This window comes from Clostridium sp. DSM 17811 (assembly GCF_018861905.1).
GTDB lineage: Bacteria > Bacillota > Clostridia > Clostridiales > Clostridiaceae > Clostridium_AD > Clostridium_AD frigoriphilum.
In genome coordinates this window covers 1-57,671 of record NZ_JAHLDU010000013.1, presented here as the reverse complement: position 1 = coordinate 57,671, position 57,671 = coordinate 1, and the positions used below count along the sequence as shown (strand labels likewise).

Genomic DNA, 57,671 nt, shown 5'->3' with positions numbered 1-57,671 from the left:
AATTACCAGAAGATTTCATCTGCTAATAGCATTAAAATGCCTGCCGTAATAACCAAAGATGTATTGAATAAGTTAAGTAACGTATTTAACATTACATCAACTCGAGTTAGGTATACAGATTTAAATGGGGTTTATGAGATTAATGTAATTGGTAAGGATAAACTTACTGTAGATGAAATGCAAAAACATACAACTAAGATGGCTAGAACAAGTGAGAGTGAGAGGGATAGGAAATTAATACATGAGTTGAATAAGTAGAATAAAAATAATTCCGATATTGGAACGAACTTTAGTAATCGTAAGAGGCGATGGGAGAAGGCATATACAGCTTTTTCGAAGTTGAATTATTATAGACAATTTGATATAATATCTCATACGTAGATACATGTATTTTATGGAACTAAATAGGAAACCTCACTAACAACATTCATATTCGAGTTTGGCAATTAATTGAACATTAAATGTCAATAAGGTATAATGAAATATATATTATAGCGGTGAGGAGTGGAAAAAATGACAGATAAACAAAAATTAATAATTTTATTAGATGATTTTGAATTAGGATACACCAATGAAGATAATAACATTGTACTTAAGGAAGGCAATGAGAACGTAATAGGTCGTGGCGGATATGGGGCTACATTCATATTTGAAAAAGACAATTCTTTTGATGCATTAAAAATTCATAAAAAATAAATAAGGTTATGACTAAAGCATTACTTATTTAGGGTAGCTTAGTTATTATACTATTATCAATTAGAAGCTGAAAGGCTTCTTTTTTTGTTTCTTATATTTTCAATAACACTAAAGATTTTTAACAATAGAGCAAAGATTGCTAAGGATACTACTACAATATCATTGATTAATATGATGTTATGTTTTTATATATAAATTTTAATTTTTCGTAAGAAAAAAGTTAAAACTAAAGATTTATCTTGATGTAAAATTTAAGTATAGAACATCAAGGAGTTGGAATTTATGAAGAAGAAAGCAGAACGATTTATGGCAATATTATTGAGCGTTATGTTTATAAGCCTAGGTTTACCTAGTAATAGTTTCGGAAAGGAAATAGAGAAGAGACAGGAAGTCAATAAGGAACATATAGACGTAAATAATAGCAAAGATCTAGAAAAATTTTCAGATGATTTTTTTGAGAAGAATATGAAGGAATATTCAGTTCCAGGAGTTGCTATATCTGTTGTTAAGGATGGCAAAGAAGTATTTAAAAAGGGGTATGGGTACAGTAATATAGAAGAAAAAGTATTAGTAAATCCAGATAAAACTGTTTTCCCAGCAGCATCAATAAGCAAATTATTTACTGCAACTGCTATAATGCAACTATATGAAGAGGGAAAATTAGATTTAAATAAAAATATTGATAATTATATAAATCCTTACAAGATTATTAATAATTATAAGGAACCAGTAACTTGTAGTAATTTATTAACTCATTCTAGCGGAGTTGATGAAGCCAGTGAACTTAACGGCAGTACGAGAGATGAAAAGTTAATAAAATCACAGGAATATTATATGGATACACATATTCCTAAGGTAGTAAGAGAGCCTAACGCTGTTAGTAGGTATTGTAACGAGGGGTATAACCTTCTAGGATATATTGTAGAAAAAGTATCTGGTATTACTTATGAAGAATATGTAAAGAAAAATATATTAGAAACTTTAAAAATGGATAGTAGCTTAACTCGGTTAAAAAATAGTAATACAGCTAAGGGATATGAATTTATAAAGGGAACTTATAATGAAATACCATTAGCTTATCAATATACATCAGGCTCTTCAGGAATGAATGTAACAGTTAAAGATATGGAAAACTTTATGATAGCTCACTTAAATAATGGACAATTTAAAGAAAACAGGATTTTAAAGGAAGAAACATCAATAAAAATGAAAGATAAGCAATTTTCCAATAGTGATTCTTTACCTGGAATGGGCTATGGGTTTATAAGGAGTAACAGAAATGGGCAGGAAATAATAAAGCATGAAGGTGCATTGCCAGGATATACGAGCACATTATTTTTAATTCCAAAGGAGAAATTAGGAATATACGTGGCAACCAACTCTTTAAATCCACTGCCTTTTAACTTTGAAGAAGAATTTTTAAATTATTTTTACCCTAGTACCAGTAATACATTTAATAAAATAAAAAAAAATAAAACTAAAGATTTTAGTAGATATGAAGGCATATATAGAAACTATGATGGAATATCAAAAAGTAACATTATGAAAATCGGGTTCTTATTTGATTCTTCTATGGATATGAGAATTACAGATAATAAGGACGGTACATTAACTCTTAAGGAATATACTCTTGCTAAGGAGGAAATTACCACAACTATTATTGAAAAGAAAGATGGAGTATTTGCAAGGAAAGATGGACGAGGAGATTTTGCATTTAAGATAAATGACAATGGTAAAGTAAACTATGCATTTAATGATGTAAGCCATAATTCCTTTGAAAAGATAAGCTTTTTCCAAACAAGAACTTTTAATATAACCATATTTATTATAGCCATGGTTGTATTCATTATAAATATAATTGGGATAATGGTTTTGTTTATAAAGAGGAAGCTTAAACAAATAGGTCACAAAAGTTGTAGGAGTATTAAATTAATTAGGACAGTAAACTTAATTATTGGGGTGCTTAATATAGGTGGAATGGTAGGAGCAACTATAATAGCAATGGTTATGGTTAGTATTAATGATTTTAAATTTGCATATTTACTTTATATATTTTTAGGAGCTCTAATAGCATCAACGGTTTTAAGTATTTGCGGATTATTTATTCTAATATATACATGGGTTAAAAAAGTAGGAGAAAAATCAGAAAAAAGATATTTTGCTTTTTTAACAATTGTTAATTTTATCTTTATATGGTTTATATACTATTTTAATTTTTTAGGATTTAAAATATAGCCAGGGACATTAATTATTTGAGAATATGATATAATTTTATCAAAAATAGTTATTTAATGGGAGAGGTAGAGGGTATGTTTAACATATTGATTGTAGATGATGAAGTAGAAATAATTGAACTTATGGAAGTATACCTACTAAATGATGGGTATAAAGTATTTAAAGCTACAAACGGTATAGATGCACTTAATATAATTAATAATGAGAAGATTCACCTTGTGATTTTAGACATAATGATGCCAGGAATAGATGGACTACAGGTTTGTATAAAGATTAGAAAAGAGCATAATATCCCAATTATAATGGTTAGTGCAAAGGGACAAGATATAGATAAAATACAGGGATTATCTATAGGGGCAGATGATTATATGGTAAAACCATTTAACGCAATGGAACTAATTGCAAGAGTAAAAGCTCAAATAAGAAGGTCTGTATATTTTAATGAAAATCACAAATTATTTGATAATGAAGAGGTTATTGAAATAAAAGGGATTACTATAAATAAAAGAAAACATAAAGTTAATTTATTTGGTGTGGAGCTAAAATTAACGCCAACAGAATATGAGATATTGTTACTATTAGCAAGTAATGTGGGCAAAGTATTTAATGCAGAGGAGATATTTAAAGAGATTTGGAAGGAAAAGTATTTTGAAGGAAATAATACTGTCATGGTTCACATATGGAGATTAAGAGAGAAATTAGAGGATAATCCGAGGGAACCTAAAATTGTAGAAACGGTCTGGGGAGTTGGATATAAAATTGAAGAATAATAGCATTAAATATAATATACTTATAAATTTTTTTATAGCTATATTGATCTCTATAATATTAACATTAGTTGGAGTTTTTTTAGTAATTATGTTGATACATATTTTATGTAAAGGTATATATGCGAAATTTATTAATTATTATAATACAAATAGGTTAGTTATGGTAGGTTTTAGTATAGGGATTTTTGTAGTTTTTATAGTGCTAATGTGCTTTATATTTATTAAAAGAATGAATAAAACTACTGATTATATAGAAGAAATATCACATAATTTAAATATAATATCTAAGGGGAATATGGATATAAATATACCTATTAGAACAAAGACTGAGTTAGGGAATTTAGCTTCAAATGTTAATAAAATGGCATGTAGTATAAAAGAACTTATGAAGAAAGAAAAAGTGTGGGAAAAGCAGAAGAATAACTTGATAACAAATTTATCTCATGATTTAAGGACTCCACTTACATCTGTTATTGGATTTTTAGAGTTAATTGAAAAGGGTAATTATAAAAATAATGATGAGTTACATCATTATTGTGAAGTTTCATTAAGTAAAGCAAAGGAATTAAAGAGTTCTGTAGAACAACTTTTTGAGTTTACAAGGATAAGTAATGGAGATATAAATTTAAATAAATCCAATATATACCTGCAACAATTGATAGAACAAGCTACCATTGGATTTATACCATCTTTTGAAGAAGCTGGTATGGAATATAAAATATCTTCAAAAGATGTAGGATTAACAATAAATGGAGATGCTATTTTGCTAGTTAGAGCCTTTGAAAATATAATATCTAATGCAATTAAATATGGTAGTGAGGGGAAATATCTAGATGTAAATATAGAAAAGGAAAATAATATGGTTGTAGTTAGATTTGTAAATTATGGCGATATAATAGAAGAAGAAAATTTGAAGAATTTATTTCAAAGATTATATAGGGTAGAAAAACATTGTAATAAAAAAGAAGGAACTGGACTTGGGCTCGCAATTGTAAAGACAATAGTAGAATTACATAATGGCAATATAGAGGTTGCAAGCTCTAAGGAAAGAACAGAATTTAAAATAAAACTACCATTTAATTAACAGTTTCAATCGTATATGTCTGAAAACTCTATCTGTAGCCTCTCTATATCACTTACTTTTGCTATATTTGCATCTAAAATAAACGGTTGATTCTCTGGTAAACCTGTCTCAGGAAGGTCTATTATAAATTCACTGCCCCTACCATATCGGCTCTCAACTCTAATTGTTCCACCATGCATCTCAACAAGAGATTTTACAAGAGAAAGACCGATGCCACTCCCCTCTCTGTCTCTTGAAAGAGATTTATCTACCTGTACAAATCTTTCAAAAATAGACGATTTCATATCAGTGGGAATTCCAACACCTGTGTCTTTTACAGATACCGATATACCCCAATCTTTCTCTGCAATGCTCACAAATATGTTTCCTCCTAGCGGAGTGAATTTTATTGCATTTGAAAGAATATTTAATATTATTCTTTCAATTTTATCTGCATCACAAACCATTATTTTATCTTCAATGTCAGTATCAAAAATAAGTTCCAACCCTTTACGTTCAGCATAAGCGGTTACGGACAGCGTTATGTCTTCAATAATAGCTACAATATTTTCATTTTTTAATTTAAGATTGAAATATCTTGCATCAATTTTGGTAATATCGATTAAATTGTTTACTAACCTTAACAATCTATAACTGTTTTGCTTCATTATTTTATAATATTTCTTTAATTTCATTTTATTATCAACGGTAGGGTGATTCATTTCATCCAAATTTAGTAATTGCAATGCGCTAAGAAGTACATTTATTGGTGTCCTGAGTTCGTGTGATATATTGCAAAAAAAATTATTCCTTAACTTGTCATATTCAACTGCATCATTTATAAGCTTATTTTGATCGGCAATTTTCAACTTAAGATTCTCAGAGGTTTTACGTTCTGAAATATTTCTTACCACACTAAGTATGCACCAATTGCCTTCATATTTAATAGCACTAGAGTATATTTCAACATCTATAATACAGCCATCGTATTTTATAAATTTTTCTTCAATTAAAGGTGCTGATACTTTATTATCTAGTATATTTCTAAACCTTTTAAGTACAATTTCACGATATTCATCGGGGACAACATCGAATACGCTTTTACCTATAATATCTCTAAAATCATTAAGACTTACCAAGTTCTCTACAGCTTTATTTACAAATATTGCTTTATAATTTGAATTTATAATATATACTCCCTCATGAATGCTATTTAGAATGTATGAGAGTTGCTGTTTGGCTGACGTATGATCGACAAACTGTATATTTGTGTTCGCAAGTAGTAAAGTTGATTTCCTTCTTTCGCATTCCAAACGCCATTCGACTATGCTTTTTTCTATAAACATACTAAAAAAATCCAGTCCTACAAAAATGTAATCGTAAGGAATATTTACATATTCTGAAAATTTATGAAGGTTTTCTAAACTATCATCACAAACTCCTGTATCTAGGAATTTAATTTTCACTTGTTCTTTATTAAAGCCTAAAATTTGAATGTTTTTTTCCCAATCTCTAAGCCAACCTGGTGTAACAAGATATGATTTTTCACTTATAAAATGAGCAATTATATCTATATTAGTAAATAATTCAAAACAGTATTCAAGTCTATGTATTTTACACTTTTCACTATCAATAACCATCTTATTTAAGCTTGTACAGCATTTGCCACCAATAATAATTATTTTATTACAGGTTACTTGACAACTTTTAATTGCTTCTAGCTGCTCATTTTGTCCAATATTTCCATAGATACACGTTGGTGTAAATTCTAAAATTTCAATATTTTTAATATTATTATTCTTTATTATAAATTTAAGTTCTTCAGAAAAAAATTTACAAATAATTATGCCTAATTTTTCATTCATTATTTATTTCACCCATTCTAAAATATATTTACCTTTTTTATCGCATTCCTTTATTATACCTTACAATCCATATAATGTATTGAATATTGCTATATTTATTTTTGAAAAATATATAAAATATGGGATGAAAATGTTCACACCAAGGCATGAAAGGAATTATGATTGATAAGTAATATTCATATTATAGTTACAAAACACACGAAAGTAACATGTTGTTGACACATTGTTGACATAACAGGTGATTATAATAAAAGTATAGACATTAACAAAAAAATAAATTAGTGAGGAGCAAATAATATGAAAAGTGTAGCTTTAAGAACTAAAATAATAACTGGAATAATAACCGGGGGCATGCTTTTATCCTCTGTTAGTCTAGCTTTTGCAACAGGTGTTAAATCAACAAAGGCTGATGTGAAGACGCCTTCAAAAATTGAGGTTAAACAACCTAAAGCTGAATTAGAATCAACACTAAAATTGGGTGTTAGTACAGGGATCATTACACAGACTGAAAGTGACAAAATTTTAGCATATGAAAATAGTAAAACTGCAGATAAAACAGTTAAAATTAACATATATAAAGACTTGGTTGATAATAATATATTGACTCAGGCTAAGGCTGATGCACTAAAGGCTAGTCAGCAGGTTCAAAGGGATGCGCAAAGACAAAAGAATTTAGATACTAAATTAGCAAAACTTGTAACTGATGGAACTATAACTCAGGATCAATCAGATAAAATTAAAGCAGCTATAGTTTCTGAGGAAGCTGCAAACAAAGTTGAAAAGGAAAAGACTAAAACTATGACTGAGGCAGAACGAAAGGCATATATGGATAGCAACAAGACCACTCATACAAGTGCTTTAAAAGCTCTTGTTGATGCAGGAACTATAACACAGGCTCAAGCTGATAAAGTGGGACCTATTGGTGCAGTTGGTGGTCCTGGTGAACACGGAAAAGATATGAAAGGAGGAGTTAAACTAGAATCAACACTTAAATTAGGTGTTAGTTCAAATATTATTACGCAGAGTGAAAGTGATAAAGTTTTAGCATATGAAAAGACTAAAACCACAGATAATACAATAAAAACTAATGTATATAAAGACTTAGTGGATAACAACATATTGACTCAGGCAAAGGTTGATGCTCTAAAAGCTGCTGAAAAGGCTCAAATGGATACTCAGAGGCAAGCGAAAACGGATACCAAATTAGCAAAGCTTGTAACAGATAAAACTATAACTCAGGATCAATCAGATAAAATTAAAGCAGCTATAGTTACGCAGGAAGCTGCAAACACAGCAGAAATGGAAAAGATAAAAACTATGACTGATGCAGAGCGCAAATCATACATGCATAGTAACAAGGGTACTCATATAGGTGCTTTAAAAGCTCTTGTAGATGCAGGAACTATAACACAGGCTCAAGCTGATAAAGTAGTCCCTAGTGCTAACAATCACATGGCAGGTCTAAAGATTAAATAGCTAAATTTGAAAATTAAGATATAAGTAAAAGGAGCATACGACGGGAAACCTGGGTATGCTCTTTTTGTTTAATTTCCATAAGAATTACTATTTTGATAAATGGTGGGTATACTCTATAATGTTGCAAAATATCTTTACAAAACTGTTCAGAAGCTATATAATTAGCATTAAATGAAATTTTAATACATATAACATTCATATATTCTAGAATTATGTGCAGTGGCTAAAGATGCAAATAAGGAAGGACTAAGAAGGGGGAGAATAAGTGAATAAGTTTAAATTAACAAATAATAATGAGTCTAAGATTGCAACGAATGATTTTAAGTTAGTGAATGAAAAGCAGCCTATGTTGTTTAAAGATATATTCCCATACTCAGAAATTCCTAAGGTTGTTTTTGGAGGTCAGCAGATTCCAATGTCTATACCTGATGATATTTGGATTACGGATACTACATTCAGAGATGGTCAACAGTCTATGGATACTTATACTGAAAAGCAAATAGTTAAAATATTTGATTATTTACACAAACTTGATAATAATTCGGGTATAATTAGACAAACAGAGTTCTTTTTATATACGCAAAAAGATAGAAACGCTGCTAGGAAATGTTTAGAAAGAGGATATGAATTTCCAGAGGTAACATCATGGATAAGAGCTAATAAAGAAGATTTTAAGCTTGTTAAAGATATGGGACTTAAGGAAACGGGAATGCTTATGTCCTGTTCTGATTATCATATATTCAAAAAGCTTAATAAAACAAGGCAAGAGGCAATGGACTTATATGTTTCATTGGTAGAAGAAGCATTAGAAAATGGAATAATTCCAAGATGCCATCTTGAAGATATAACTAGAGCTGATTTCTTTGGTTTTGTTATACCGCTAGTGCAAAGACTTATGGAACTATCTAAGAAATCTGGTATTAAGATAAAAATTAGGGCATGTGATACATTAGGACTTGGATTGCCGTACTCTGGTACGGAATTACCAAGAAGTGTACCACAAATCATTAATGGATTAATAAAGTATGGCGGAGTGCCCTCGGAATATCTTGAATGGCATGGACATAATGATTTTTATAATGTAGTTTCCAATGCTACTACAGCATGGCTTCATGGATGTTCTGCAATAAACACCTCACTTTTCGGTATTGGTGAGAGAACAGGTAATTGTCCACTTGAAGCAATGATTGTAGAATATGGTCAAATAAGAGGAAATGTAAAAAATATGAATCTTAAGCTTATAAGTGAAATTGGACAATATTTTGAAGGTGAGTTTAAATATAGTATTCCACCTAGGACACCTTATGTGGGTAGTGAATTTAATGTTACAAGAGCTGGGATTCATGCAGATGGAATATTAAAGGATGAGGAAATATACAATATCTTTGATACTGAAAAAATATTAGGTAGGCCAATTATTGTGGCAGTCAACGAACACTCGGGGCATGCAGGTATTGCAGCTTGGGTTAATACTTATTATAGATTAAAAGATTTAGATAAAATTGATAAAAAAGATGAAAGAATTAATGTTATAAAAGATTGGGTAGATAAGCAATATGAGACTGGAAGAAGCACTGTAATGAAAAGTGAAGAATTAGAATTAATTACAAAAAAAATTATTCCACAATTAAGTACAAAAAAACATAACACTGAGGAATTTTGATATATGTTAAAGATTATAGTCTATATTTACATTTAAAAAATGGAGGGATATTATGGCATATACTGCTGCGCAAAAAATAATTAAAGCTCATTTGGTTAAGGGAGAAATGATCACAGATACTGAGATTGCAATTAAGATAGATCAAACCTTAACTCAAGATTCTACAGGTACAATGGCTTATCTACAATTTGAAGCTATGGGAATTGATAAAGTTCAAACTAAAAAATCTGTTGCTTATATAGACCATAACATTTTACAAACTGGACCAGAAAATGCAGATGACCATTTATATATTCAGACTGTTGCAAAAAAACATGGCATATATTTTTCTAAACCAGGTAATGGTATTTGTCATCAAGTCCATTTAGAAAGATTTGGAGTTCCAGGAGAAACTTTACTTGGTTCGGATAGTCATACTCCAACTGGTGGCGGAATAGGAATGCTTGCTATTGGAGCAGGAGGATTAGATGTAGCTGTTGCAATGGGTGGTGGAGAATATTATATAACAATGCCTAAAATTGTAAAGGTTAATTTATCAGGAAAGCTTAGCCCTTGGGTTGCAGCTAAAGATATAATACTTGAAGTATTAAGACGTTTAACAGTTAAGGGTGGAGTTAACAAAATATTTGAATATGCAGGAGATGGATTAAAAACTCTAAGCGTACCTGATAGGGCAACAATTACAAATATGGGTGCAGAACTCGGTGCTACAACTTCAATTTTTCCTAGTGATGACATAACATATAAATTTTTAAAAGCGCAACATAGAGAAGAAGATTTTGTAGAGCTTAAAGCGGACGATGGAGCAGTATATGATGAGACGGTTGAAATAGATTTAAGTAAAATAGAACCTCTTGTTGCTTGTCCTCATAGCCCAGATAAGGTAGTTCTTGTATCATCATTAAAGGATATAAAGGTAGATCAAGTATTAATAGGAAGCTGCACTAATTCATCGTATGTTGATATGATGAAAGTGTCAAAAATACTCCTAGGTAAAACTATACCTGAAGATATGTCTCTTGCTATTGCACCAGGATCAAAACAAGTTTTGAATATGTTATCTAAAAACGGTGGACTTGGAGATATGATTGACGCCGGTGCAAGAATACTTGAAAGTGCATGTGGTCCATGTATAGGAATGGGTCAAGCGCCTTCAACTGGTGCAGTGTCCCTTAGAACATTTAATAGAAACTTCAAAGGTAGATCTGGCACAACATCTGCTAATGTTTATATTGTAAGCCCAGAAGTTGCAGTCGCATCAGCACTTACAGGGTATATTACAGATCCTAGAGAACTTGGAGAAGCAGTTATTGTGGATATGCCAGAAGAATTTGTTATTAATGATAATTTAATAATAAGGCCAGCAGAAGATGGAAAAGATATAATAGTTAAAAGAGGCCCAAATATAAAACCATTCCCTAAAGCAAAAGAGTTAATAGGAAATGTTACAGGTAAAGTTCTAACTAAATTAGGGGATAATATTACAACGGATGATATAATGCCATCTAATGCAAAATTACTTCCATTTAGATCTAATATTCCGTACCTTGCAGAGTTTTGTTTAACACCTAGCGATGCAGAGTTTCCAGCAAAAGCTAAAAAATATGATGGTGGAATAATAGTTGCAGGATCAAACTATGGTCAAGGATCAAGTAGAGAACATGCAGCACTTGCACCACTATATTTAGGAGTTAAGGTTGTTCTTACAAAATCTTTTGCAAGAATTCATAAAGCTAATTTAATTAATAATGCTATAATTCCATTGGTATTTAAGGACGTTAAAGATTATGAAAATATAGATATGATGGATGAATTAGTAATTGAAGATGCAGCAAATCAGATAAAAAAAGGTTTGGTTATTGTAAAAAACATAACAAAAGGATCAGAGTATGAAACTCTTCCTGAAGTAACTCAAAGAGAAAAAGAGATGCTTATACACGGTGGATTAATAAATCTTATGAAAAATAAGAAAAAGGTAGGTGCTTAGAAGAATGAAGCATAACATTACACTTATACCAGGAGACGGAATTGGACCAGAAGTAACCACAGCTACCGTTAAAATACTAGAAAAAAGCGGAGTTGAAATCAATTGGGAAATAGTACGTATGGGCGCAGAAGTTATAGAAGAGTTTGATACTCCTATGCCACCTTACGTTTTAGAGAGCATTAAAAAGAATAAGGTTGCACTTAAAGGACCCGTAACTACACCTGTAGGTAAGGGATTTAAAAGTGTTAATGTCACATTAAGACAGGAATTGAATCTTTATGCAAATATTAGGCCGATAAGGACATTTGAAGGGGTTCCTTCAAGATTTGAGAATGTAGACCTAATAATAGTAAGAGAAAATAGTGAGGATTTGTATGCAGGTATAGAGCATATGATTACAGACGACATTGCTGAGAGTATAAAGATAATAAGTAAAAAGGCTAGTGATAGAATTGTAGAATATGCTTTTAAAATAGCAAAAGAGCAAAATAGAAAAGAAGTTATAGCTGTTCATAAAGCAAATATTATGAAGCTTTCTGATGGATTGTTTTTAAGATGCGCAAGAAATGTTGCAGCTACTCATAAAGATATTGCATTTGGAGATGTTATAGTTGATGCTATGAGCATGAAACTTGTTATGAATCCAGAGAAATATGATGTGCTTGTTATGCCTAATTTATATGGAGATATACTCTCTGATATGGCAGCAGGTTTAGTTGGTGGTCTAGGACTAGTGCCAGGAGCAAACATTGGCGAAGAAGGTGCAGTGTTTGAACCAGCTCATGGGTCTGCTCCAGATATAGCAGGGCAGAACATAGCAAACCCAACTGCTTGTATTCTATCTAGTGTAATGATGCTAAGATATATAGGAGAAGCAGAGGCTGCAAATAAAATAGAAAAAGCTGTAGAAGCTGTTCTTAAAGAAGGAAAACATTTAACTTGCGATTTAGGTGGTAAAACTGGAACAATTGAGTTTACGCAAGTTGTAATTGATAAAATGCTAGAACAAACTAATTAATAGTTGTAAATCTTAATATATAAAAATAACTCATGAGCAGATTGCTTATGAGTTATTTTTTTGGGGAAACTATAGGGTGTTATGATGTATAATGACTATAAGAAAGTTTAAAATGTATATGGATATTTGTAGATATATATAGATATATAGATAAATGTAAACATATATCTATATTTTATAATGAAAGGATAAAGAGGTATTATGAGAATAAATAAACTTCTTAGTAATTATGGTATTTGCTCAAGAACGGGAGCAAATAAACTTATTGAGGAAAATAGAATAATCGTAAATGGGAAGTTTTGTACCCCTGGACAGTGGGTAGCGGAAGAGGATAATATTCTTCTTGATAATAAGAATGTTTTGATGAGAGATAAAATTTATATTGCACTTAATAAACCAGTTGGAATTACATGCACTGCAGAAAAAACAGTATCTAGCAATATAATTGATTTTATGAACTATCCAGAATACATATTTCCAGTTGGTAGATTAGATAAGTTATCTCAGGGGCTAATACTTATGACTAATGATGGTGAACTTGCAAATAATATTTTAGAATCTAAAAATGAACATGAGAAAGAATATATAGTAACTGTAAATAAGTCGTATGACAATAACTTCATTGAAGGCATGTCAAAAGGAGTTCAAATTTGCGGTATTAACACAAAAACCTGCAAAGTTAGTAGAATATCGGAGAATACTTTTCGAATTATTCTAACGCAAGGATTAAATAAACAAATTCGCAGAATGAGCAAAACTTTTGGATATACAGTTGTAAGATTAGAGCGTATTCGAATTGTTGATATAAAAGTTGATGGGATAGAGACAGGCAAGTGGCGTTACCTCACAAAGAAAGAGATAATAGAATTAAGGAATAGTTAAAAGGATACCTTAGCTTCAATACTAAGGTATCCTTATTTTTTATGAAAGTTATATAATCATTTAGTTTCAAAAGTTAAGCAGTCAGTCTCAGAGTACAGATTAACATTTTCACCATTAACTTCTATAGATTTAGCACTACATAGTTCATTAGAGTTATATATGCAAGTACCTACATTACAAGAAATTACATCACATCCATTACTATTAGAATGTACTATATTTGTAAGATCGCTATAGACAACACTATCTAAAAAAGAGGCGCAACAAGTATCAGAGTCTTTTCTAGCATTTTTCCCACCAACATTTATGATATTAGCGTAACATGTGTTTTCATTATTATGGGAGCAATTTAAAACACCACAGTTGATTTTTGACATAAAATCTCCTCCTTAATATATCTCCTAAGAAGTTTAACCTAAAAGGTAATAAAATATTTATAATAAAAAATATTATTTTATTTTAAAAGAATATTAAATTTTTTATTATAAATTCAGTAATTTAGTCAGTGAGTGTGTTATAATTAAAATAATGTAGTAAAATAAACATGCGTGTTATCGAGAAAAATGAGTTGTTATTAAAAAAATTAGGGAAATATTAAAATTATATATGATTTTAAATCCCGTACAAGGCATATTAAAAAAATAGGCTAGCATGCTGACTGGTTATTTTTTGATGATGCCTAAAATGAAGAAAGAGGTGTCTTATCATAAAAAACGAAAATGAAATTAAAAAAGAAACTATTAAAGTTGAAAATAAAAAAGAAACTCCAAAAGTAGAAGTTAAATTAAACAAATACCAAACTCTAGAAGATATAACATTTTTAAAAATACTTAAAAAAGATGGCACAACCATTGATTGTAAAATAGATACTGAAGATTTACAAAGGGTATTAGAAAAAGGTCGTTGGTTTGCAGAGTGGAATAAAGATTTTAATAATTTCTTAGCACAAAATCTAGGTACTTATTATATCGAAGAAAAGAAATATAGAAGAAAGCAAAGTTTGCAATCATTTATATTAGAAGTTCATCCAAAAGCACCTGTAAGACATATTAATGGGGATACTCTAGATAATAGAAAATCCAACTTAGAAGTATATGATCAAAACACAATGAATAGTTATGAAGGAATAGATGAAGAGTCTGTTGCTGTAATATTAAGAGACAGATATGGTAAAGAGAAAGCAAGAACAATAATCGATAAAGAAGATTTAAATAGAGTAATTAACAATGGTTATACATGGGTTCTATTTAAAAAAGACACAGAGCCTTATGCTGTAGCAAATACTCCAGAAGGAAAAATATATTTGAATAGATTTATAATGAGTACAACAGAAGATATGATTACTCATCCTATAAACCTTAATACATTGGATAATAGAAAAGCTAATTTAGAAAATAAAAATCCAAATATAGAAAATGTTGAAAATGCAGTAAGTGAAGAAACAGAAAACTAATAATTATAAAAAATCAGTATAGAAGATAATTCTATACTGATTTTATTTTTTTTGTTTTATTTCTGGATCGATTTTAATCTGAAATTGATTTGTTTTACCCATAATATAAGCTAGTTTAATAATAGACTTTTCATCAATGCTCATTTCTCTCTTGAACATTTTCTCAAATTGATCCGTTAAACTAGGAAGGTCGATTTTGTAATTTTGGACACTTAATCTATTTAATCCTTTAACTTTAGGTATGTATATGTTAGGTTTTATTTCTTTGTTATAAATTTTCTTAAAAACTTCAGTAGTATAGAAAGCGTCATTAAAAGCATCATGGAATTGACTTTCTATAGGTACACTAAGTAGTTTAGCTGCATTACCTAGCCCAATGTTAATTCCTTTTTTGCAATCAAGCGCAGTAGATGCATAGGATTGTATGTCGATGTATTCTGAAGGCGATGGCAAGGGCTCTAACTCATAAAACTCTATATTACGAAATAATTCCTTTATATCGGCAATTCCCCAGACACATAATATACTTCTATCACTTTTAATAAAACTCGAAAAATCTTCATACATTTTTTCGAAAGATATGCCTTTATTAAGTTCCTCCATAGTTATACCAGTAAGTTCCCTTACAAATGGATTGAGCGTAGTATAAATTTCTGGTTTTACTATTACATCAAAAGTTCCAATAGTCTCAAAATGGTCATTTAGTTTTATGGCGCCTATTTGAATTATTTCAAAGGGGCATTTAGGATTATTTAAACTTTTAGTTCCTTTTGCAAAGTTGTAGCCTTGGTTAAATTCTAAATCAAATACAATATAATTCATTCAATTACCTCTAAACTTATTTAATAGTATATAGTATAGTCTTTAATAGTGGATGTTATGATATTAAATATTATATCATTTATGGCAATGAAAAACACCTTGGTAGTTTGGCCTTTGGTAATAAAAAATTGAACAATGGGTATAAAGTAGTTTATAATAAATAGAGTGGCTACATTTGATATTAGGAAAAATAACTAAATTATTTGAAATACGAGAGGAAGTTTTATATATGGGAAAGACATTGGTCTTAGCAGAAAAACCATCAGTTGGTAAAGAACTTGCTAAGTTTTTAAATTGTACTCAAGGTGGAAATGGATATTTAATGGGATCAAAATATATTGTAACATGGGCACTAGGACATCTCGTTACTTTAGCAGATCCAGAGGCATATGATGAAAAATATAAAAGTTGGAGAATAGAAGACCTTCCAATGCTACCAAAGGATCTAAAACTGGTGGTTATTAAGGAAACATCGAAGCAGTATAAGGTTGTACACGAACTCCTTAAAAGAGCAGATGTAGATGAACTTGTTATTGCTACAGATTCTGGGCGTGAAGGAGAACTTGTAGCACGTTGGATCATTCAGAAAGCAGGATTTAGAAAACCTATAAAGAGGCTTTGGATATCATCTCAAACAGAAAAAGCAATAAGAGATGGATTTAACAATCTTAAACCAGGAAAAGAGTATGAGAACTTATTTTGGGCAGCGCAATCAAGAGCTCAAGCAGATTGGCTTATCGGCCTCAATGTTACAAGGGCATTAACTTGTAAATATAATGCTCAATTATCAGCAGGAAGGGTTCAAACACCTACATTAGCTCTTATTGTTGAGAGAGAAAATGAAATAAAGAAATTCATTCCAAAGGATTACTGGACAGTAAATGGAAAGGTAAATGATTTTACAGTTCATTGGTCAAGTAAAAATGGAGACTCACGTACATTTGATAAGCAAAAGGCAGAAGATGTCGCAGCTAAGGTAAACAATCAAATGGGAAAAGTAGTTGAGCTAAACAAAGCTTCTAAAAAAGAGCTTCCTCCACTTGCATATGATTTAACAGAGCTTCAAAGAGATGCAAATAGGAAATTTGGATATTCTGCAAAACAAACTCTTAACCAAATGCAGAGGTTATATGAAAATCATAAGATATTATCTTATCCAAGAACAGATTCAAGGCATATTACAACTGATATAGTACCTACATTACTTGATAGGTTAAAGAGCATAGCTATAGGACCATATGAGAAAGCTGCAAGAAGCATAATAAAAGGTAGAATACATACTACTAGTAGACTTGTGGATAATAGCAAGGTATCAGATCATCATGCAATAATTCCAACTGAGCAACATGTAGATTTATCAAGCTTAAATAGAGAAGAGAAAAATATTTATGATTTAGTTGTAAAAAGGTTCTTAGAAGTTCTTAGTCAACCTTTTGAGTATGAGCAAACCACTTTAGTTATAAATGTTAAGGGTGAAAGATTTTCTGCAAAAGGTAAAATAGTTAAATCAAAGGGATGGAAAGAAATAAGTAGTTCAGGCGCTAACGAAGATAAGGATCAATCACTTCCACCAATTAATAAGGGGGAAGATGTTAAACTTACTTCAGTTAGGTCTGTTAATGAGAAGACTAAGCCACCTGCTAGATATAATGAGGCAACGCTACTTACTGCTATGGAGCATCCAGGAAAGAATATAGAGGATGATAGTTTAAGGGAAGCTTTAGATAATACATCAGGACTTGGAACTCCAGCAACTCGTGCGGATGTAATTGAAAAACTATTTAATACCTTCTATATGGAGAGAAAAGGCAAGGATATTCATCCTACTTCAAAAGGAATACAGTTAATAGGGTTAGTTCCTAAGGATTTAAAATCACCAGAGCTTACTGCTAAATGGGAAAAACAATTACAACTTATTGGTAAAGGAAAAGCTAATTCTATGAGTTTTGTAAAAGAAATGAGAGAATATGCATCAAAACTTGTAGGTAACGTTGTGGCCTCTACAGAGGCATATAAGCATGATAACGCAACAAGGGTGAAATGCCCAGACTGTGGTAAGAATCTTCTTGAGGTTAGCGGTAAGAGAGGAAAAATGCTGGTTTGCCCAGATAGGGACTGTGGATATCGTAAGGGAGTTTCACAGATGTCAAATGCACGTTGTCCTACTTGTCACAAGAAAATGGAGATTAGAGGCGATGGAGACAATAAGATATTTGTTTGTGGTTGTGGATATAGAGAAAAACTCTCAGCCTTCAACAAACGTCGTGAATCAGAGAAAAGTGCTTTAAACAAAAAGGATGTTAGTAGATTCTTAAATCAGCAGAATAAGAAAGATGAACCTGTCAATTCTGGAAATTCTGCTATGGCTGAGGCGTTTGCTAAGTTAAATTTAAAATAGCTGGTGCCACCCACGTGGCGAGTGGCATGTGTAAAATAATGAAAAATAACACAACGTATAAGTTTTCTATTTATACGTTGTGTTATTTTTATTAAATGTAAAGATATAAATGGAGCTATTAGTTTAATAATAATTTTATCTTACGAGCAGATATTAAGCATTCTTGATTATTAATCATACGAAGCATACTGCTTTTTTTATCAATTTCTTTTATATTATCTTTATTTACAATAAAAGATTTATGGCACCTGAAAAATCTTTTATCAACAATATTTTCGACGTCCTTCATCTGCGCATAAAATTCAATGCGTCTATCTATAGTATTGATTACTATTTTATGGATTGTACTCGATGTTTCAAAAAATAATATTTCACTTAATTTAATATTAATTATTTTGTCTCCACTCTTAATGGTGAAGATCTTTTGTTTTTCATTAGAATTTAAGGTATATTTTTTATTAGCGTTTAATATACACTGCTGCACTCTATTTTTAATATCGTTGAAATTATCCTTTATTATATAATCCATTGCTTCAACTTTATAGATAAAAGTTAGATAACTCATTTCTGAATGGGTAGTTATAAAGATTATAAATCCCTCAGGGTCATATTCCCTAATCTCTTCTGCTAATTGTATGCCATTAATGCGAGTGTTTAAATCTACATCTAAGAAATATAGACCAGTGTATTTATTAGATTTAACATATTCTAATATATCATCTGGATTTCCTGTAACTACAGCAGTTTCCATATCTAAATTTTCAATCATAATTATATCATCAATAATATTAGATATTTTATCTCTATGATTTTTAATATCTTCACAAATAAATACCTTTATCATATTTATAACACTATCCTTTATTTTAAGACTTCTATATTTTGAATGAATTCGTTATCTTTAATTGAAGTATCTAAAGAAACATTACTGTAGGAATTAATAATTTCTTTTAAATTGTTAAGGCCTAAACCTCTATTTTTACCTTTAGTTGAAAATTCCTTTTCAAAAAGCTTATATATTGGTGGAGTATTTTCAAGGCATTGATTAATTACGATTATGATTACGGATCTTTTTTTATTTATAATGGCGAATTTTATAATAGGATTTTCACAATCTCCAGAAGCTTCTATTGCATTATCTAGAATTATTCCAATTATTTTGCAAATATCTATTATATCTATATTTATATCTTCTATGGGATCCATTATATCGATAAAAACATTTATCTCTTTGTGCTGAGCAGTTATTAATTTTGAGGAAACAACCCCTTTTATTTCTGGTATTTTTATATTTTGAAGTAATCCTAGTTTAAAATTCTTTTTTTCAAAGCTTGTACCAATAGGAATTATTTTATTATCAAAATAACGTCGAAGGCCCTGCATATCGTTTTTGTCCATATATCCTACCATGGAGGTTAGTACATTTATGTGATCATGTCTAAATTTTCTGGTTTCATTATATAAAATTTCTAGTGTTTCGGTATATTCTTTTAAATCAGCTAGTTGTCTTTTTTTGTTAGCAATTTGCAGTTCTTTTTTTGCGTTAGTTATAAATGAATAACCTATTAAACCAAAAATAATAAAATATGAAAAAAACAGAAAACCAATTATCATTAATGTATAATTAGACAAAGTATTTATTTTGGTTAATAATATCGTTAAATAATATATAAGGAAAATCAAAAGCAAACCCAACATACAAGATATTGAAAATATACTATTGAGATTATAATTTTTTATGTTGGGTTTGCTTTTTAATAAATACTTGGATATGTTAGTTATGAAATAGGATACAATAAATATTAAAATATGATATAAAAAATAGGGTAGGCGAGTGTGGACAATACCTTCTAAATTTAAATTTAGTATCAATATACAAATGTTTAAACTTATACCATCACTTGCCCAATATATTAATATAGATACAATAGATAATGTTAAACTTAAATATAAATTTTTAGTTTTTATATAAATTAAAATTATTAAATATATAAGTATAGATGGTATTATCAGAGAAGTAAAGTGTATTAATGGTATAGTCATTAAAAATATTATTAATATGAATTTTATTAAATCATATAGAGTTAATTTTATTAAATTTAGATTATATACTGAACATATAATAATACAAATAATTGTAAATAAATATAGAGCAACCATTAAAAATCCTCCAACAACTCAAATAATAATATATTATAATATTTAGCATATCATACTTATTATCATAAACATAGAAAAAAACACTGCATTTTACATATTGCTACAGTGTTTTTTTAAAAATATTATTTATTTTTGTTAGCTTCTTCTTTTAATAACTCTATTGGGAATTTTGGTTCGCAAAATCCTACTACAGAACATTTACCCATTGAATGATCTGTAATTTTTATTGCAAGAGACCCTATTGATTTGGAAATTTTCTCTTCAAAATTACTAAAAAAACTAGTTTTCATATTTTTCATAATTTTTATACCTCCTACCACAAATTTTATAAATTAAAGGATGTATACTTATACATTCCATTAACGTTCCTAAAGTAATTAACGTTTTAATATTTCCATTATCTATAACCAAAGCTAATAACGATAACGTACAGCCTGATAAGAGAGAATCTCTCCTAAGGTTTCTTCTAAGTTTTTCACCTAAAATAGGTCTTGCTTCTGTATCCGAGGGTGCATATTTATATAAAATAAGTATAGATATAGTAAATAATAGTAATACCATATAATTGTTTAACATAATATATTTACTTATGTAAGGGGTGATTACGAAAGCGGCAATAGTAACTACTGTACAAACAATACTGTTCATAGCATGTAATCCAAACGCAGTTCTTCTTATGAAACAAAAACTAGAAATTATTATCAATGTAAAAAAAAATAAATTAAGAATATAAGATATAGAAATTACTATTAATAACTTGGAGACATTTATTAGAAAGATCTCAATACCTAATCTCATTTTTTCAAATTCTAAACCATTTTTTTTTGTATATTTATTTATTTTGTTGGCATATTTTATTGATAAATTTTCCATCTGATCACCTGCTTACATTATATCAAAAAAATGTTTGTATTTTTAATATTGTAATAAATAACACCATAAATGTAATTAACGTATTTTATTTAAACTTTTATATAAAAAATATTAGGTATTAAGTAATTAATGTAAACTTATTAAGTTTTAATTATTTGTAAAATATATTGAGAATGGCTTATATATGTCGTATGTTATCGAAATCTGTTATTTTATTATTACAATGGAATTTATAACATTTAAGGAGGTATAATCAAATTGTAAACGAGTTCATATGAGTCAATGATTTAAGTATGGTTTTTTTAATGAAATTTTTTATAAAGCCACACTTGGTCTTGAAATAATTAAATTTAAGGAGTGTGTATTAAATGAAGAACCGAGTAATTGCAATTCTCTCTGTTTTGGCATTAACTGCATCGATATCTATAGGAGGTGTACCATTAAAAGCAAATGCGGCTACTGATATTGCAACACTATTAGAAAAAGGTGGAACAATACCAGCTGGTAATTACAAACTTACTAGAGGTGTAAAGGTCACAAAGGATATAATTGCTAATAAAGTTGTAATTGATGCTTCTGGTTGTCCCAATGATACTATAGCTATAGTAGCTAACGCTAGTATAACAGGAATAACTATTAATAGTCCTCAAAGACAAGGAATTAGCATACAAGATTGTTCAGGTAAAACTTTAAAAAACTGCACAGTAACAAAGGCCAAATTTGCTGGTATTGAAGCTAAAAATAATGTTTCAAACATACTTATAGAGGGATGCGTATCAAACAACAATTATGATCCTGTAAACTCAGGTGAAAGTGCAGATGGTTTTGGAATAAAAAATGGAGCAAAAGATATCACTTTGAAAAATTGTTCAGCTTCAAGCAATAGTGATGACGGCTATGATACATATACGGCCGGTGCAAATATAACTTTTATTGGCTGTAAAGCAATTAATAGTGGATCGGGTGGTAGTGGAGATGGAAATGGTTTTAAATTAGGACCTAATGGTTCAAGTGGTGGGTTAATTACAGTTACAGGATGCACAGCTACTAACAATAAAGGCTGGGGATTTCTTAGAAATCATAACAAAGTAACTCCAAAACAATCTGGCAATATAGCAACTGGTAATCTTAAAGGTTCATTTAGCTGGATCTTAAACTAACAATTATAAAAGGGTAATACAGTATATAAGAGCTTTTATATGTTGTGTTATCTTTGTTATTCATTTTTAACTGTAATTATATGAAATTACGACATAATATTACATAATTTCCACCAATAAATAAACCGCAAAGCTAATTTAGATGTTAGTATAGGTATACAAAGAAAAAAAGCATACTTTGTATAATAAAATTAGAGGGTGAGGTACAAAAGATGAAGAAATCTTTAAGAGCATTAATATTAACTTTAGGTATTTTAGCAACAACAGGAATAGGTTCAACAGTGTACGCACAAGATTGTAGTACAGTAAAACAAGTTAACTCAGTAGAGAGTATACAAGCATTATGTGCTAAGTACGGGATTGCAGTTCCAAAGGGTGTGGCAGTTAAGGCTCAGGTAGCGGCGCCTTGCAAGGCAGCACCTACAAAAACTGCTCCTGCCAAAGCAGCGACTACAAAGGTAACTCCTGCAAAGGCAGTTCCTACGAAGGCGACACCTGCAAAGACGACTGCTACAAAGGCAACAACAACCCCAGTAGCATCAACTTCAACAGCAAATAACAAATTAGAGAAAGAAGTAGTAACATTAGTTAATCAGGAAAGAGCAAAACAAGGCCTAGCTCCTTTAACTGATAATGTTAAGCTTTCAAATGTAGCTAGAACTAAGTCGGAGGATATGGTAGCTAAAAACTATTTCGATCATACATCACCAACATATGGTTCACCTTTTGACATGATGAAACAATTCGGTATTACATATAAAGCAGCTGGTGAAAATATTGCAATGGGTCAGCAAACAGCAGCTTCAGTAATGACTTCTTGGATGAATTCGCCAGGACACAAAGCTAACATTTTAAGTAAGAATTTTACTGATATTGGAGTTGGAGTAGCAAAAGATAAAAGTGGAGCTATTTATTGGACTCAAGAATTTATAGGTAAATAAATAATTTAATATCAATCTGTGTTTTTATATATTGTAAATCACAATATATAGAAACATAGATTTTTTTGTTTTGTAGAAAAAAATAAATAGATAATAGTAGTATTTATAGCAAAATTTTTATTGAGTTAACATCATTTTATAAAATATATGGTACACTTTAGGTTGCAATAGGAGAAAGGATGGTGAGGTTTACATTAGTTGGGATAATTTCAAGTTATAATGAGGTATATAAGAAAATATAGTCTAGAATTTATAGGAAAAGGTAAATTATATATAGATAAAATGAAAAAAATATTAATTAAAATAAAGATATATAGTATTATCATAAAGCATAGAGTATAAAGAATATTGGTGTATATGTAATAATATTAATGGAAGTGATATAGAAAAAATCTATTAAAGCGGTTGAAAATTTTAAAAAATTAGAGAGTGTGATTAAATGAAATTTTTAGAAAACATAGAAAATGGAACAATCAATATTAAAAAAATGGGAATTATTAAAGCTCTATTTGTAATGTTTCTATCAATTTTACTAGAGGTATTTGGACAGGTGCCTATAGAGATTACGAATTTATTCTCTGGGAGATTTGAAAAAACATTGCCCTATGTAATTTTTATTTTTGGAGTATTGGTAAAATATTATGTTATTATCGTTTTACTTAAATGGCTTAGTAATAGAGTAAATGAGGAAAAGCATAAACCACATCTGAATTGGAAAAGTTTTGGGTATGCAACACTTATGATTATATCCTTTCGACTTATATTTGATAACAGTTTGATATTTTGGGTAAGCGGTATATCTACGCCGAGTTTTATAAATGAGGTGGTGGACGAACTACCTATATCACCTATTATATCAATAATTAGTGTTATAATTGTAGCACCTATATATGAAGAAATTATTTTTAGAGGGATTTTATTAAAAGGAATGTCTAAAAAAACAAATCCAGCTATAGCGATTGTAGTATCTGCATTATTATTTGCAGTAGTTCATATGAACATTCCCCAAGGCATAAATGCTTTTTTATTAGGATTAGTTCTTGGATTTATATATTTAAATAAGAAGTCAATTTATTTAAGCATATTTGCACATTTTATAAATAATTTTCTTGCTCTTTCATTGTCTTCATTCTTTTCATCAATAGGTGGAGAGTATGCTATAGAGATTCATTGCATATTCTCATTTGTAGGGATAATACTTTTAATTATCGCTTGCGATGGATATAAACAAAATAAAATAAAGAATAAACCTTCGATATACAAGCAATTTATAGAAGTATAGATATGGCAATTGAAAAAATTGTAAAAAAACCTCTAACATGTTATTATAGTTAGAGGTTTTTTCAATCTAATAAAAAATTATTATATTATAGATAATTATTTTAATTCACTTAACATTTGGTTGGCTTCATCTTTTAATTGTTGAACTTCATTATCGGGAGCATCCTTTGTAGGATACCATCCCTTTTGTTTCATAGCATCAAATATCATATATTGAATGTTTTGATCATTTTTAAAATTACCAATTAGTGTATTCCTTAAATTTGCACAAGAAGATTCAGTTATTCCTGTACTATAAGCTGTAATAGTTTGTTTTTCAGAAGCAAGTAAGTCTTGCATTAATTCTTTTTCAGTCATTTAATATCCCTCCATTTATATATTATTGATGAGAATCAAGGTATGTCTTTAATGTATTAAAATTTTGTTTATGTGTATTACTAGCTTCAGTACAAAGATTTTTCAAATTCTGATCAGTGCATTGTGTACCATATTCATTAAATTTTTTATTAAGCAATGATTCATATCCTAACTGATCTTTAATTACTTTTAAGTTGTTACTTTCAAGTTGTTTATTTTCAGTATTCATAATATTTATTACCTCCACTTTTTTATTAAAATTGCTACTAAAGTAGTATCTGTATTTTATATTTAAATATAAGTGGTAAATTAATGAAAATGCTTATTTTAACGGGCATTTATAGCATTTTTAAAAAATTTAAGAAATTTTTAAGGTAATATTAATCAATATTTAATAAAAATAGAGTACAATAATATAATAACAAGGTTAATTAGATTGGAGTGACTATTATGCCTACTATAAATATGCTGTCATCAGCAGACAAAGTAAAAGGTCAAGGAGTAGGATCAGCTTACTTAGAACAAGTAGATTTAGTCAGAAATGGATTAGATAAAGAATATAAAGTTGTGGTAAATAAAAAAGAAAGAACCGATATAATGCATTATCATACTATCGACCTTAAGCATTATTTAAGTATATATTTTGCTAAAAGAAAAGGTGTAACAGTGGGTTATGTGCATTTTTTGCCAGAAACTATTGAAGGAAGTATTAAATTACCTAATATAATAAAAAAGATTTTTTATAAATATATTATAAGTTTTTATAAAAAAATGGATTATTTAGTTACAGTAAATCCTAATTTTATACCAAGGCTTGAGGCTTACAATATCGATAGAAAAAAAATTACGTATATTCCTAACTTCGTTTCAACTGAAAAATTTTATGATTTTTCAACTGAAAAGAAATATATAGCGAAGGAAAAACTGAAAATTGATAGAGATGCGTTTGTTGTGCTTGGAGTTGGTCAAATACAAACCAGAAAAGGTGTCATTGATTTTATTGACATCGCAAAAAAAATGCCGGATGTACAATTTATCTGGGCAGGTGGATTTTCTTTTGGAGGTATTACCGATGGATATAAGGAATTAAAAAGTAAAATGGAGACTGCACCTAAAAATATTTTATTCACAGGAATAGTTGATAGAGATTTGATGAATGATATATATAATGTATCGGATCTTCTTTTTATGCCATCATATAATGAGCTTTTTCCTATGTCAATACTTGAAGCAATGAATACATCTACTCCGGTGCTTTTAAGAGATCTAGAACTTTATGAAGATATATTATTTGACTATTACTTAAAAGAGCACGATAATGAAGGTTTCATGAAGGCTATACAAAAATTAAAAAATGATTCGAATTATTATGAACAAGCTAAAAAAAAGGCTATTCGTGGTCACAATTTTTATTCTAGAGAAAGTGTACTTGGTATGTGGAAAAGTTTTTATAAAAAAGTATTGCTAAAAAAGGATAGGTAAATTAATAAAATGTTTTTTGCTTTATTTTTCGCATGTATTAATATAATTATTACTATACTATTATGGAAATTAACTACCTTTTACTCCTGTTAATCTTTGATTTTTCTGCGTTTATGAATGCATAAGCAAGAGTATTAATGCTTATTAAATGAAGAATTTTCATAAGGGAATTATAGTAATTAAAGGGGACTGATTATGAATATTGGAATTTTTACTGATGCTTATTATCCGCAAGTAAGTGGAGTGGTTACTTCTACTATGATACTAAGAAATGAATTAATTAGACTTGGACATAGCGTAACTATTGTTACAGTTACACACCCTGATGTAGAGGAAAAAGAAGGTATAATAAGATTACCTAGTTTGCCATTCTTTCTTTTACCTTCTCAAAGGGTGGGGATAATATATTCACATAAAATTATGAACAAGATAAAAAAACTAGACTTAGATATAATACATACACAAACAGAATTTAGTATAGGTATCTTTGGGAGAATAGTTGCTAGAAGATTAGGTATTCCTGTAGTTCACACCTATCATACAATGTATGAAGATTATATCCATTATGTATCTAGTGGTATAATGCTTAAGCCTGCATCACAATTCGCGAAAAAGGTAAGTAAGTTATATTGTAGAGATTGCAGTGCTATAATAGTACCTACCCAAAAGGTGAAAGATGCATTGCAGCAGTATGGGTTAAGAAGACATATAGATGTAATACCTACAGGAGTTAATATAGAACCCTTCAGAAAAAGTAATTTTGATGAAGAACTTATTAACGATGAAAAAAAATCTTTTGGAATAAATGAAACCCAACCAGTTGTATTATATATTGGGCGTATAGCCAAGGAAAAAAGTATAGATGTAATTATAAATAGTATGAATGAACTAATTCGAAAAATACCAAATTGTAAATTGCTTCTTGTTGGTGATGGACCAGAGCGTGAAAATTTAGAAACGTTAGCTAAACATTTAGGCATTGAGAAATCTGTAGTATTTGCTGGTGAAAAACCTTGGTCAGAAATTGGAAAGTATTATCAGATGGGCGATGTGTTTGTAGGTGCATCTCTTACAGAGACACAAGGATTAACTTTTGCAGAAGCTATGGCGGCACAAATTCCTGTTGTAGCTAAGTACGATAAGAACTTGGATGGTATAATCAAAGATAGAATTAATGGAAGAGTTTTTTATAAAGATGAAGACTTAGCCAAAATATTGTCTGAAGTTTTAATTAATAAAGAGGAACATGATTCAATGGTGAAAAATGCTTATGATGGAATAGAACCATTATCTTCTAAGTGTTTTGGTGAAAATGTTGAGAAAATTTATATGGAAGTTGAAAAACAAAGCTGTATGTTACAAAATCAAAAAGTGACATAATTAATTTATGGGGAGAAAATTGTAAAAGACAATTTTCTTCTTTTCTTTTATTTTAAAGAAAAATTCATCCTATATTATTTACTTATTTGGTACAATGTAATAAATATAAAAGAAATGGAGTGGGTTAGAATGAAAATACTTTATTATGATTGTTTTTCGGGTATTAGTGGGGATATGAATTTAGGGGCATTACTAGATTTAGGTATAGATGAAAAATATTTAGTAGATGAGTTAAGTAAACTTAATTTAAACGGATATGAAATAAAAGTATCAAGGGATATTAGAAAAGGCATAGAGGGAACCAAGGTAGATGTGCTTTTACAAGAGCATAACCATGAACATTCTCATGAGGAAGTTATTGAGTTACATCATCATGATGATGCTCATGGTGAACATAATCATGAACAGCTTCACAATGACAATGAAGGCGCTCATAAGCATGTACATGCAGGTATTGAGCATATTCATAAGGATCAAAGAAATCTTAATGATATAGAGAAAATTATAAATTTAAGTGAGTTAAGTTCTAAAGTTAAAGAATTAAGTATGAAAATATTTATGAAGGTTGCGCTAGCTGAGGCAAAGGTTCATGGAAAACCATTATATAAAATCCATTTTCATGAGGTAGGAGCGGTAGATTCTATAGTGGATATAGTGGGAGCTGCTATTTGTTTAAATTATTTAAATGTTGATAAAATAATGAGTTCTTCTGTAGAACTTGGTGGTGGGTTCGTTAAGTGTGCTCATGGTCTTATACCAGTTCCAGCGCCTGCTACTGTTGAGATTTTGAAGGGTATTCCAGTAAAACTTGGAGCAGTACCATTTGAAACTACAACCCCTACTGGAGCTGCAATTCTTGCAGCTAACGTCTGCGAATTTAAAGATGATAATAATTTTATTATAAATAAAATTGGTTATGGAATAGGTAACAGAGATACTGAAATACCTAATGTATTAAGAGTAATGTTAGTAGAGCAAGCAGATAAAGTAAGTAACGAGGAATATGATGATGAAACAGTTGAGCAAATAATTGAATGTAATATAGATGATATGAATCCTGAGTTATATGAGTATATTATTGATATGGTTTTTAACGAGGGTGCTTTGGATGCATATATAACTCCAATTATAATGAAAAAAGGGAGACCAAGCGTAAAAATAAGTATTTTATGTGAGGAAGATAAAACTACCAGGATGAAGGAAATACTATTTAGAGAAACTACTACCCTTGGAGTAAGAAGTTTTAAAGTAGATAAAATAAAACTTAAAAGGGAGTTTATTAAAGTAAATACTAGTTACGGCGAAGTTACCGTAAAAGAATCTTACTATAAAGGTGAAAAAATAAAAAGCAAGTTTGAATATGAAGAATGTAAGAGAATAGCTAAAAGTACTGGGGTACCTATAAGCGAAGTATACGAGAAATTAAGAAATGAAATATAATATTATACTAAAGGATAAAATAAGGGGACTTTAAATTTAAAAAGGTGGGTAACATATGAATTCAAAAGAGATGGAGAACTTTCTTAAAAACATAAAAAATGGTGATATATCTATTGAAGATGGTATGGATAAGTTAAAAGATCTGTCTTATTCAGATTTAGGATTTGCAAAAATAGATAATCATAGAGAACTTAGAGTTGGGTATCCAGAGGTTATATATTGTGAAGGTAAAACTGTTAAGCAGATAAAAGGAATAGTAAGTCTAATGCTTACTAAGGATATTAACATTCTTGGCACAAGGGCTACCAGGGTTATGTATGAAGGTGTTAAAGAAATATGTGGTGATGCTCAGTATAATGAACTTGCAAGAACAATTGTAATTAGAAGAAAGGATGTTGAACCCTCGAGTACATACATTGCACTAGTAACAGGAGGAACGTCTGATATACCTGTTGCGGAAGAGGCCGCTGTTACTGCTGAAATTTTTGGAAATAAAGTTGAGAGAATTTATGATGTAGGTGTAGCGGGTATTCATAGGCTTTTTGATAATTTAGATGTTATAAGGCGCGCTAAGGTAATTATCACTGTGGCTGGGATGGAAGGAGCACTAACAAGCGTTGTTGGAGGCTTAGTTGATAAACCAGTTATAGCTGTTCCAACAAGTGTAGGGTACGGAGCTAGCTTTAAAGGGCTTGCTGCACTACTTAGTATGTTAAATAGCTGCTCTAGTGGAGTCAGTGTTGTTAATATAGACAATGGTTTTGGAGCGGGATATTTAGCAAGTATTATAAATAAGTTATAAATTAGATTTAGAATTTATCTAAGTATAAAGATAAGTTACTCACTTAACCGAGGGTTATTATAGCCTACGGTTAAGTGAGTAACTTTTTTTGTTAGGGATAAACTATTATTATATTTGCCAGGTTATAAATTTTTTTTATAACATAATAAATAATCTATATTTGTTATAAAAAAATATAAAAAGTATAATGGAGTTAAAGATAAAAGAAAAAAAATTAAAAGGGGTGGTATAAAATGATAAACTTAAAAGGCCAAGACTTATTAAGAAATCCTTATTTAAACAAGGGAACTGCTTTTACAAAGGAAGAAAGAAAAATGTATGAACTTACAGGATTATTACCAAACGCTGTAAGAACTATTGAGCAGCAAGAACAGATAATTTATCAAAGAACTAAAGATTTTGAAGACAAATTAGAAAAACGTAATTACCTTATGAATTTATATGACACTAACAAAACACTTTTCAGCTATGTTATAGGTAAACATATTACTGAATTTCTTCCTATAATATATACTCCAACTATAGGCGATGCAGTAATAAATTATTCGAAAATCTATGATACTCCAAAGGATGCTGTTTTCCTTTCAATAGACCATCCCGAAGATATTAAAAAATCTATCGAGAACTCTTTAAAAGATCTTGATGAAATAAAATTGATTGTTGTTACTGATGGTGAAGGAGTTCTTGGAATAGGTGATTGGGGTGTTCAAGGGGTTGATATATCTATAGGAAAGCTTGCCGTATATACAGTAGCTGCAGGTATTAATCCTAAGAATGCTCTTCCTATAGTAATAGATTCGGGAACAAATAACGAGGCACTTTTAAATGATCCATTTTATCTTGGGAATAAACACAAAAGAGTGACTGGAGAAAAATACTATGACTTTATTGATAAATTTGTAAAGATTGTTCTTGAGCTATTTCCTGAAGTACTTCTTCATTGGGAAGACCTTGGTCGTGGCAACGCAAGTGCCATTCTTGAAAATTATAGATCAAAGATTTGTACGTTTAATGATGATATACAGGGAACTGGGGTCATGATGGTATCAGCAATGAGTGCTATTGCTGAGGTAACTGGTATACCAATTAAAGACCACAAAATATTAGTTTTTGGTGGTGGTACTGCAGGGATAGGTGTATCAGATCAAATATTACTTGAAAAAATGCAAAGTGGATTATCAGAAGAAAATGCAATAAAGCAATTCTATCTTGTTGATCGCTTTGGTCTTATTACGCAAGATATGGATAATCTTACTGAGGGTCAGAAAAAATATGCAAGAGCCAAAGGTGAATTTAAAAAACCACTTACTAATCTTGCTGAGATAGTAGAGGCTACTAAGCCTACAGTACTTATTGGAACTTCTGGAGTAACCGGTGCATTCACAGAAGAAGCTGTAAGAAAAATGGCAGAGTTAAATGAAAAACCTGCTATTATGCCGATTTCAAATCCTACTAAACTCGCAGAAGCAAAAGCTACAGACTTAATAAAATGGACAGATGGACGTGCATTAGTTGTAACTGGAAGCCCCTCTGAACCAATTGAGCATAATGGGGTAACATACACTATTGGTCAGGCTAACAATGCGTTATTATACCCCGGATTAGGACTTGGTATAATAGTTGCAAAAGCTAAAACTGTATCCGATGGAATGTTATCTGCAGCTGCTCATGGAATAGCATCTCTTCAAGATTTTTCAAAGACGGGAGCCGCAATTTTACCTTCAGTTGAAAAAGTTAGGGAAGCATCAAAACTTGTAGCAATTGCTGTGGTGAAGCAAGCAATTAAAGAAGGGTTAAATCGAATTGAAATTGTAGATGTTAAAAAGGCAGTGGAAGATAGTATTTGGGAACCAATTTACAAATAAAATAGATTAAATCATCTCCTGCGGAGCTGCAATATTAACGACTTCAGAAGGATATTTATACTCCAACTTATAGAAGAGGGAGACTTTCCTTCTAAAATGTCGTTAAAGGGGATGTTTTTACTTTTCAAGCAGTATCCCCATTATTTCCTTTTCAATTGAAGTCATATAATGTTCTTTTTTTACAACAATAGATATATAAAAATTTATAGCTGGAACTAGAGAGACTGTTTTTATTGATGCCATATTTTCTACTGCCATATTGATCATTATTCCTATACCAACTCCAGAAGCTATTAGGGATTTTGCTGTTTGTATTTCAGTTGTGTAATAGAAATTTTTTGTGTCAATACCATTTTCCAAACAAAGATCTTTTATTACTTTATTATGAATATATGAATCACCTAGGACTGTAAAACGCTCATCTTTAAGTTCGCTAAAGTTAACTTCAGGTTTACTTAAAAGTGGGTGACTATTACTAGTACAAACCATGAATTGATCTGTTTTTAAGATAGTGGTATTAAGGTCATTATCTTTTAAAGGCGCAATGGAACCTATTAATGCAATATCAACTTGACCAGAATCTAGTAACTTTTTCATCGCTGTAGAACCTGTTTCAACAAGTTCAATATGGTTCACAAGACCATTTATATCTAAGACCTTCATAAAAGGTGGAAAAAAATAAGCACCAATCATCGGTGGAACTCCTAATTTTATTTTTGCTCCGCTTATTCTTGATATTTCAAGTTTTGCTGCTTTTATTTCATGTAGAACATTGTATGCTCGTTTCTCAAGGATTTTTCCAGCTTCAGTTAAGGAAAGTTGTGATTTAGAATGATCTCTAATTACAAGTCTTTCTCCTAGTTCTTTTTCAATTTTATGTAGTGCCATTGTTATTGAAGGCTGGGAAACAAAAAGCATTTCTGCAGTTTTTGTGAAACTTTTATTTTGGCATAAATAATAAAAATATTCTAAATCTCTTATATTCATATATCACAACTCCTTAACAAATGAGCATACACTATTAATTTATAATAAGCAAATAATATTATAAGTTAATAGTGTATGATTTGTATACTTTAACCGATATTACCATATAACTATAGGTTGTATGGTATAATTGGGTTAAACTTGTAGTTATATATGAGGTGAGGAGGTATTCCAATGGAAGATAGAGCTGGAATAGTAGCTATCCTTTTAGGCGCAGTAATAACAGCATGGACAGTGGGAAAGACATGGTTTGGTAAGAAAAATAAATAAATTTAGTAGGTATGGTTCTTGAATTATGAAACATATTCAAGATAGTATATTGAATCAAAAGGAAAAAGTCATCTGAAATTCAGGTGACTTTTTCCTTTTATTAAATTTATGGGCTAAATAGTATAATATTTTATATTATTACCAAATAAAAGATTATATTCTAAAAATATGTTGAATTGTATGTAATATTACATATATAATAAAGGCATAAGGGTTTAAGGGTGATGATGAAATGAAAAAAAAGAAGAAATTTAATAAAATTAATAGCTTATTTATAATTATGTTAGTTATATTTTTAATAATAAGTTCAAAGTTATATTATATGCAAATAATAAAAGGGCAATATTATAAGGATTTAGCAACTGTAAGTTCACATAAGTCTATAACAATAGAGGCACCGAGAGGGCTCATAAAAGACAAAAATGGTATAGTACTTGCAACAGAAGTACTAGGCTATAACCTTACATACACAGATTCAACTAAATCTAGTAAACAGTTGTTTGCAACACTACAAAAGGTCTTTAAAATTTTAGATAAAAATGGGGAGAGTCAGACAGATAACTTCCCTTTAAAAATTAAGCCATATAGATTCGAATTTAGTTCAAGTGATCCTAATGTAGTACAAGGGTTAAAGTTAAGATTTTTAAAGGAGAGATGGATTCAAGATAGTATACTGAAAGTGAAATTTAAGAATAAAAAAGAAGCCGACCTAACTAAAGATGAAAAGACTAAACTTAATAATGAACTCTTGAAATTAACTCCAGAGCAAATATATAATAAGCTTCTCAATGACTATGGCGTAATAAAAGGAATTTCAAGTTTAAGTATCAAGGAAACACCGGAGTTAATAAGAAGATATTTAATTGTAAAAGACGGTATAAAAATGAACTCTTTTTCTGCATACAAACCAATTAGTATAGCGACTAATATAAAAGAAGATACATCGCTTATATTTGAGCAAAATCTTTCAGAACTGCCTGGAATTAAAGTGGAAAATCAACCTACGAGGAAGTATCCATATGGACAGCTAGCTTCAACAGTTTTAGGCTATATAAGTAAAATAAGCTCTGCAGATAAGGAAAAATATTTAGCAAAGGGTTATGATACAAGTTCAGATTATGTTGGAATTTCTGGAATTGAAGCTGCATTGGAGAGTAGTTTAAAAGGAGATAATGGAGAAAAGGTGATTCAAAAGCAGGGTAAGTTAAATAAAGAAGTTATAAGTAAGAAAGTTACCCCTGGTAGAAATGTTCAACTTACAATTGATGCTAATTTACAATATGCAACAGAAAATGCTCTGAATAGTCAAATGAAGATATTACGAGGACTTAATGAAGTACAGGGATTAAATGTATCAAATGCTACAAGGGCTGCAGCAGTTGCTATAGATATTCATACTGGCGGTATACTAGCACTTGCTAGCATGCCTGGTTATAATCCCAATGATTTTTCAACTTCGCAAGGACTAACGGATATTCAATCAAAAAAATATTTTAACCCAGATTATGAAGTGATGGCAAAAGCTCAGAATAAACCACAAGATATAATTGATTATATGTTCCCAATAGATAAAAGTATAAAAGGGAATACAACAGTTAGGAAGGATCTATATGATTACTATCCTAAATATTTGTATAATTATGCAACTATGTCACTAATTCCTCCGGGTTCTACTTTTAAACCAATGACTGCAATAGCAGGTCTTGAAACTGGAGTTATAGATGGGGAGTCTACTTATGATGATCAAGCTGGATATGATATGGCAGGAACGGGTGCACTTAGTGGCAAAAACTGGAATATATTTGCAACAGATAAGGCACAGGGTATTATTAAGGTGGTAAAGGCATTAGCGGTATCCAGTAACCCATTTTTTATGAATGTAGGTCAGAAATTGAGAGAAAAATTTGGTGATGACGTTTTAGCTAAATATGCATGGACATTTGGACTAGGAGCAGATCCTAAAATAAGTAACCCTAGTACGGGAATAGAACTTAATGAAAATTTTGGGCAGGTATATAATAAAACATCTATGAAAACTTTGTCAGCATCACAAGCTATTTATACTATTGAGCAAGATTTATCTCTTGGAGTAGGGGGCACAGGATCAAACTTTCCTCAGATAGATTTATATGATAGGGATGGAGATAATCTTATTGTTTATGATGGAAAAAAACTTTCAGAAATAAAAGTTCAAATTAAAAATTATATAAAGGACTCTGTAAAAAATGGAACTTTTTCAAAGACTAATTATAATGGATTATTTAAACAATTAATTGTTACAGATCCTAAGTATAAAGGGAAAAACTTTACTGATTCTAATTTACAAGCAATTGTAAGTGATGTAAACTATCGAGCAGTTCAGGAAGGTCATGGCTCTTTAAGTTTACCGCACAATATCCTTAATGCATCTATTGGACAAGGTATGGATAGTTTTACACCTCTTCAGATGGCAAATTATATAGCAACCATTGCAAATGGTGGAACAAGATACAAAGTTCATTTGGTTGATACCATAAAAGATTCTAATGGTAACTTAGTATCTAAAATAAAACCAACGGTTTTGACTAAAACCAATTTAAGTACAACAACCAGAGATTTAGTTATGGAAGGTATGAATAACGTTACCAGTGCAGAAGGCGGAACAGATGGAACTGCATATGAAGCACTTAAGGATTTTCCTATATCTACAGGTGGTAAAACAGGCACGGCACAGTTTAGTTCACTAGATTTAATGAATAAGGTAGGTAGAGGAGATTATGCATGGTATGTAGGATATGCTCCGGCTAAAGATCCTCAAATTGCAATATCTATAGTTATATTTGACGGTGGTTATGGTAGTTATGCTGCAAATGTCGCTAGAGGTATGTATGAGAGTTATTTTAGAAATGATCCTCGGATGGCAAAATACAAGGATACATTTGATATAAAAATAAAACGTATGGATTAAATGTTATATTGAAATCCCATTTAGAATTCCTTAATGGGATTTCTTTTTTTGAGTTTTATTACAAGGCATGTAGTGGAAATTCATACTTTTTTAATTATGAGGTAGAAGTATTGTTGTAAACACTCTCATAGACTTTAAGAGTACGACTAGCAGTGTTTTGCCATGAAAATTGTTTAGCTCTTAGTAATGCCTTAGCACTAAGTTCAGATCTCAAATTTTCACTACTTAAAAGGGTCCCTATGGCAAGAGAGATATCTTTAATATCATAGGGATTTATTAAAATACCAGTATCTCCTACAACTTCTGGAATGGAGGTAAGATTAGAGGCTATAACAGGCGTTCCACAATTCATTGCCTCAAGTGGGGGAAGTCCAAATCCTTCATAAAAAGATGGATAGATAATGGCATCACAGCTGTTATAAAAAAGAGGTAAATGTTCTTCGGGTACAAAACCTGCGAAAATAACATGAGACTGCATGTTTAGTTCATTTGTAAGTTTCATTAATTTTTGACCAGAGTCTCTATAATCACCTACAATAACTAAATTGTAATTTTCACTTAAATCTTTATATACTTTGGAAAAAGCAGTTATTGCAGATGCTACATTTTTTCTCTCGCTAAAACCACCGAGATAGAGTATAAATGGATTATTTAAATTATATGCTTTTTCTAAAAAGTTTTTACAATGAAGTTTATCCAGGGGTGTATATTTTGCGTCCGCAGCCAGTGGAGTTACAAAGATTTTAGACTCATCTATTGGGAAATATTTAAGAATATCTCGTTTTGAAAATTCAGATACCGTTATTATTCCATCAGAGTTACCTACAATTATTGGCATCTCTTTTAAAAATTTCAGTAAATATCCTCGTCCGACTGTTTCAGGCATAACGTATGGAATTAAATCATGTATAGTGACTACTTTCTTGCAAGATATGGCCTGTGAAAAACCTATGCCGTTCTGTGGCATATGATATATATCTATGTTTTCTTTTGAAATATTTTCTGGGAAATAATAATCCTCAAAGAATCTTTGATGTTTTTTTGATGTCATTATTATTTTGCAGTTCTCTTTTTTTATACTTTCAAAATTATTACCTGACCAAAAAACGTGGTAATTATTAACAGAATCTATGTTAATTAAATTTTTAAGTATATTTTCTGTATAAGTCCCAATACCAGTTCCATTATATAAATTGATGCCTCTAGCATCAATTGCAATCTTCATAGGATTCACTCCTTAAAATTATTAAAAAAGCCTTATGTTTAAAAGAATTTATTAAAAATATTATATATATTATATATATTATTTTAACTTAAAAAGTGTGCCATTTGAACAAATATAATTGTGCACAAATCAATCTAAAAGTTCATATATTGCAATAGAACAATAATTTGGAGGCATTGATTTGGAAATACAAGAAGTGAAGGAGATAGTAAAGAATAATTACTCTCTTAGTATTAATAATATAGAAAAAATAAAAAACGTTTATAGGATAGAAACTAGAGATAATATGTATTGTCTGAAAATAGTTAATTATGAACTTGGGCATTTTTTATTTATTATTGGCGCTATAAAACATTTGCAGAATAATGGATTTCAAAGTATACCTGAAATTATTGAGACTAACGATCAAAAGGAGTATATAACATTCCAAAATAAATATGCTTATTTAACACTATGGGTAGATGCAAGGGGATGTGATTACGATAACCTAGCAGAAATAAAATTATGTACATCAAAACTTGCAGAGCTTCATAAAAAAAGTCTGAATTTTAAAGTCACACCTGATATGAAACCTAGAATAGCATGGCTTAAGTGGATAGAAACTTTTAAAACTCGCGGAAATGAAATATTGGATTTTAAGAGAAGGATAAGTGAAAAAAAATGTTTTACAGAGTTTGATAGTAACTATTTGAAAATTATGCAAGGTGAGCTAGTGAGATGCAATAAAGCAGTAAATAACCTGTGTAGAAGCGAATACGTAAGTAAGATGAAGGAAGAAATTAAACATAAGGGATTCTGTCATCATGATTACGCGCATCATAATGTGTTGCTTGAGAAAAGTGGGGGCGTGAGTGTAATTGATTTTGATTATTGCATCTTAGACACTCATTTACATGATTTAAGTAGTCTTCTAATAAGGAGAATGAAAAACGGTAAATGGAACCTTGAAAATGCGCTTTTCATAATGTATGAGTATGATGAGACATTTCCAATATACAAAAGTGACATAGAGGTAATGGCAGCGTTTATGGAATTCCCTCAAGAGTATTGGCAAATAGGAATTCAATATTATTGGGAAAAAAAGAATTGGGGAGAAGAGTTTTTCTTAAAGAAACTTGAAAAGATGAATGAGGACAAAGATGAGAAGCAAATTCTTATTGATAAGTTTAGAAAAATAAAATATGGGAGGTAACATTATGGGGAAAAACAAAAAAGATATGTGTATGGATGAGCCTGAATTTGACATAAGTGAAGTACAAGAATCAACGGTTGAGGAATATGATATGAAGCTTGATAATATGAAGGATGAAGTTAAAAAACTTAAAAAAATAAGGAGAAGACAAAAAAAACTTAGTGAGTTAGAGTTCCAGCACAGGGAAATTTTAAGGAAAATGGATAAAAGTTGTAAAAAAAATAAATGACGTCGAGCTATAGTAAATAGCACCTGGCTATAGTATAGCGATTAATAGATTGAATTTGAGGTGGTGCAAGTGGCAATAAGCATCTATAATGATTTTTCTGACTATATGATGTTTAAGGATATTAAAAAGACAAATTTTATTGAGTTTAAATATAAAAATGCAGAGATAAACATACCAGAAGAATTAATAATAAAGCAGTTTGTTGCTATTTATACAGTACATGAAAAATGTATGGGATTTAACGGTTATCTTAGAAATAGATTAAATAACAATACGGGTAAAACAGTAGAAGATTATAAAAAATCTATTAAAAAGCTTACTGTAGATATAAATAACATTAAAAAAGATGGACCTCAAAATTCATTTGAAGAAATAATTATTAAATATGGAGAAAAAGTTATTGATAGAGGAGAAGAGTGTATAAGGAAAGTGAAGGATTCAAATTATTTAGAAATTATAACAAGAAGCATGAGGCGATCTGAAATATGTTTAGGGAATACAGATTTTCAAAACCTTAGGGGGAGTGATTTTATTTACGTGGTTGATTTTAATAATTGTAGTTACAACATGGTGGAGATGGATTGTCTCCCTTTACTTAGTAGGTTAAAAAGAAAAGGAGCAAAGCTTGATTTTTCTAAGCTTGCTAAAGAATTTTGTTATATCGAAGGACTAGATGCTGATAGTGAAAGATTTTTAATAGCATTAATCTCATATCCTCATGAGTTCATGAAGTGTTGTAATAGATATAGAACAGGTAAAAGAGTGTGGAAGGAGGATAAGTTTTCACAGAGGATTAAAAAAGCCTTAGTTCAAGATGGAGATCCCTTATTTTAAATTATTAAAACGGAAACTAGAGAGGTGACAATATGTTAGACGTCAGATACAAAGATAAGGCGTATTTAAGCAAATATGATCTAGATGTAAATTTATTTAGCAAATTTGATCTTGTTGTTTATGATGTTATTCCAGTGAGAAAGGTTTTTATACTTGATACAAATAAAGGTGATAAAGTTTTAAAAAAGGTAAACTACAGTATAGAGTTACTTGAATTTATTAATTATGGTATTGAGTATATTAGAAATAATAATTTTAATAGAATTATTCAATTTGAAAAGACTAAATCTGAACTAATATATGTTCCATGGAAAAGTGATATATATTGTATTATGGATCTATTAGAAGGGAGAGAGTGTGAGTATAGTAATCCAGTTGATGTAAATCTTGCGTCTAGAGCAATAGCTGAGCTTCATAAAGCATCGCAAGGCCTTATGCATAAGGAAGAGTTCGAAAGGCTACTTGCAAAGAATGAGCAGCGGTACTTAGGCGGTAAGGTTATACAAAATTATAAGGATAAATTAGATGAACTTATGTTTTTTAAAAGCATAGCAACCCTAAATGAAAATAAAAATGAATTCGATGATATATTTTTAGATCATGTACAATATTATGCGGAAAATATAAAAAATAGTATAAATATTATTAAGGGATCAAATTATTGCGAATTATGTAATGAAAAAGAAAAAATCGTATTTTGTCATCATGATTTGGCCCATCATAATATATTAATTAACAAGGGAGAAGTGTATTTTTTAGATTTTGATTATGCTGTTGTAGATTTAAGGGTTCATGACGTTTGTAATTTTATCAATAAAGTAATAAAAAATTTTTGTTATGATAAAGATAAATGTAGCAGTATTTTACAAGAATATACAAAGGTAAACCCATTAGATGATAGGGAACTCAAGGTGCTTTACGGTATGCTTAGCTTTCCTGAGGATTTCTATAGTATATCCAAAGACTATTATACAAGGAAAAAACAATGGAGTGAAGAGGTGTTTTTAAATAGATTAAAGAAGAAAGTAGAGTATAAAGAGGATAGAGAAAAGTTTTTAGAAGACTTTAAAAATCATCATAATTGTTAAATTAAACCCCCACTTAGTGATAAATGCACTATGTGGGGGTTTAAAGTAGTGAAATTATATTTTGTTTGTTTCTAGTATGTTTTGATAAGCAATTAGAGTGCTTGCAGCTGTATTATCCCAAGTTAAGGTAGAGGCTCTTTTTAATCCTTTAGTTATAAGAGACTGCCTTAAGAGATCATCATGAAGTACATTGTACATTTTTTCACTTAACTCATTAATGTCATAAGGATTTACAAGAAGCGTTGAATCTTTAACTATTTCAGGTATAGATGTGACATTTGACGTTATTACAGGTATTCCACAGGCCATTGCTTCAATTGGTGGTAGACCAAAACCTTCATAAAATGAAGGATACACAAAGAGCTCACAAGCATTGTACATGAAGGGTATATGGTTCATAGATATAAAGCCTGGAAAGATTACTTTATCATCAATGTGAAGAGTTTGTGCTCTTTTTTTATATATATCATAGGATTTACCTTTGCTACCTGCAATGACTAATTTAATGTCCTTTTTTAATCTTGGAAGAAGCATGCTAAATGAATCAAGTAATCCAAGAATATTTTTTCTAGGACTGAACCCTCCGATATATAAAATATAGTCCCCTGTAATAGAATAGTTTTTTTCAACTATAGATTTACTAAAAGTTTTATCATAAGGTTTATAAATATCCTCACTAGCTAAATAAGTAACATATATTTTTTCCCTCGGAAAGTTAAAAGCTTTAATAATATCTTCTTTTGAATACTCCGACACAGTAATTATTCCATCACACATAGGAATGATGTTTGGTAATTTTTCATTAAATATTTTAAGATATTGATCGCCTACGGTATCTGGCATTTTATATGGAATAATATCATGTAGCGTAATAACAAAGGGACAATCTTTGCTAACAGGTAAACCAATACCATTTTGAGGGACGTGGTATATATCTATAGACTTGTCTAGTAATGGGTTAGAGACATTTACTTCATTCCAGAAGTTATCTTGTTTTTCCTGTTTAATAGGTTTTATATGGAAATTATTTTTGAATGGTATACCTAGATTACAGTCGTTTGGCACAAAAAGCGAATAATCATTGTAATCATCAATTTTATTTAAAGAGTTAATTAGTTGGTAAGAATAAGTTCCTATACCAGTTCCTCTATACCACTTTGCAGCTCTAGCATCAATTCCAATTTTCATTTTAAGACTCCTTAAACAACGATTTAATATATCTATATATTTTATTATATTAAAAGAAATCATAAATGTTATTAAAATATTCAAGAATTCATTCTAAAATAAAATATTAGTAATATAAATGATATAGGGGGTGAGTAATATGATGAGGGAATTTGAAATTGAAAGACAGTATGGCATTAAAATAGAAAGTATACGTCCTAACAAGGGAGTGTATTTGCTAAAGACAGATGATGGAGCTAAGTGTCTAAAAAAAATAAGTTACGGTACACAAAAACTTTTGTTTGTATACGGAGCTAAAGAGCATCTTGCAAACAATGGGTTTGACAAGGTGGATAGATATTTTTTGAATACTGAAGGGAATCCTTATGCATTAGTTAATGAAGATATTTACACACTTTCAAAGTGGATAGATGGTCGCGAGTGTGATTTTCGAAATGAAGAGGATTTGGTTTTAGCTGCAAAAAACTTAGCTTTCATGCATATTGCATCAAAGGGGTATGATCCACCAGAAAACAGTAAGTTAAAAACGGATCTTGGAAGATGGCCAAATTTAATGGAAAAAAGAATAAAGTCATTTGATAAAATGCAGGGCATGATTAGAAAAAAGAAGAATTTTAAAACAGATTTTGATATGAACTATATTAGGAGTGTAGAGGATCAAAAGATGCTCGGGAAAAGAGCTATGGCGATACTCGAGGACTCAAGATATTTTGACATATGTAGGCAAACAGAAGAAGAAAAAGGGTTTTGCCATCATGATTATACTTATCATAATATTATTGTTGATAAAAATAATGATGTAAACATAATTGATTTTGATTATTGCAAAAGAGAAGTAAAAGCATATGATTTATCTAATTTTTTAATCAAAATGCTTAAAAAGCAGGATTGGGACATAAAGTATGCTGAAATAGTATTAGAGGCATACAGTAGTGTAAATCCTCTGTCATTAGAAGAGTACAGACTTATATATGCATTTCTAGTATTCCCACAACGTTACTGGAGACTTTGCAATAGATACTACTATAATGAAGTTACGTGGATTCAAAACACTTTTAACAAGAAGATGGAGGAGTTAATTTCTGAAAAAGAAAGGTTTATGGTATTTATTGAAGATTATAAAAGAGTATTTAATCAGAAATAGTATGAAGCACGCTATTCATTAAAGTTATGTAGATGAAATATTTACATAACTTTTTCATGCTCACCTATTAGCTATAATTTCATACTATATAGTATGGAATTAAATGTGGAGGTGGTTTTGTGAAAATAGGAGATATTGTAGTAAGGAAATCTTACGGCGGAGACATTACTTTTAAAATAATGGATGTTGTGATAAGAGATAATAAAGATGTGTTTTTACTTAAGGGAATAAATTTAAGAATAGAGGCGGATTCAACAAGCGACGATTTACAATTAGTATCAGAAGATGTTATTTATGAAATTGACAGGGTTTTTAATAAAAAAGTAAATGAATCTATTAAGAAAATATTAATTAATAGGGTTAAAGGAACTAGGGGAGATAAATCAGAAGCAATTGATTTTAAAGGAAAAATTAAAGAATTACAATCAAAGAAAGAAAAATACAAAGACTACAAAAATAAAAATATGACTTTCGGAAGACCAGGAAAAATATTGCATGTAGATGGTGACTCTGAATACTTAGAAGTTTGTCTAAAGACTTATAAACAGTTATCTTTGGATGCTGTAGGTAGAGTAATATCTGAAAAAGACCAAGCAAATGAGATAGTAAATCTTGTTAAAGAAGTTAAGCCTGATATAGTAGTGATTACGGGGCATGATGGCATGGTGAAGGGAATAAGCGATTATATGAATTTAGATAATTATAGAAATTCAAAATATTTTGTAGAGACGGTTATTGCCCTTAGATCTTATAATAGTAACTATGATGATTTAGTTATCTTTGCAGGTGCATGTCAATCGTGTTATGAGGCAATTTTAGATGCCGGTGCTAATTTCGCTAGTGCTCCAAATCGTGTTCTAATCCATTGTTTAGATCCTGTTTTAGTTTCAGAGAAGATAGCCTATACAAATATAGAAACAGTTGTAGCTATAGAAGACGTTATAGAAAATACTATAACAGGACTTGCGGGTATAGGTGGATTACAAACTAGAGGTAAGTATAGAGAGGGGTTTCCTAAATCACAGTATATATAGAGGGATGTAATAAAGGGATTTATATATAAAATATAATACAATTAACGTTAAACTGGAGTTTTAGGGGGTAAAGGTTCATAAAATAGATGAAAATTAATTATATGACTAATAATCCATGAAAATGAATTTTGTTAACACAAAATCAGCATTGACAAAATTGTTATAGTAGTGATAAAATGTTATGCCTACTTGACAAAAACAAAAATATGATATATAATATAGAATGTGGAAAGAGGGTGTTTTGCAGTGGAAAAAATTAATGTATTGACCTCAATAAAAGATGAAATTGAAAGTCATGTTGGCGAGAGAGTAACACTTAAAGCTAATGGCGGAAGAAGAAAAATTCTTGTGGATAATGGAGTTATTGAAAAGACATATCCAAATATTTTTGTTATTAGATTAGAAAAAGACACCCACAGGACTGTGACGTATAGTTATTCAGATGTTTTGACAAAGACGGTTCAAATAGTTTTTGCAGGATAAGCGATACTGTATCATAGTATCGTTTTTTATATTTATAAATTAATCTTATGAATTTAGGATTAACAAGGCATATATTAGGTGAAATGCATTTAGTTAGCAATAACAATGTGTTTTACATGATATATGTTTTTTTATGTAAAAATATGATGAATTATGTTATACGATTATAAAAAATAAATATCATATTTTGATCACTATTTATATATATATTATATAGTAGGTATTTTAGGAGGGTAGCGATGTGTAAATGTTACCCCAATAGAAATACAAGGAGGTATAATATGGAGATAAATTTAATTAAGGAAAATATTGAATATGAACAATTACTAGGAGAAAACACTGTTGATACAGTGGTGAAAGAGGAATACGTGATACCGGATACTCATCCAGATGTAAAAGAAATTCTTATGTTAGATGTTAAAGTTTCTATAAACTCTAAAGAAATAATTCAAGATAAAGTATTTTTAGAAGGTGAAATTCAATATAATGTTCTTTATATTACAAAAGATCAAGAGCACAGCGATGTTGAGAATGTTGTATATAATTCTAAATTTTCAAATACAGTAGATATAGTGGGTGCGATGCCTGAAATGCTTTGTGATGCTGAGTGTTTTGTAGAACATATGGAGTGCAGAATAGTTAATGAGAGAAAAATATGCCTAGAGGGTATTTTAAAATCAAAATCTGAAATATATAAAAATTATAATTTCCAAATAGTTAAAGATATCGAAGCAGTTAAGGATGTACAATATTTAAAAAATCCTACTAGTATAGATAAGGTAACAAAGAATTTTGAAGGTGAACTTATTGGTAAAGCTAATATAAAAGTTCCAATGGAGAAACCAGAGATTGCTAAAATTATAAAGTGTGATGTTAATATTCATAAAAAAGAAGTGAAATTATACGAAGGAAAAATTCAACTTAATGCATATGCGCTTATTAATATGATATATAAGGGCAAAGATAGTAGGGAGCTAATTTATGTTGAACACGAAGTTATGGTAAATAAGGAATTAGATTTTGAAGACGTAAAGCCTTATATGGATAATTATACAGATTTTAAGGTAGATGCGATGGAGTATGATATTAAGGAAGATGACTTAGGAGAAAAAAGAATTATTGATGTAGAGTTTATAATAAAAACTAATACACGGGGTATGTATAAAGAAGAAGTGGATATGATTGAAGATGTGTATTCACCAACTACGATGCTTGAGATGGATAAAAAAGATTATGGTCTTAATGTAATGCAAGGACAATTATTAACGGAAACATTAGTTAAGGGTGATATAGAACTAGATAGTAGTAGAAGCGTACCAAGTAAGATTATTATGACTAATGCGACTGTTTGTATAACGGATAAAAAGGTAATAGAGGATAAGGTTGTAATTGACGGTATAATGAATGTAACGGTGTTATACAGAAGTGATGATGAAGAAAAATATTTATCTGCTGTATCTGAGGAGATTCCTTTCACATGTGGAGCTGATATATTAGGATCTAAGATAAATATGAGCAGCATGTGTAGAGTATCAATGGAAAATATAAATGTAGATATTGAGGCAGGAAATATAGCAGTTAGGGCTGTTGTAAAAGTATATGTACGTGTAAATTATATGGTACAAAAGAAATTCTTAGTTGATGTTTATCCAATAGAGGGTGAAGTACCTGCGAAAAGAGCGAGTGTTACTATTTATGTAGTCCAAGTTGCGGATACATTGTGGAAAATAGCTAAAAAATATAATACTACAATTCAAGACATTGCAAGAGTTAATCAAATAGAAGATCCTAATGTTATAAAAGTTTCACAAAAACTTATAATACCAGGTAGAATAATTATATAACTAAAATGTCTTTATCGACTTAAAAAACTGATATTTCTTTTAGATGGAATTAGCCCCAATGTGTTGTAAATAACACACTGGGGCTTTAATTATAGTATCTTATTTTAAATTATATGTAGCAATATTAATTTTGTTGTAATATACTAATTTTAATGACAATAGTGTAAATCTCCTTCTGAAGTCGTTAATGCAACGACCTAGGAGATGATTTAAGCGGTAGCTTGAGAAACTGTTAATAAGAGTTGGAGGAAAATCATGTTAGTAAAAGCTTATGGAAAAATAAACATATCTTTAGATGTAGTAGGTAAAAGAGAAGATGGGTATCATCTACTAAAAATGATTATGCAAAATGTAGATTTATATGATTCTTTGTCCTTTCAAAAATGTAATAAGGGTATTAATATAAGCTGTAATAAACCTTACATACCTACAGATGAGAAAAATCTAGTGTATAAAGCTGCACAACTTTTTATGGATACTTATGATATTCATGAAGGCATAAACATATATCTTAAAAAAAATATCCCGGTTGCGGCAGGTATGGCAGGTGGGAGTGCAGATGCAGCAGCTGTTTTAAAGGCACTTCCGCAGATCTTTAAAATAGATGTTGATGTTAATGAACTTATGAAGCTTGGCGTAAAAATAGGGGCAGATGTTCCTTATTGCATAATGGGAGGAACTGCATTGTGTGAGGGGATAGGAGAAATTATTACTCCTCTTAAGCCATTTAAAAATCAAATTTTAGTGCTTGTAAAACCTAATTTTGGAGTATCAACAAAGGAAGTTTTTAAAAATTTAGATGTTACCAAAATTTTTAAGCATCCAGATACTGATTCAATAATTAAGGCTATGGAACAAGAAAACGTAGAGGCTGTATGTAACGGCATGAAAAACTTGCTTGAAAATGTTACTTTAAGAAAATATCCCGTGCTTAAAAGGATAAAAGAAGATATGATTAAAATGGGTGCGATGGGTTCTATGATGAGTGGAAGCGGACCTACGATATTTGCTTTCTTCGATGATATGTTAAAAGCTCAAAGGTGTTATGATAAATTTAAAATTCAATATAAAGAAATATATTTAACAAGAACAATTTAGATATAATTTTTTAGGAGAACATAAGAACGTGCAAAAATCATTTGTGATTTTTGCACGTTTTTTATATTTATTACCATGTATCTAAGTGAATATTTTTTGCAAGTGTCGTAAAAACTAGCTGTGTAAAATAAAAATAAAAATATTCAAGTATAGGCTTTTTATAACTTGAATTAATTTGTTAATTATACTAAAACAAGGAGTGAAAAATGAGGATATTAGGTTTGTTTGATATATATTTTTTAGCAATGATGCTGATTGAAGGCACCGTTGTACTTACCGTAGATGCTAGATTTTTTAAGAAGTCTGGCAGTGTGATTCTTAGTAGAAAAGCGCACACCATAGGCTGGACTACGATAATTATAGCTATCATTTTATTTACACTAAGGTGGATCTTTTGATAAGTGCGAACATTTAGATAATACATATATATATAAGGAAGTGAAGCTTATGAAGGAAACAATAAACGATAAAATTGAATTAAAAGCAGAAAAAAATATTGAATACCTAAAAGAGCTTTTACAAGATAACTCGGATATGATTTTTAGAACTTTTAATGTAGGAAAGTGGGAGGCCTCATTAGTCTATATAGATGGAATGGCAGATAAACTGCTACTTGATCATTATGTATTAGAGCCACTAATGCTTGCTGCAAATGGAATAGAGGATGTAGAAGAAATAAAAGACAATGTGCTTGCAGTCACTGATATGCGAGAAGTGAAAAAAATGAGTGAAGGAGTTAATGCTGCGCTTTCTGGTGACACATTAATGTTTATAGATGGCTTAGACTGCGCCTATGTTATTGCTTCGCGTTCTTGGCCTGCTAGAGGGGTAGGTGATCCATCTGGTGAAACCGTAATTCGCGGAGCTAGGGAAGGGTTTACAGAAACTATAAGATTTAATACCGCTTTAATTAGAAGACGGATTAGAGATACTAGGCTACGAATTAAGCGTAAAACCTTAGGAACTAGATCTAAAACAGATGTTGTTATTATGTATATTGACGACATAGTAAATAAAGGAGTACTTGATGAGCTTGAGCACCGAATAGATAAAATAAACATTGATGCAGTTTTTGATAGTGCATACATTGAGCAGTTAATAGAGGATAATAAATATTCGCCTTTTCCTCAAATACAAAGCACAGAGAGGCCGGATGTAGTAGCTGCAGCTTTATACGAGGGAAGAGTAGCACTTCTTGTGGATAATTCTCCATTTGCAATTATTGTTCCAGCTACATTACCTAATTTATTTCAATCACCTGATGATTATTATCAGAGATGGATGCATGGTTCTATAGTTAGATTTATAAGGATGATTTCTATTTTTATTTCTCTTACAGCGCCAGCACTTTATGTAGCAATCACATCTTATCATGCAGATATTATACCTACTAAATTAGCCTATGCTATAGCGGCGTCAAGAGAAGGTGTTCCATTCCCGGCATTTATAGAGGCTATAATTATGGAGATATTTTTTGCGCTACTTATGGAGGCTGTGGTTAGGTTGCCAAGGCCCATTGGAGCAACTATTGGTATAGTTGGAGGACTTGTTATAGGTCAGTCCGCAGTAAGTGCAGGAATAGTTAGTCCAATAATGATAATTATTGTGGCGATTACTGCTATTACTACGTTTGTAACCCCAAGCTATGAGGTCTCAACAGCTTTTAGACTTGTTAGATTTTTGCTTATTATAGCTTCGGCAATTATAGGTTTCTATGGAATAATGATTGGGCTTATTGTACTTCTCATTCATCTAGTTAGAATGAAAAGCTTTGGAGTACCTTATTTAGCTCCAGCAGTTAATACTAATATTAAAGATTTGAAAGATATGTATATTAGAGAGCCAATATCTGAACTAAAAGAGAGGCCAAAATATATGGAAACGGGAGATAAGATAAGACAGAAATAGATTGAATCGCTTTTTATTTGGAGGTGAATATTATATTATGGCAGATAGAGAAAAAGTTGAGGATTTTGGACTATTTACAACCATTGTGGTAGCGATAGTTGGTGTAGGAATTTTTTCTGCTCCAAGGGAAGTCATAAATAAAGTAGATAGTGATGCGTGGATAGTTACTATAATTTGTGGGATAATAATTTCTTTATTATTGTATCTTATATACAAGGTAATGAAGAAAAATAACTTCGAGGATTTCACAAGTATATTACAAAATAATTTTGGTAAGATTTTTGGAGGGATGGTTGCTATTACTTTTTCAATTTATAGCATATTCATTGTGTCCCTTGGGATGAGGGAGTTCGTCGAAGTAATTAAACTATATTTATTAAGGCGAACTCCTACAGAATTTATTATAATGATCACTATTTTGACCGCTACATATTTAGTAAGAGGTGAAATAGGTGATTTAATTAAGTTTAATGAAATATCATTTTGGGTTATGTTTATTCCAGCATTTGCAGTGCTAATACTCACTGTAATAAATGCGGACTTCACAAATTTATTACCAGTACTTCACAATAAGCCATCTGAATATTTTAAGGCTTCTAAATATATTCTGTTTTGTTTTGGTGGAATAGAAATAGCATACCTTGTTCTTCCATATGTTAAAAATAAAAAAGATTGTTTAGGTGTTTTAAAAAAGAGTGTAACATTTGTAACAGTCTTTTATTTGATAATAATGATTTTTGTTTTAGCTGTGTTTTCTAAAGCGCAGAGTAAAGTGTTATTATGGCCAACTATTACTATGATAAAGTCATTAGATATACCAGACACGTTTATAGAACATTGGGAAGGGGTAGTTATGGCATTTTGGATATTCTTTTATTTCACAACATTTGTTAATACTTATTTCTTCTCGTGTGAAATTATAAAAAATGTAGTTAAGTTAAAGGATACTAAGTTATCTTCGCTTTTAATAATGCCTATTGTTTATGTCATATCGTTATATCCAAAGAATATAGCAGAAATTTATGATTTACAATTTAAAACGACTCCTGTGTTATTAACAGCGATATTTCTTTTTGTAGTGTTACCGATCCTCATTTTAATTATAGGTAAAGGTAAAGATCGCGGAAGGGGGGAAAGCAAAGATGAAATTTAAAAAAATTTTACCGATCATCCTAAGTTGTATTTTATTAAGTGGATGCTGGGATAAGGTGGAAATTGATAGGCGAAACTTTATATCTACTATAGCTGTTGACCCTGGAGAAGATATTGGTAAAGAGAAGACGTTAAAGGATATTAAATCTGATGATCCATTTCCAGAGAGACAAATTAAAAAAATTAATGTAACTTATGGATTTCCAGACATGAGTATGCTCGTAACAGGGAAAAGTGAAAGTGCTTTGGATAAGTATATCAATACTGATGCATCTTCCATGGAAGATGCGTATTCTGAAGCTACAGCTAAGAGTAGTAGAGATATATTCATGGGACATACAAAGCTTTTAATATTAAGTAACGATTTATTGAAACATAAGGATACAGTTAAGGAAATAATAGATTATCTGCAGCGAGACCCAAGAATAAATAGGATGATGCAGGTAGTTGTTTCAGACGGCTTAGCGCAGGATTATGTAAAATTCAAACCTATGACTGAAAATAGTACGCAATATTATATTTCAGGACTTATGGATAACAGCAAGAGAAATTCTAGGATTATGAGCACTACTTTAAATGAATTCCTTATATTATTAAGTGAAAATGGCAATGCGTTATTACCTAGAATAACGATAGATAAGCAAAAAAATGAATTGATGTTAACAGGTGCCGCCATAATTCGCGATTATGAACTAAAAGGATATTTTACGCCACTTGAATTACTAGATATTCAAATGCTAAATGGTAAGTTTAAAGTTGGTAAAAAAGTTATTTATGTAGATGGTCATCCTGTAGATTATGTTATAGACGGATATACAAGAAAAATGAAAGTTACTCAGGAAGGCAGTAAGTTAACTATTAATGTAAATATCAACCTTGAGGGGCAGATAAGTGAGTATTATGTAGGTAAAAAAATACTTGATAAAGGAGAGCTGCAAAGGTTACAAAATAATTTTAATAAGTCTATTAGTAAAGAATGTGAAAAAATTATGGAAATTGCTATAAAAGAATTTGGGATAGATCCCTTTGGTACCAGAGAATATATAGAAAAGTTTAAACCAGATTTATGGAGCAAAATAGAGAAAGATTGGAATGAGGAGTATAAAAAAATATCAGTAAATGTAATTGTTAATACTGAAATTAGAAGAATTGGAGCGGTCCAGTGAATATAATTACATAATATGGTAATAGTATTAATATAGATTTATTATATCCGGGGGGGATAAACATGAAAAAGTTTATATTAACAAGTTTTACCGTAATAATTATAATTTTCATAGCTCTAAATTCAACGAGTTTAAGTGGGAAAGCAAGTCAAAGTGATGTTGCGAGTAAACTTATAAGATTTCATGTAATAGCTAATAGTGATGATAAAATAGATCAAAATTTAAAATTAAAAGTAAGAGATTCTGTTTTAAAATATATATCACCGAAAATCGTGGATTGCAAAAATATAAAAGAGTCAAGAAAGATTATAAATAATGAAAATAAAAATATAGAAAAAATTGCGGAAAGGGTTATAAAAGAAAATGGTTTTAAATATTCAGTAGCTACATCTCTATCAGAAGAATATTTTCCGGTTAAAACCTATGGAAATATAACTTTGCCTCAAGGTAAATATGAGGCTTATAGAATAATTATTGGAACGGGCAAAGGACAAAACTGGTGGTGTGTAATGTTTCCTCCACTATGTTTTGTAGATATTACAAAAGGTAACGTATCTTATGAAAAAACTGAAAAAGAAATGAAAACAGTATTATCGGATGATGAGTATAAAATGGTAGACAATACTGTTAGTAGCAAAAAAATAATTGTTAAATTTAAACTAGGAGAAATCTTCACTAAATTAGTTAGCTAAGGATAAATTAAATAGCGAATAGGGTATATAAAAATCTATATGTTTTATATATCACCTTGGTAGAATATCAGGAGGAAAACATATGAAAATGTCAAAGAAAAGGATTTTGTATACAAGTATTGCAACTATAATTGTTGTGTTCTCAACTACGTTTGCTATATTAATGTTTTTGGAAAGATTAGATTATAGAAATTATCTTCAGGCAGAATATAGTAAAAACATGTATGAACTTGTCGACTCTGTACAAAATATAAGAGTAAATCTAGGTAAATCCGCTATTGTTGGTTCCCCTGAGCAAAGTATAATAGTATTCGAAGAGGTTTTTAGATATTCTGCCACTGCAAATGATAAATTACATTCGTTGCCAATTGATCAAGCAGTTGTTGGAGATACTAGTAAGTTTTTAACTCAAGTAGGGGATTTTTGTTATACTTTAGCAGCGGCATCATCGGAGGGGAAGGAACTTACTGATAAGCAGTATGAGGTAATTGATAAATTAGAAATGCAATCATATACACTTCAAGAACAATTAAATAATGTGCTTTCTGAAATAAATGAAGGTAAAGTTAAATGGGGAGAAATTAGGAAGAAGAGTAGTGGGGTAATTGCAAAAACAGGTGAAAACCTTGTTACTCAAAGATTTACAGGTATACAAAAACAAATAGTGCAATATCCAGCATTAATTTACGATGGGCCTTTTTCTGATAATGTGGTTGAAATAAAGCCTAAAGTATTGTCTGAAAAGGAAGTTAGTGAGAAAAAGGCAGCCGAGGTAATAAACAATATGTTTGGCAAAGATAAAATTGAAAAGATTGAGTATAAGCAACAAGCTGGAAAGACAAATATACCGACCTATACATTTTATGTATCATTTAAGGGAAGAGCAAAAGGTGATGCTAAAACAGTAATAGAAATAAGCAAAAATGGAGGCAAGGTAGTTTATTTGTTGGATAATAGAACTATAGGTAAAGCAACATTAAATATTCAAAAAGCAATAGATGGCGGAAGTAAGTTTCTTAGCAAAACAGGATATGAAAATATGGAGTCTACATACACTTTAGACTATGGGAATACAGTGGTAGTAGCTTATGTGTATAAGCAAGGCAATGTAGCGATTTATCCAGATCAAGTAAAACTTAAGATTGCTTTAGATGATGGTAGCATTATAGGAATTGAATCTGAAAAATTTTTAGTTTCCCATGTAGAAAAGAGAGAAATGGTTGCTCCAAAAATAACCGAAGCTAAAGCACAGGAAAAGGTTGGTAAAAGGCTAAAAATAAACAAAATTAGTTTAGCGATTATACCTACCGAGACTAATAAAGAAGTTTTATGTTATGAATTCTTGGGATCATATAAGGGAAAAGATTTTATAGTATACATTAATGCTAGTACTGGTTATGAACAAAGAATAATAGAAATAATTGATACGCCTAATGGAAAACTAACAATTTAATAAATATAGAGGGCTAAATAATCATAAAAACATAATATAGTGATTTTAATAAAGGATATTTGTGCACAAAATGCAGATATATCCTTTATTCTGTTGAATTATTTTTAAATTAGCATTATAATTTTAAGTTGTGTTATCATATACGGTGAAGTTTAAAAATTAAAATACAAAGTAATAGGTACAATGATATAATATAAATTATGGTTATAAGGAGAGAATGTTTATGAAAAAGAAAGTAGCGATATTATTTGGTGGACAGTCTACAGAACATGAAGTCTCGAGAGCGTCAGCGACATCAGTATTGAAAAATATTGATCAAACAAAATATGACATATACCCTATAGGAATAACTAAGGACGGGTTATGGTTTCAATATACTGGAAAAGTAGAAAATATAGAAAATGGAGAATGGGAAACAGACGAGTATTTTAAAATGCCAGAGGGTCAAAAGGTTTTATTTAATAAAGAAGTAGATGTAGTATTCCCAGTATTACATGGTTCTTTTGGAGAAGATGGAACTATTCAAGGTATGTGTAAATTGTACAATATCCCTTGTGTGGGTCCTGGAGTAATGTCCTCTGCTATTTGTATGGATAAAATATATACAAAATATTTGCTCGAAAAATTCAATGTAAAGCAAGCTGATTATGTGGTAATAAATGCGAGTGAATATGTAAAAGATAAAGATAACCTGATATCGAGGATAGAAAAAGAATTGGGGTATCCAGTATTTATTAAACCGGCTAATGGCGGGTCTTCCGTAGGTATAACAAAGGCACACGATCAAAAAGAATTAATAGTGGGAGTCACCGATGCCTTAAAATATGATAGAAAAATTTTAGTTGAGCAGGCTATTAATGCAAGGGAAATTGAAGTAGGAGTGATGGGGAACGATGATCCAAAGGCTGCTATTCCAGGAGAGGTAATACCAGCAAAAGAGTTTTATGATTATGAAGCTAAATATAAAAACGAGGAATCTAAACTATTAATACCAGCAGCATTAAATGAAGCAAAACTACAGAGTGTTAAAGATGAAGCTATAAAAATTTACAAAATATTAGATTGTGCTGGAATGGCAAGAGTAGATTTCCTTGTAGATAAAGAAACGGAAGATATTTATTTAAATGAGGTTAATACTATACCAGGGTTTACTAAAATAAGTATGTACCCTAAAATGTGGCAAGCTACAGGTAAAACTTATGTGGAACTTATTGATGAACTTATTGAACTAGCGATTGAAAGAAATAATAAATAGTAATTTAAGAGAGGCGAAATACTTATGACAACAGCTTTGGCTATGATTTCCGGAGGCCTTGATAGTACTCTCGCAGCAAAACTTGTAAAAGATCAAGGGATAGAAGTTATTGGTATATGCTTTAAATCAAACTTTTTTGGAGAAAAAAATGCATTGAAAATGGTCAAACAAATAGATATACCACTAGAAGTTATAGATTTTTCAGATGAACATTTTGAAATGATGAAAAATCCAAAACATGGGTATGGTAAAAATATGAATCCTTGTATTGACTGCCATGCAATGATGATGAGGTATTGTGGAGATTTACTCAAAAAATTCCACGCTGATTTTATTATTACAGGAGAAGTTTTGAACCAAAGACCTATGTCTCAAAACAGATCATCTTTAGATATAGTAAAAAATGAATCTGGAGTAGGACATAAAATATTAAGACCATTATGTGCAAAAAATCTTAATCCAACTCAAATGGAGATTGATGGTCTAATAGATAGAGAAGCACTTATGGACATAAAAGGAAGAAATAGAAAGGTTCAAATGGAACTTGCGAGTAAGTGGGGTATTTTAGATTATCCATCACCTGCTGGTGGGTGTAAACTTACAGAACCTAATTATTCTATAAGACTTAAGGATCTTTTAGAGCATAAAGAAGAACCAACAAAAATAGATTTAAAATTACTGAAAATAGGTAGGCAGTTTAGATTGTCTAAAGATTCAAAAATTATATCTACAAGAACGGAGAAAGAGGGAGAACTTTTAGAGCAACTTTTAACTGGAGAGGACTTGATGTTTATAGCCAAGGACTATAACGGCTCTACAGTTGCTATAATAGGTATTGCTACGGATGAAGACATTGAATTCGCAGCAAGAATAACGGGCAGGTATTGTAAAGGGCGAGGCGAGAAAGTTATATCTATTAATTATGGAAAAGATGATCAGAGTCTAGATAAGTCTATAGATGTAATGCCTGCAACGCAGGAACAAATAAATAACTATATTATAAATTAGTGAGGAGTAAGTTTATGCAAAAGAGTAAGGGTATGGAGAAGAACGCTGTAATTTCAGTAGTTAGCAGACAGTCTGATAGTGAAGAGGATGGCGATTCAATTGAAGTGGTAACGCCTGGTAAATTTTACAAAGAAGACAATTGCTATTATGCAGTATACGAGGAAACAGAGATTTCAGGAATGGAAGGAACCACTACTACATTTAAAATTGATGAAGAAAAATTTACACTTATAAGAACAGGAACTACTAACACTGAAATGAACTTTAAAAAGTATTCAAGAGACTTAACTTTATATAATACACCTCATGGAGCATTAGATCTTACGGTTGATACTAGAGAACTAAAAATGAACGTAGATAAAAGTGGCGGAGATGTATTTATAGATTATGATATGATAATAGGAAATCAACAAGTTTTGAGTACGATTTTGGAAATTAAGATTAAAGCACATTCAACATACGCACCACTTATAGACGTGGGCGATTGTAAACCGCAAAAGCGGTCCAGTTCTCATTAAACTAAGAACCGTAAGAAACAATATCCTTGTAACATAGAGCTTGTTTAGTATTCTAAACAAGCTAATTTTTATAATAAGCTACAAGTATAATTATTTCATGAGTAGCTCATAATTAATGCACCCCTATCACGTAAGTGCCTTCACTGCGTAGCAATCTTAGATTTTAGGGTAACTATAAGCTATAAAGCCATTTTTTATTTTTATATTGAAGTAATTTATCTAAATAATTTAATTAAAACTAAACTTTACAATAGGCTTTTCTTTGAAGAAAACATAATTGCTTACTATAATATGTTTTACAAAAGCTTTTAAATCTGTGTATCCGAAGGTACTTGAAACTTTATAGAGGTAATGAACTTTAAGCGTTTTAATTTCTTTGGACAGTACCTTCCAATTGGTTGTAAATGTTCTATATATCAAAGGTATTTTCTCTTTATACCCAAGAGCTCTACGAGCTATACAGTATGCAGCGGATACATGAATAGATATTCCTTTAGCTTTCATATACTTTATTTTACCCATTTGGCTAGTGTATGCTGGATTTACATAAAATACGGCTAAATTTTCTTTAAAAGCCCTGGAACTGATTGCCTCAATAATTTTTTTATGAGCAAACATACTGATTTTCATATTTCGTTTAGTATTCCCATAAGTTAGTTTGGATTTACTGATATTTTTAATATCCTCACCAGCAAGTGGTTTATTTTTATCCCTGGCTATTTGAACAAGCCCTAAGGCACTCTTTTCTAAAATTTTTGAAATTTGCCCTGAAGTTCTATTTGCTATATTAAAATGTATAGTGCCAAAGTCTAATAGGTTTCCGATGCAATCAGTTTCACTCCATGCAATATGGTCGTAGTTTATATCATAGCCTACAATTCCATTTG

At 30.3% G+C, this 57,671-nt stretch carries 52 protein-coding genes (1 of these 52 running past the window's edge); 39 read left to right on the top strand and 13 right to left on the bottom strand.

What is annotated here, in order from left to right; translation table 11 throughout:
* The 5 genes from KPL44_RS15875 to KPL44_RS15855 all read left to right on the top strand — a co-directional run.
* A protein-coding gene (locus KPL44_RS15875) for a YfjL-like protein (RefSeq protein ID WP_216252283.1) crosses the window boundary here: on the top strand, positions 1-258 show its end. The gene continues 468 nt to the left of window position 1, outside the view; the window shows 258 of its 726 coding nt (coding positions 469-726); the start codon falls outside the window, past its left edge; it ends in the stop codon at positions 256-258.
* Between the two features lie 255 nt (positions 259-513).
* Positions 514-696 (top strand): hypothetical protein, encoded by a 183-nt coding sequence (locus KPL44_RS15870; protein WP_216252282.1) that lies wholly within the window; start codon positions 514-516, stop codon positions 694-696.
* 282 nt (positions 697-978) lie between these two features.
* Entirely contained in the window at positions 979-2,931 is a 1,953-nt protein-coding gene (locus tag KPL44_RS15865) for a serine hydrolase domain-containing protein (protein ID WP_216252280.1), read from the top strand.
* Positions 2,932-3,005: 74 nt separating this feature from the next.
* A complete protein-coding gene (locus tag KPL44_RS15860) occupies positions 3,006-3,701 on the top strand; it encodes a response regulator transcription factor (RefSeq protein ID WP_216252278.1) in 696 nt (231 codons plus the stop codon).
* The gene (locus KPL44_RS15855) at positions 3,691-4,785 is read left to right on the top strand and encodes a sensor histidine kinase (protein ID WP_216252276.1); all 1,095 of its coding nucleotides are present in this window, start codon (positions 3,691-3,693) and stop codon (positions 4,783-4,785) included. The genes KPL44_RS15860 and KPL44_RS15855 overlap by 11 nt, the downstream gene beginning before the upstream one ends.
* A 5-nt stretch (positions 4,786-4,790) precedes the next feature.
* On the opposite strand, the gene KPL44_RS15850 is transcribed toward KPL44_RS15855, so the two are convergent.
* Positions 4,791-6,629 carry a sensor histidine kinase gene (locus KPL44_RS15850; RefSeq protein ID WP_216252267.1) on the bottom strand — a complete coding sequence of 613 codons (1,839 nt, stop codon included), beginning with the start codon at positions 6,627-6,629 and terminating at the stop codon, positions 4,791-4,793.
* 297 nt (positions 6,630-6,926) lie between these two features.
* On the opposite strand from KPL44_RS15850, the gene KPL44_RS15845 reads away from it, so the two are divergent.
* From KPL44_RS15845 to KPL44_RS15825, 5 genes are all read left to right on the top strand, one after another.
* The gene (locus KPL44_RS15845; RefSeq protein ID WP_216252265.1) at positions 6,927-8,105 is read left to right on the top strand and encodes a hypothetical protein; all 1,179 of its coding nucleotides are present in this window, start codon (positions 6,927-6,929) and stop codon (positions 8,103-8,105) included.
* Between the two features lie 346 nt (positions 8,106-8,451).
* Positions 8,452-9,768, top strand: coding sequence for a 2-isopropylmalate synthase (locus KPL44_RS15840; protein ID WP_216252365.1), 1,317 nt, complete (start codon positions 8,452-8,454; stop codon positions 9,766-9,768).
* Between the two features lie 52 nt (positions 9,769-9,820).
* The gene (locus tag KPL44_RS15835) at positions 9,821-11,755 is read left to right on the top strand and encodes an aconitate hydratase (protein ID WP_216252263.1); all 1,935 of its coding nucleotides are present in this window, start codon (positions 9,821-9,823) and stop codon (positions 11,753-11,755) included.
* Between the two features lie 4 nt (positions 11,756-11,759).
* Positions 11,760-12,773: an isocitrate/isopropylmalate dehydrogenase family protein gene (locus KPL44_RS15830; RefSeq protein WP_216252262.1), complete on the top strand. Its 1,014-nt coding sequence runs from the start codon at positions 11,760-11,762 to the stop codon at positions 12,771-12,773.
* Positions 12,774-12,974: 201 nt separating this feature from the next.
* The gene (locus tag KPL44_RS15825) at positions 12,975-13,655 is read left to right on the top strand and encodes a pseudouridine synthase (RefSeq protein ID WP_216252260.1); all 681 of its coding nucleotides are present in this window, start codon (positions 12,975-12,977) and stop codon (positions 13,653-13,655) included.
* A 56-nt stretch (positions 13,656-13,711) separates the two neighbouring features.
* Here the strand turns inward: KPL44_RS15825 and KPL44_RS15820 are convergent, their stop codons facing one another.
* The gene (locus KPL44_RS15820; protein ID WP_216252258.1) at positions 13,712-14,032 is read right to left on the bottom strand and encodes a DUF1540 domain-containing protein; all 321 of its coding nucleotides are present in this window, start codon (positions 14,030-14,032) and stop codon (positions 13,712-13,714) included.
* Between the two features lie 623 nt (positions 14,033-14,655).
* On the opposite strand from KPL44_RS15820, the gene KPL44_RS15815 reads away from it, so the two are divergent.
* Positions 14,656-15,108 carry a hypothetical protein gene (locus KPL44_RS15815; RefSeq protein ID WP_224616830.1) on the top strand — a complete coding sequence of 151 codons (453 nt, stop codon included), beginning with the start codon at positions 14,656-14,658 and terminating at the stop codon, positions 15,106-15,108.
* Positions 15,109-15,150: 42 nt separating this feature from the next.
* On the opposite strand, the gene KPL44_RS15810 is transcribed toward KPL44_RS15815, so the two are convergent.
* Entirely contained in the window at positions 15,151-15,930 is a 780-nt protein-coding gene (locus KPL44_RS15810) for a 3'-5' exonuclease (protein WP_216252256.1), read from the bottom strand.
* A gap of 229 nt (positions 15,931-16,159) precedes the next feature.
* Between KPL44_RS15810 and KPL44_RS15805 the strand changes: the two genes are divergently transcribed.
* A complete protein-coding gene (locus KPL44_RS15805) occupies positions 16,160-18,328 on the top strand; it encodes a DNA topoisomerase III (RefSeq protein ID WP_216252254.1) in 2,169 nt (722 codons plus the stop codon).
* 118 nt (positions 18,329-18,446) lie between these two features.
* On the opposite strand, the gene KPL44_RS15800 is transcribed toward KPL44_RS15805, so the two are convergent.
* The 4 genes from KPL44_RS15800 to KPL44_RS15785 form a co-directional block, all read right to left on the bottom strand.
* Positions 18,447-19,172 (bottom strand): LytR/AlgR family response regulator transcription factor, encoded by a 726-nt coding sequence (locus KPL44_RS15800; protein ID WP_216252252.1) that lies wholly within the window; start codon positions 19,170-19,172, stop codon positions 18,447-18,449.
* A 17-nt stretch (positions 19,173-19,189) separates the two neighbouring features.
* Positions 19,190-19,942 (bottom strand): GHKL domain-containing protein, encoded by a 753-nt coding sequence (locus KPL44_RS15795; protein WP_216252250.1) that lies wholly within the window; start codon positions 19,940-19,942, stop codon positions 19,190-19,192.
* A 668-nt stretch (positions 19,943-20,610) separates the two neighbouring features.
* Entirely contained in the window at positions 20,611-20,787 is a 177-nt protein-coding gene (locus KPL44_RS15790; RefSeq protein ID WP_216252248.1) for a cyclic lactone autoinducer peptide, read from the bottom strand.
* A complete protein-coding gene (locus KPL44_RS15785; RefSeq protein ID WP_216252246.1) occupies positions 20,768-21,361 on the bottom strand; it encodes an accessory gene regulator B family protein in 594 nt (197 codons plus the stop codon). Before KPL44_RS15785 ends, KPL44_RS15790 begins: the two co-directional genes overlap by 20 nt.
* Positions 21,362-21,729: 368 nt before the next feature.
* Between KPL44_RS15785 and KPL44_RS15780 the strand changes: the two genes are divergently transcribed.
* The 3 genes from KPL44_RS15780 to KPL44_RS15770 all read left to right on the top strand — a co-directional run bounded on the left by KPL44_RS15780 (position 21,730) and on the right by KPL44_RS15770 (position 24,744).
* On the top strand, positions 21,730-22,521 hold the full coding sequence (locus tag KPL44_RS15780; RefSeq protein WP_216252244.1) for a right-handed parallel beta-helix repeat-containing protein: 792 nt from the start codon (positions 21,730-21,732) through the stop codon (positions 22,519-22,521).
* A gap of 212 nt (positions 22,522-22,733) precedes the next feature.
* Complete coding sequence (locus tag KPL44_RS15775) at positions 22,734-23,462, top strand: CAP domain-containing protein (RefSeq protein WP_216252242.1); 729 nt, start codon at positions 22,734-22,736, stop codon at positions 23,460-23,462.
* A 439-nt stretch (positions 23,463-23,901) separates the two neighbouring features.
* The gene (locus tag KPL44_RS15770; protein WP_216252240.1) at positions 23,902-24,744 is read left to right on the top strand and encodes a CPBP family intramembrane glutamic endopeptidase; all 843 of its coding nucleotides are present in this window, start codon (positions 23,902-23,904) and stop codon (positions 24,742-24,744) included.
* A gap of 95 nt (positions 24,745-24,839) precedes the next feature.
* Here the strand turns inward: KPL44_RS15770 and KPL44_RS15765 are convergent, their stop codons facing one another.
* On the bottom strand, positions 24,840-25,100 hold the full coding sequence (locus tag KPL44_RS15765) for a spore coat protein (protein ID WP_216146819.1): 261 nt from the start codon (positions 25,098-25,100) through the stop codon (positions 24,840-24,842).
* Positions 25,101-25,122: 22 nt separating this feature from the next.
* Positions 25,123-25,329 (bottom strand): hypothetical protein, encoded by a 207-nt coding sequence (locus KPL44_RS15760; RefSeq protein ID WP_216146854.1) that lies wholly within the window; start codon positions 25,327-25,329, stop codon positions 25,123-25,125.
* A gap of 221 nt (positions 25,330-25,550) precedes the next feature.
* On the opposite strand from KPL44_RS15760, the gene KPL44_RS15755 reads away from it, so the two are divergent.
* The 5 genes from KPL44_RS15755 to KPL44_RS15735 all read left to right on the top strand — a co-directional run bounded on the left by KPL44_RS15755 (position 25,551) and on the right by KPL44_RS15735 (position 32,069).
* On the top strand, positions 25,551-26,582 hold the full coding sequence (locus tag KPL44_RS15755) for a glycosyltransferase family 4 protein (RefSeq protein ID WP_216252238.1): 1,032 nt from the start codon (positions 25,551-25,553) through the stop codon (positions 26,580-26,582).
* 195 nt (positions 26,583-26,777) lie between these two features.
* Positions 26,778-27,962 (top strand): glycosyltransferase family 4 protein, encoded by a 1,185-nt coding sequence (locus KPL44_RS15750; RefSeq protein ID WP_216171556.1) that lies wholly within the window; start codon positions 26,778-26,780, stop codon positions 27,960-27,962.
* 129 nt (positions 27,963-28,091) lie between these two features.
* Positions 28,092-29,402, top strand: coding sequence for a nickel pincer cofactor biosynthesis protein LarC (larC, locus tag KPL44_RS15745; RefSeq protein ID WP_216252236.1), 1,311 nt, complete (start codon positions 28,092-28,094; stop codon positions 29,400-29,402).
* Positions 29,403-29,457: 55 nt separating this feature from the next.
* The gene (larB, locus tag KPL44_RS15740; protein ID WP_216252234.1) at positions 29,458-30,204 is read left to right on the top strand and encodes a nickel pincer cofactor biosynthesis protein LarB; all 747 of its coding nucleotides are present in this window, start codon (positions 29,458-29,460) and stop codon (positions 30,202-30,204) included.
* A 233-nt stretch (positions 30,205-30,437) separates the two neighbouring features.
* Positions 30,438-32,069, top strand: a complete 1,632-nt coding sequence (locus KPL44_RS15735) for an NAD-dependent malic enzyme (RefSeq protein WP_216252233.1) — start codon at positions 30,438-30,440, stop codon at positions 32,067-32,069.
* A 117-nt stretch (positions 32,070-32,186) separates the two neighbouring features.
* On the opposite strand, the gene KPL44_RS15730 is transcribed toward KPL44_RS15735, so the two are convergent.
* Entirely contained in the window at positions 32,187-33,056 is an 870-nt protein-coding gene (locus KPL44_RS15730) for a LysR family transcriptional regulator (RefSeq protein ID WP_216252231.1), read from the bottom strand.
* Positions 33,057-33,558: 502 nt separating this feature from the next.
* Between KPL44_RS15730 and KPL44_RS15725 the strand changes: the two genes are divergently transcribed.
* A complete protein-coding gene (locus KPL44_RS15725; RefSeq protein WP_216252229.1) occupies positions 33,559-36,273 on the top strand; it encodes a peptidoglycan D,D-transpeptidase FtsI family protein in 2,715 nt (904 codons plus the stop codon).
* Positions 36,274-36,367: 94 nt separating this feature from the next.
* Here the strand turns inward: KPL44_RS15725 and KPL44_RS15720 are convergent, their stop codons facing one another.
* Positions 36,368-37,498 carry a glycosyltransferase family 4 protein gene (locus KPL44_RS15720; protein ID WP_216252227.1) on the bottom strand — a complete coding sequence of 377 codons (1,131 nt, stop codon included), beginning with the start codon at positions 37,496-37,498 and terminating at the stop codon, positions 36,368-36,370.
* Between the two features lie 181 nt (positions 37,499-37,679).
* On the opposite strand from KPL44_RS15720, the gene KPL44_RS15715 reads away from it, so the two are divergent.
* The 4 genes from KPL44_RS15715 to KPL44_RS15700 all read left to right on the top strand — a co-directional run bounded on the left by KPL44_RS15715 (position 37,680) and on the right by KPL44_RS15700 (position 40,841).
* The gene (locus KPL44_RS15715; protein WP_216252225.1) at positions 37,680-38,690 is read left to right on the top strand and encodes a CotS family spore coat protein; all 1,011 of its coding nucleotides are present in this window, start codon (positions 37,680-37,682) and stop codon (positions 38,688-38,690) included.
* Between the two features lie 4 nt (positions 38,691-38,694).
* Positions 38,695-38,919 (top strand): hypothetical protein, encoded by a 225-nt coding sequence (locus KPL44_RS15710; RefSeq protein ID WP_253201806.1) that lies wholly within the window; start codon positions 38,695-38,697, stop codon positions 38,917-38,919.
* Positions 38,920-38,988: 69 nt separating this feature from the next.
* Complete coding sequence (locus tag KPL44_RS15705) at positions 38,989-39,753, top strand: hypothetical protein (protein WP_216252223.1); 765 nt, start codon at positions 38,989-38,991, stop codon at positions 39,751-39,753.
* 32 nt (positions 39,754-39,785) lie between these two features.
* Entirely contained in the window at positions 39,786-40,841 is a 1,056-nt protein-coding gene (locus KPL44_RS15700) for a CotS family spore coat protein (RefSeq protein WP_216252221.1), read from the top strand.
* A gap of 54 nt (positions 40,842-40,895) precedes the next feature.
* On the opposite strand, the gene KPL44_RS15695 is transcribed toward KPL44_RS15700, so the two are convergent.
* Positions 40,896-42,029 carry a glycosyltransferase family 4 protein gene (locus KPL44_RS15695; RefSeq protein ID WP_216252220.1) on the bottom strand — a complete coding sequence of 378 codons (1,134 nt, stop codon included), beginning with the start codon at positions 42,027-42,029 and terminating at the stop codon, positions 40,896-40,898.
* A gap of 139 nt (positions 42,030-42,168) precedes the next feature.
* Here KPL44_RS15695 and KPL44_RS15690 point away from each other — a divergent pair, with 139 nt between their 5' ends.
* The 14 genes from KPL44_RS15690 to KPL44_RS15630 all read left to right on the top strand — a co-directional run bounded on the left by KPL44_RS15690 (position 42,169) and on the right by KPL44_RS15630 (position 56,784).
* The gene (locus KPL44_RS15690; protein WP_216252218.1) at positions 42,169-43,173 is read left to right on the top strand and encodes a CotS family spore coat protein; all 1,005 of its coding nucleotides are present in this window, start codon (positions 42,169-42,171) and stop codon (positions 43,171-43,173) included.
* Between the two features lie 119 nt (positions 43,174-43,292).
* A complete protein-coding gene (yabG, locus tag KPL44_RS15685) occupies positions 43,293-44,207 on the top strand; it encodes a sporulation peptidase YabG (protein WP_216252216.1) in 915 nt (304 codons plus the stop codon).
* Positions 44,208-44,453: 246 nt separating this feature from the next.
* Positions 44,454-44,690, top strand: a complete 237-nt coding sequence (locus tag KPL44_RS15680; protein WP_071611048.1) for a Veg family protein — start codon at positions 44,454-44,456, stop codon at positions 44,688-44,690.
* A gap of 281 nt (positions 44,691-44,971) precedes the next feature.
* Positions 44,972-46,534: a DUF3794 and LysM peptidoglycan-binding domain-containing protein gene (locus KPL44_RS15675; protein ID WP_216252214.1), complete on the top strand. Its 1,563-nt coding sequence runs from the start codon at positions 44,972-44,974 to the stop codon at positions 46,532-46,534.
* Between the two features lie 255 nt (positions 46,535-46,789).
* Positions 46,790-47,632, top strand: coding sequence for a 4-(cytidine 5'-diphospho)-2-C-methyl-D-erythritol kinase (gene ispE / locus KPL44_RS15670; protein WP_216207172.1), 843 nt, complete (start codon positions 46,790-46,792; stop codon positions 47,630-47,632).
* Between the two features lie 206 nt (positions 47,633-47,838).
* Positions 47,839-48,030, top strand: a complete 192-nt coding sequence (locus KPL44_RS15665) for a CLC_0170 family protein (protein WP_216252212.1) — start codon at positions 47,839-47,841, stop codon at positions 48,028-48,030.
* Positions 48,031-48,079: 49 nt separating this feature from the next.
* The gene (locus KPL44_RS15660; protein ID WP_216252210.1) at positions 48,080-49,540 is read left to right on the top strand and encodes a spore germination protein; all 1,461 of its coding nucleotides are present in this window, start codon (positions 48,080-48,082) and stop codon (positions 49,538-49,540) included.
* A gap of 37 nt (positions 49,541-49,577) precedes the next feature.
* Positions 49,578-50,693, top strand: coding sequence for a GerAB/ArcD/ProY family transporter (locus KPL44_RS25375; RefSeq protein WP_253201805.1), 1,116 nt, complete (start codon positions 49,578-49,580; stop codon positions 50,691-50,693).
* Positions 50,683-51,858 carry a Ger(x)C family spore germination protein gene (locus KPL44_RS25370; RefSeq protein WP_253201804.1) on the top strand — a complete coding sequence of 392 codons (1,176 nt, stop codon included), beginning with the start codon at positions 50,683-50,685 and terminating at the stop codon, positions 51,856-51,858. Before KPL44_RS25375 ends, KPL44_RS25370 begins: the two co-directional genes overlap by 11 nt.
* Before the next feature lie 62 nt (positions 51,859-51,920).
* The gene (gene spoIIR, locus KPL44_RS15650; RefSeq protein WP_216252208.1) at positions 51,921-52,550 is read left to right on the top strand and encodes a stage II sporulation protein R; all 630 of its coding nucleotides are present in this window, start codon (positions 51,921-51,923) and stop codon (positions 52,548-52,550) included.
* Between the two features lie 82 nt (positions 52,551-52,632).
* Positions 52,633-54,003 (top strand): germination protein YpeB, encoded by a 1,371-nt coding sequence (gene ypeB / locus KPL44_RS15645; protein ID WP_216252207.1) that lies wholly within the window; start codon positions 52,633-52,635, stop codon positions 54,001-54,003.
* A 223-nt stretch (positions 54,004-54,226) separates the two neighbouring features.
* Positions 54,227-55,258 carry a D-alanine--D-alanine ligase family protein gene (locus KPL44_RS15640; RefSeq protein WP_216252204.1) on the top strand — a complete coding sequence of 344 codons (1,032 nt, stop codon included), beginning with the start codon at positions 54,227-54,229 and terminating at the stop codon, positions 55,256-55,258.
* A gap of 24 nt (positions 55,259-55,282) precedes the next feature.
* Positions 55,283-56,266 carry a tRNA 4-thiouridine(8) synthase ThiI gene (locus KPL44_RS15635; RefSeq protein ID WP_216252202.1) on the top strand — a complete coding sequence of 328 codons (984 nt, stop codon included), beginning with the start codon at positions 55,283-55,285 and terminating at the stop codon, positions 56,264-56,266.
* 32 nt (positions 56,267-56,298) lie between these two features.
* Positions 56,299-56,784, top strand: a complete 486-nt coding sequence (locus KPL44_RS15630; RefSeq protein WP_216252361.1) for a DUF1934 domain-containing protein — start codon at positions 56,299-56,301, stop codon at positions 56,782-56,784.
* A 228-nt stretch (positions 56,785-57,012) separates the two neighbouring features.
* Here the strand turns inward: KPL44_RS15630 and KPL44_RS15625 are convergent.
* Positions 57,013-57,671 (bottom strand): IS200/IS605 family accessory protein TnpB-related protein (locus KPL44_RS15625; RefSeq protein ID WP_216252200.1); only part of this gene is annotated, 659 nt, incomplete at its 5' end.

What these genes read in the sequence shown, in the direction of transcription:
- KPL44_RS15630 (WP_216252361.1), top strand. Translation starts at nt 56,299, where the DNA reads ATGGAGAAGAACGCTGTAATTTCAGTAGTTAGCAGACAGTCTGATAGT.
- KPL44_RS15770 (WP_216252240.1), top strand. Translation starts at nt 23,902, where the DNA reads ATGAAATTTTTAGAAAACATAGAAAATGGAACAATCAATATTAAAAAA.
- KPL44_RS15730 (WP_216252231.1), bottom strand. Translation starts at nt 33,056, where the DNA reads ATGAATATAAGAGATTTAGAATATTTTTATTATTTATGCCAAAATAAA.
- ispE (WP_216207172.1), top strand. Translation starts at nt 46,790, where the DNA reads ATGTTAGTAAAAGCTTATGGAAAAATAAACATATCTTTAGATGTAGTA.
- KPL44_RS15750 (WP_216171556.1), top strand. Translation starts at nt 26,778, where the DNA reads ATGAATATTGGAATTTTTACTGATGCTTATTATCCGCAAGTAAGTGGA.
- spoIIR (WP_216252208.1), top strand. Translation starts at nt 51,921, where the DNA reads ATGAAAAAGTTTATATTAACAAGTTTTACCGTAATAATTATAATTTTC.
- KPL44_RS15720 (WP_216252227.1), bottom strand. Translation starts at nt 37,498, where the DNA reads ATGAAGATTGCAATTGATGCTAGAGGCATCAATTTATATAATGGAACT.
- larC (WP_216252236.1), top strand. Translation starts at nt 28,092, where the DNA reads ATGAAAATACTTTATTATGATTGTTTTTCGGGTATTAGTGGGGATATG.
- larB (WP_216252234.1), top strand. Translation starts at nt 29,458, where the DNA reads ATGAATTCAAAAGAGATGGAGAACTTTCTTAAAAACATAAAAAATGGT.
- KPL44_RS15850 (WP_216252267.1), bottom strand. Translation starts at nt 6,629, where the DNA reads ATGAATGAAAAATTAGGCATAATTATTTGTAAATTTTTTTCTGAAGAA.
- KPL44_RS15765 (WP_216146819.1), bottom strand. Translation starts at nt 25,100, where the DNA reads ATGACTGAAAAAGAATTAATGCAAGACTTACTTGCTTCTGAAAAACAA.
- KPL44_RS15735 (WP_216252233.1), top strand. Translation starts at nt 30,438, where the DNA reads ATGATAAACTTAAAAGGCCAAGACTTATTAAGAAATCCTTATTTAAAC.
- KPL44_RS15810 (WP_216252256.1), bottom strand. Translation starts at nt 15,930, where the DNA reads ATGAATTATATTGTATTTGATTTAGAATTTAACCAAGGCTACAACTTT.
- KPL44_RS25370 (WP_253201804.1), top strand. Translation starts at nt 50,683, where the DNA reads ATGAAATTTAAAAAAATTTTACCGATCATCCTAAGTTGTATTTTATTA.
- KPL44_RS15800 (WP_216252252.1), bottom strand. Translation starts at nt 19,172, where the DNA reads ATGATAAAGGTATTTATTTGTGAAGATATTAAAAATCATAGAGATAAA.
- KPL44_RS15785 (WP_216252246.1), bottom strand. Translation starts at nt 21,361, where the DNA reads ATGGAAAATTTATCAATAAAATATGCCAACAAAATAAATAAATATACA.
- KPL44_RS25375 (WP_253201805.1), top strand. Translation starts at nt 49,578, where the DNA reads ATGGCAGATAGAGAAAAAGTTGAGGATTTTGGACTATTTACAACCATT.
- KPL44_RS15635 (WP_216252202.1), top strand. Translation starts at nt 55,283, where the DNA reads ATGACAACAGCTTTGGCTATGATTTCCGGAGGCCTTGATAGTACTCTC.
- KPL44_RS15830 (WP_216252262.1), top strand. Translation starts at nt 11,760, where the DNA reads ATGAAGCATAACATTACACTTATACCAGGAGACGGAATTGGACCAGAA.
- KPL44_RS15660 (WP_216252210.1), top strand. Translation starts at nt 48,080, where the DNA reads ATGAAGGAAACAATAAACGATAAAATTGAATTAAAAGCAGAAAAAAAT.
- KPL44_RS15710 (WP_253201806.1), top strand. Translation starts at nt 38,695, where the DNA reads ATGGGGAAAAACAAAAAAGATATGTGTATGGATGAGCCTGAATTTGAC.
- KPL44_RS15820 (WP_216252258.1), bottom strand. Translation starts at nt 14,032, where the DNA reads ATGTCAAAAATCAACTGTGGTGTTTTAAATTGCTCCCATAATAATGAA.
- KPL44_RS15695 (WP_216252220.1), bottom strand. Translation starts at nt 42,029, where the DNA reads ATGAAAATTGGAATTGATGCTAGAGCTGCAAAGTGGTATAGAGGAACT.
- KPL44_RS15700 (WP_216252221.1), top strand. Translation starts at nt 39,786, where the DNA reads ATGTTAGACGTCAGATACAAAGATAAGGCGTATTTAAGCAAATATGAT.
- KPL44_RS15825 (WP_216252260.1), top strand. Translation starts at nt 12,975, where the DNA reads ATGAGAATAAATAAACTTCTTAGTAATTATGGTATTTGCTCAAGAACG.
- KPL44_RS15805 (WP_216252254.1), top strand. Translation starts at nt 16,160, where the DNA reads ATGGGAAAGACATTGGTCTTAGCAGAAAAACCATCAGTTGGTAAAGAA.
- KPL44_RS15690 (WP_216252218.1), top strand. Translation starts at nt 42,169, where the DNA reads ATGATGAGGGAATTTGAAATTGAAAGACAGTATGGCATTAAAATAGAA.
- ypeB (WP_216252207.1), top strand. Translation starts at nt 52,633, where the DNA reads ATGAAAATGTCAAAGAAAAGGATTTTGTATACAAGTATTGCAACTATA.
- KPL44_RS15795 (WP_216252250.1), bottom strand. Translation starts at nt 19,942, where the DNA reads ATGATAATTGGTTTTCTGTTTTTTTCATATTTTATTATTTTTGGTTTA.
- KPL44_RS15865 (WP_216252280.1), top strand. Translation starts at nt 979, where the DNA reads ATGAAGAAGAAAGCAGAACGATTTATGGCAATATTATTGAGCGTTATG.
- KPL44_RS15725 (WP_216252229.1), top strand. Translation starts at nt 33,559, where the DNA reads ATGAAAAAAAAGAAGAAATTTAATAAAATTAATAGCTTATTTATAATT.
- KPL44_RS15845 (WP_216252265.1), top strand. Translation starts at nt 6,927, where the DNA reads ATGAAAAGTGTAGCTTTAAGAACTAAAATAATAACTGGAATAATAACC.
- KPL44_RS15860 (WP_216252278.1), top strand. Translation starts at nt 3,006, where the DNA reads ATGTTTAACATATTGATTGTAGATGATGAAGTAGAAATAATTGAACTT.
- KPL44_RS15780 (WP_216252244.1), top strand. Translation starts at nt 21,730, where the DNA reads ATGAAGAACCGAGTAATTGCAATTCTCTCTGTTTTGGCATTAACTGCA.
- KPL44_RS15790 (WP_216252248.1), bottom strand. Translation starts at nt 20,787, where the DNA reads ATGAAAAATATGAAAACTAGTTTTTTTAGTAATTTTGAAGAGAAAATT.
- KPL44_RS15675 (WP_216252214.1), top strand. Translation starts at nt 44,972, where the DNA reads ATGGAGATAAATTTAATTAAGGAAAATATTGAATATGAACAATTACTA.
- KPL44_RS15835 (WP_216252263.1), top strand. Translation starts at nt 9,821, where the DNA reads ATGGCATATACTGCTGCGCAAAAAATAATTAAAGCTCATTTGGTTAAG.
- KPL44_RS15870 (WP_216252282.1), top strand. Translation starts at nt 514, where the DNA reads ATGACAGATAAACAAAAATTAATAATTTTATTAGATGATTTTGAATTA.
- KPL44_RS15840 (WP_216252365.1), top strand. Translation starts at nt 8,452, where the DNA reads ATGTTGTTTAAAGATATATTCCCATACTCAGAAATTCCTAAGGTTGTT.
- KPL44_RS15760 (WP_216146854.1), bottom strand. Translation starts at nt 25,329, where the DNA reads ATGAATACTGAAAATAAACAACTTGAAAGTAACAACTTAAAAGTAATT.
- KPL44_RS15755 (WP_216252238.1), top strand. Translation starts at nt 25,551, where the DNA reads ATGCCTACTATAAATATGCTGTCATCAGCAGACAAAGTAAAAGGTCAA.
- KPL44_RS15640 (WP_216252204.1), top strand. Translation starts at nt 54,227, where the DNA reads ATGAAAAAGAAAGTAGCGATATTATTTGGTGGACAGTCTACAGAACAT.
- KPL44_RS15665 (WP_216252212.1), top strand. Translation starts at nt 47,839, where the DNA reads ATGAGGATATTAGGTTTGTTTGATATATATTTTTTAGCAATGATGCTG.
- KPL44_RS15775 (WP_216252242.1), top strand. Translation starts at nt 22,734, where the DNA reads ATGAAGAAATCTTTAAGAGCATTAATATTAACTTTAGGTATTTTAGCA.